67 protein-coding genes (2 of these 67 only partly in view) are annotated in these 53880 nt (G+C 70.0%); 49 read left to right on the top strand and 18 right to left on the bottom strand.

Going from position 1 to position 53880, the window contains the following annotated elements:
- From N542_RS0115890 to ilvA, 9 genes are all read left to right on the top strand, one after another.
- A protein-coding gene (locus N542_RS0115890; protein ID WP_051551887.1) for an NCS2 family permease crosses the window boundary here: on the top strand, positions 1–1330 show its 3' portion. It extends 125 nt beyond the left edge of the window; only the last 1330 of its 1455 coding nucleotides appear in the window; its start codon lies beyond the left edge, outside the window; it ends in the stop codon at positions 1328–1330.
- A gap of 126 nt (positions 1331–1456) precedes the next feature.
- The gene (locus tag N542_RS0115895) at positions 1457–1906 is read left to right on the top strand and encodes a MarR family winged helix-turn-helix transcriptional regulator (protein ID WP_036508179.1); all 450 of its coding nucleotides are present in this window, start codon (positions 1457–1459) and stop codon (positions 1904–1906) included.
- Positions 1907–1918: 12 nt separating this feature from the next.
- On the top strand, positions 1919–3184 hold the full coding sequence (locus N542_RS25170) for an MFS transporter (protein ID WP_051551889.1): 1266 nt from the start codon (positions 1919–1921) through the stop codon (positions 3182–3184).
- Positions 3185–3211: 27 nt separating this feature from the next.
- Entirely contained in the window at positions 3212–4615 is a 1404-nt protein-coding gene (locus N542_RS25175) for an IPT/TIG domain-containing protein (RefSeq protein WP_051551890.1), read from the top strand.
- A 286-nt stretch (positions 4616–4901) separates the two neighbouring features.
- The gene (gene rpsL / locus N542_RS0115910; protein ID WP_028644777.1) at positions 4902–5276 is read left to right on the top strand and encodes a 30S ribosomal protein S12; all 375 of its coding nucleotides are present in this window, start codon (positions 4902–4904) and stop codon (positions 5274–5276) included.
- A gap of 1 nt (position 5277) precedes the next feature.
- A complete protein-coding gene (gene rpsG / locus N542_RS0115915) occupies positions 5278–5748 on the top strand; it encodes a 30S ribosomal protein S7 (protein WP_028644778.1) in 471 nt (156 codons plus the stop codon).
- A 91-nt stretch (positions 5749–5839) separates the two neighbouring features.
- Positions 5840–7951 carry an elongation factor G gene (gene fusA / locus N542_RS0115920; protein WP_028644779.1) on the top strand — a complete coding sequence of 704 codons (2112 nt, stop codon included), beginning with the start codon at positions 5840–5842 and terminating at the stop codon, positions 7949–7951.
- A 69-nt stretch (positions 7952–8020) separates the two neighbouring features.
- Positions 8021–9214, top strand: a complete 1194-nt coding sequence (gene tuf, locus N542_RS0115925) for an elongation factor Tu (protein ID WP_028644780.1) — start codon at positions 8021–8023, stop codon at positions 9212–9214.
- A gap of 132 nt (positions 9215–9346) precedes the next feature.
- The gene (gene ilvA / locus N542_RS0115930; RefSeq protein ID WP_197025988.1) at positions 9347–10603 is read left to right on the top strand and encodes a threonine ammonia-lyase IlvA; all 1257 of its coding nucleotides are present in this window, start codon (positions 9347–9349) and stop codon (positions 10601–10603) included.
- Here ilvA and N542_RS0115935 read toward each other — a convergent pair.
- Positions 10587–11936: an aspartate aminotransferase family protein gene (locus N542_RS0115935; protein WP_028644782.1), complete on the bottom strand. Its 1350-nt coding sequence runs from the start codon at positions 11934–11936 to the stop codon at positions 10587–10589. The two genes, ilvA and N542_RS0115935, sit on opposite strands and share 17 nt — an antisense overlap.
- 17 nt (positions 11937–11953) lie before the next feature.
- Here N542_RS0115935 and trmB point away from each other — a divergent pair, with 17 nt between their 5' ends.
- Complete coding sequence (trmB, locus tag N542_RS0115940) at positions 11954–12679, top strand: tRNA (guanosine(46)-N7)-methyltransferase TrmB (RefSeq protein ID WP_231482698.1); 726 nt, start codon at positions 11954–11956, stop codon at positions 12677–12679.
- Here the strand turns inward: trmB and N542_RS0115945 are convergent.
- Positions 12651–13682 carry a LacI family DNA-binding transcriptional regulator gene (locus N542_RS0115945; protein ID WP_028644784.1) on the bottom strand — a complete coding sequence of 344 codons (1032 nt, stop codon included), beginning with the start codon at positions 13680–13682 and terminating at the stop codon, positions 12651–12653. The genes trmB and N542_RS0115945 overlap by 29 nt on opposite strands.
- 47 nt (positions 13683–13729) lie before the next feature.
- Between N542_RS0115945 and N542_RS0115950 the strand changes: the two genes are divergently transcribed.
- A complete protein-coding gene (locus tag N542_RS0115950) occupies positions 13730–15103 on the top strand; it encodes a GH1 family beta-glucosidase (RefSeq protein ID WP_028644785.1) in 1374 nt (457 codons plus the stop codon).
- 20 nt (positions 15104–15123) lie between these two features.
- Here N542_RS0115950 and N542_RS0115955 read toward each other — a convergent pair whose 3' ends face one another.
- The 4 genes from N542_RS0115955 to N542_RS0115970 all read right to left on the bottom strand — a co-directional run bounded on the left by N542_RS0115955 (position 15124) and on the right by N542_RS0115970 (position 19747).
- Positions 15124–16050 carry a carbohydrate ABC transporter permease gene (locus tag N542_RS0115955; protein WP_028644786.1) on the bottom strand — a complete coding sequence of 309 codons (927 nt, stop codon included), beginning with the start codon at positions 16048–16050 and terminating at the stop codon, positions 15124–15126.
- Positions 16047–17009: a carbohydrate ABC transporter permease gene (locus N542_RS0115960; protein WP_028644787.1), complete on the bottom strand. Its 963-nt coding sequence runs from the start codon at positions 17007–17009 to the stop codon at positions 16047–16049. Before N542_RS0115960 ends, N542_RS0115955 begins: the two co-directional genes overlap by 4 nt.
- Positions 17010–17182: 173 nt before the next feature.
- A complete protein-coding gene (locus N542_RS0115965) occupies positions 17183–18535 on the bottom strand; it encodes an ABC transporter substrate-binding protein (protein WP_231482701.1) in 1353 nt (450 codons plus the stop codon).
- Between the two features lie 402 nt (positions 18536–18937).
- A complete protein-coding gene (locus tag N542_RS0115970; protein WP_036508393.1) occupies positions 18938–19747 on the bottom strand; it encodes an RDD family protein in 810 nt (269 codons plus the stop codon).
- Between the two features lie 23 nt (positions 19748–19770).
- On the opposite strand from N542_RS0115970, the gene N542_RS0115975 reads away from it, so the two are divergent.
- Positions 19771–20766: a stage II sporulation protein M gene (locus N542_RS0115975; RefSeq protein ID WP_028644790.1), complete on the top strand. Its 996-nt coding sequence runs from the start codon at positions 19771–19773 to the stop codon at positions 20764–20766.
- 37 nt (positions 20767–20803) lie between these two features.
- Here the strand turns inward: N542_RS0115975 and N542_RS0115980 are convergent, their stop codons facing one another.
- Genes N542_RS0115980 through N542_RS0116010 form a run of 7 tightly spaced genes read right to left on the bottom strand, consistent with a single transcriptional unit; the run spans position 20804 to position 27604 of the window.
- Positions 20804–22090 (bottom strand): DUF58 domain-containing protein, encoded by a 1287-nt coding sequence (locus N542_RS0115980; RefSeq protein ID WP_028644791.1) that lies wholly within the window; start codon positions 22088–22090, stop codon positions 20804–20806.
- 6 nt (positions 22091–22096) lie between these two features.
- Positions 22097–23074 carry an AAA family ATPase gene (locus N542_RS0115985; RefSeq protein ID WP_028644792.1) on the bottom strand — a complete coding sequence of 326 codons (978 nt, stop codon included), beginning with the start codon at positions 23072–23074 and terminating at the stop codon, positions 22097–22099.
- A complete protein-coding gene (locus N542_RS25180) occupies positions 23071–24216 on the bottom strand; it encodes a DUF4350 domain-containing protein (RefSeq protein ID WP_036508184.1) in 1146 nt (381 codons plus the stop codon). Before N542_RS25180 ends, N542_RS0115985 begins: the two co-directional genes overlap by 4 nt.
- Positions 24213–24836, bottom strand: a complete 624-nt coding sequence (locus tag N542_RS26740; protein ID WP_051551892.1) for a DUF4129 domain-containing protein — start codon at positions 24834–24836, stop codon at positions 24213–24215. Before N542_RS26740 ends, N542_RS25180 begins: the two co-directional genes overlap by 4 nt.
- On the bottom strand, positions 24833–25933 hold the full coding sequence (locus tag N542_RS0116000) for a hypothetical protein (RefSeq protein WP_155993139.1): 1101 nt from the start codon (positions 25931–25933) through the stop codon (positions 24833–24835). Before N542_RS0116000 ends, N542_RS26740 begins: the two co-directional genes overlap by 4 nt.
- Before the next feature lie 28 nt (positions 25934–25961).
- Positions 25962–26465, bottom strand: coding sequence for a carboxymuconolactone decarboxylase family protein (locus N542_RS0116005; RefSeq protein ID WP_028644794.1), 504 nt, complete (start codon positions 26463–26465; stop codon positions 25962–25964).
- On the bottom strand, positions 26462–27604 hold the full coding sequence (locus tag N542_RS0116010) for an NAD(P)H-dependent amine dehydrogenase family protein (RefSeq protein WP_081795241.1): 1143 nt from the start codon (positions 27602–27604) through the stop codon (positions 26462–26464). Before N542_RS0116010 ends, N542_RS0116005 begins: the two co-directional genes overlap by 4 nt.
- Before the next feature lie 458 nt (positions 27605–28062).
- Between N542_RS0116010 and rpsJ the strand changes: the two genes are divergently transcribed.
- From rpsJ to rplQ, 33 genes are all read left to right on the top strand, one after another.
- Positions 28063–28371, top strand: coding sequence for a 30S ribosomal protein S10 (gene rpsJ, locus N542_RS0116015; RefSeq protein WP_008360994.1), 309 nt, complete (start codon positions 28063–28065; stop codon positions 28369–28371).
- A gap of 10 nt (positions 28372–28381) precedes the next feature.
- Complete coding sequence (gene rplC, locus N542_RS0116020; RefSeq protein WP_028644796.1) at positions 28382–29041, top strand: 50S ribosomal protein L3; 660 nt, start codon at positions 28382–28384, stop codon at positions 29039–29041.
- 1 nt (position 29042) lies between these two features.
- Positions 29043–29735: a 50S ribosomal protein L4 gene (gene rplD, locus N542_RS25190; protein WP_081795242.1), complete on the top strand. Its 693-nt coding sequence runs from the start codon at positions 29043–29045 to the stop codon at positions 29733–29735.
- Positions 29732–30037 carry a 50S ribosomal protein L23 gene (rplW, locus tag N542_RS0116030; RefSeq protein WP_028644797.1) on the top strand — a complete coding sequence of 102 codons (306 nt, stop codon included), beginning with the start codon at positions 29732–29734 and terminating at the stop codon, positions 30035–30037. Before rplD ends, rplW begins: the two co-directional genes overlap by 4 nt.
- Before the next feature lie 28 nt (positions 30038–30065).
- Positions 30066–30905: a 50S ribosomal protein L2 gene (rplB, locus tag N542_RS0116035; protein ID WP_028644798.1), complete on the top strand. Its 840-nt coding sequence runs from the start codon at positions 30066–30068 to the stop codon at positions 30903–30905.
- A 5-nt stretch (positions 30906–30910) separates the two neighbouring features.
- Entirely contained in the window at positions 30911–31192 is a 282-nt protein-coding gene (gene rpsS / locus N542_RS0116040) for a 30S ribosomal protein S19 (protein WP_028644799.1), read from the top strand.
- Positions 31189–31629, top strand: coding sequence for a 50S ribosomal protein L22 (gene rplV, locus N542_RS25195; protein ID WP_028644800.1), 441 nt, complete (start codon positions 31189–31191; stop codon positions 31627–31629). Before rpsS ends, rplV begins: the two co-directional genes overlap by 4 nt.
- Positions 31629–32492 carry a 30S ribosomal protein S3 gene (gene rpsC / locus N542_RS0116050; protein ID WP_028644801.1) on the top strand — a complete coding sequence of 288 codons (864 nt, stop codon included), beginning with the start codon at positions 31629–31631 and terminating at the stop codon, positions 32490–32492. Before rplV ends, rpsC begins: the two co-directional genes overlap by 1 nt.
- Before the next feature lie 3 nt (positions 32493–32495).
- A complete protein-coding gene (rplP, locus tag N542_RS0116055; RefSeq protein WP_028644802.1) occupies positions 32496–32915 on the top strand; it encodes a 50S ribosomal protein L16 in 420 nt (139 codons plus the stop codon).
- The gene (gene rpmC, locus N542_RS0116060; RefSeq protein ID WP_028644803.1) at positions 32915–33169 is read left to right on the top strand and encodes a 50S ribosomal protein L29; all 255 of its coding nucleotides are present in this window, start codon (positions 32915–32917) and stop codon (positions 33167–33169) included. Before rplP ends, rpmC begins: the two co-directional genes overlap by 1 nt.
- Positions 33166–33444: a 30S ribosomal protein S17 gene (gene rpsQ, locus N542_RS0116065; protein WP_028644804.1), complete on the top strand. Its 279-nt coding sequence runs from the start codon at positions 33166–33168 to the stop codon at positions 33442–33444. Before rpmC ends, rpsQ begins: the two co-directional genes overlap by 4 nt.
- A gap of 105 nt (positions 33445–33549) precedes the next feature.
- Positions 33550–33918 (top strand): 50S ribosomal protein L14, encoded by a 369-nt coding sequence (gene rplN / locus N542_RS0116070; protein WP_028644805.1) that lies wholly within the window; start codon positions 33550–33552, stop codon positions 33916–33918.
- Between the two features lie 3 nt (positions 33919–33921).
- On the top strand, positions 33922–34287 hold the full coding sequence (rplX, locus tag N542_RS0116075) for a 50S ribosomal protein L24 (RefSeq protein WP_028644806.1): 366 nt from the start codon (positions 33922–33924) through the stop codon (positions 34285–34287).
- Positions 34287–34877 carry a 50S ribosomal protein L5 gene (gene rplE, locus N542_RS0116080; RefSeq protein WP_051551893.1) on the top strand — a complete coding sequence of 197 codons (591 nt, stop codon included), beginning with the start codon at positions 34287–34289 and terminating at the stop codon, positions 34875–34877. The genes rplX and rplE overlap by 1 nt, the downstream gene beginning before the upstream one ends.
- 1 nt (position 34878) lies before the next feature.
- Positions 34879–35064, top strand: coding sequence for a type Z 30S ribosomal protein S14 (locus tag N542_RS0116085; protein ID WP_011757321.1), 186 nt, complete (start codon positions 34879–34881; stop codon positions 35062–35064).
- A gap of 87 nt (positions 35065–35151) precedes the next feature.
- Entirely contained in the window at positions 35152–35559 is a 408-nt protein-coding gene (gene rpsH, locus N542_RS0116090) for a 30S ribosomal protein S8 (protein ID WP_011757320.1), read from the top strand.
- A 28-nt stretch (positions 35560–35587) separates the two neighbouring features.
- Positions 35588–36127 carry a 50S ribosomal protein L6 gene (rplF, locus tag N542_RS0116095; RefSeq protein WP_028644808.1) on the top strand — a complete coding sequence of 180 codons (540 nt, stop codon included), beginning with the start codon at positions 35588–35590 and terminating at the stop codon, positions 36125–36127.
- A gap of 2 nt (positions 36128–36129) precedes the next feature.
- Positions 36130–36513: a 50S ribosomal protein L18 gene (rplR, locus tag N542_RS0116100; RefSeq protein ID WP_028644809.1), complete on the top strand. Its 384-nt coding sequence runs from the start codon at positions 36130–36132 to the stop codon at positions 36511–36513.
- A gap of 39 nt (positions 36514–36552) precedes the next feature.
- Positions 36553–37173 carry a 30S ribosomal protein S5 gene (rpsE, locus tag N542_RS0116105; RefSeq protein ID WP_028644810.1) on the top strand — a complete coding sequence of 207 codons (621 nt, stop codon included), beginning with the start codon at positions 36553–36555 and terminating at the stop codon, positions 37171–37173.
- On the top strand, positions 37173–37355 hold the full coding sequence (gene rpmD, locus N542_RS0116110) for a 50S ribosomal protein L30 (RefSeq protein WP_028644811.1): 183 nt from the start codon (positions 37173–37175) through the stop codon (positions 37353–37355). The genes rpsE and rpmD overlap by 1 nt, the downstream gene beginning before the upstream one ends.
- A gap of 1 nt (position 37356) precedes the next feature.
- On the top strand, positions 37357–37797 hold the full coding sequence (gene rplO, locus N542_RS0116115) for a 50S ribosomal protein L15 (RefSeq protein WP_028644812.1): 441 nt from the start codon (positions 37357–37359) through the stop codon (positions 37795–37797).
- Positions 37798–37963: 166 nt separating this feature from the next.
- Positions 37964–39268 carry a preprotein translocase subunit SecY gene (gene secY / locus N542_RS0116120; RefSeq protein ID WP_028644813.1) on the top strand — a complete coding sequence of 435 codons (1305 nt, stop codon included), beginning with the start codon at positions 37964–37966 and terminating at the stop codon, positions 39266–39268.
- Positions 39268–39843 (top strand): adenylate kinase, encoded by a 576-nt coding sequence (locus N542_RS0116125; protein ID WP_028644814.1) that lies wholly within the window; start codon positions 39268–39270, stop codon positions 39841–39843. The genes secY and N542_RS0116125 overlap by 1 nt, the downstream gene beginning before the upstream one ends.
- Positions 39844–39859: 16 nt before the next feature.
- On the top strand, positions 39860–40678 hold the full coding sequence (map, locus tag N542_RS0116130; protein ID WP_028644815.1) for a type I methionyl aminopeptidase: 819 nt from the start codon (positions 39860–39862) through the stop codon (positions 40676–40678).
- Positions 40679–40826: 148 nt separating this feature from the next.
- A complete protein-coding gene (locus tag N542_RS25200) occupies positions 40827–41846 on the top strand; it encodes a TerC family protein (RefSeq protein WP_051551895.1) in 1020 nt (339 codons plus the stop codon).
- Between the two features lie 28 nt (positions 41847–41874).
- Entirely contained in the window at positions 41875–42921 is a 1047-nt protein-coding gene (locus N542_RS0116140) for an LLM class flavin-dependent oxidoreductase (protein ID WP_028644816.1), read from the top strand.
- 282 nt (positions 42922–43203) lie between these two features.
- Positions 43204–43425, top strand: coding sequence for a translation initiation factor IF-1 (gene infA / locus N542_RS0116145; protein WP_026145687.1), 222 nt, complete (start codon positions 43204–43206; stop codon positions 43423–43425).
- A 27-nt stretch (positions 43426–43452) separates the two neighbouring features.
- A complete protein-coding gene (rpmJ, locus tag N542_RS0116150; protein ID WP_028644817.1) occupies positions 43453–43566 on the top strand; it encodes a 50S ribosomal protein L36 in 114 nt (37 codons plus the stop codon).
- Positions 43567–43717: 151 nt separating this feature from the next.
- Entirely contained in the window at positions 43718–44092 is a 375-nt protein-coding gene (gene rpsM / locus N542_RS0116155) for a 30S ribosomal protein S13 (protein WP_028644818.1), read from the top strand.
- Positions 44093–44172: 80 nt separating this feature from the next.
- Complete coding sequence (rpsK, locus tag N542_RS0116160) at positions 44173–44580, top strand: 30S ribosomal protein S11 (protein ID WP_028644819.1); 408 nt, start codon at positions 44173–44175, stop codon at positions 44578–44580.
- A gap of 30 nt (positions 44581–44610) precedes the next feature.
- The gene (rpsD, locus tag N542_RS0116165) at positions 44611–45219 is read left to right on the top strand and encodes a 30S ribosomal protein S4 (protein WP_028644820.1); all 609 of its coding nucleotides are present in this window, start codon (positions 44611–44613) and stop codon (positions 45217–45219) included.
- A 109-nt stretch (positions 45220–45328) separates the two neighbouring features.
- Positions 45329–46345, top strand: a complete 1017-nt coding sequence (locus tag N542_RS0116170) for a DNA-directed RNA polymerase subunit alpha (RefSeq protein WP_028644821.1) — start codon at positions 45329–45331, stop codon at positions 46343–46345.
- A 112-nt stretch (positions 46346–46457) separates the two neighbouring features.
- Entirely contained in the window at positions 46458–47018 is a 561-nt protein-coding gene (gene rplQ / locus N542_RS0116175) for a 50S ribosomal protein L17 (protein WP_028644822.1), read from the top strand.
- A gap of 25 nt (positions 47019–47043) precedes the next feature.
- Here the strand turns inward: rplQ and N542_RS0116180 are convergent, their stop codons facing one another.
- Together N542_RS0116180 and N542_RS0116185 are read right to left on the bottom strand one after the other, a co-directional pair.
- Complete coding sequence (locus N542_RS0116180) at positions 47044–47787, bottom strand: DUF2786 domain-containing protein (protein WP_028644823.1); 744 nt, start codon at positions 47785–47787, stop codon at positions 47044–47046.
- Positions 47788–47857: 70 nt separating this feature from the next.
- A complete protein-coding gene (locus N542_RS0116185) occupies positions 47858–48199 on the bottom strand; it encodes a GntR family transcriptional regulator (RefSeq protein WP_028644824.1) in 342 nt (113 codons plus the stop codon).
- Between the two features lie 22 nt (positions 48200–48221).
- Between N542_RS0116185 and N542_RS0116190 the strand changes: the two genes are divergently transcribed.
- Complete coding sequence (locus N542_RS0116190) at positions 48222–49103, top strand: carbohydrate kinase family protein (RefSeq protein ID WP_028644825.1); 882 nt, start codon at positions 48222–48224, stop codon at positions 49101–49103.
- Here N542_RS0116190 and N542_RS0116195 read toward each other — a convergent pair.
- Positions 49100–50773 (bottom strand): FAD-dependent oxidoreductase, encoded by a 1674-nt coding sequence (locus tag N542_RS0116195; RefSeq protein WP_028644826.1) that lies wholly within the window; start codon positions 50771–50773, stop codon positions 49100–49102. The two genes, N542_RS0116190 and N542_RS0116195, sit on opposite strands and share 4 nt — an antisense overlap.
- A 37-nt stretch (positions 50774–50810) precedes the next feature.
- On the opposite strand from N542_RS0116195, the gene truA reads away from it, so the two are divergent.
- Genes truA through N542_RS0116210 form a run of 3 tightly spaced genes read left to right on the top strand, consistent with a single transcriptional unit; the run spans position 50811 to position 52949 of the window.
- Entirely contained in the window at positions 50811–51614 is an 804-nt protein-coding gene (truA, locus tag N542_RS0116200) for a tRNA pseudouridine(38-40) synthase TruA (protein WP_028644827.1), read from the top strand.
- Complete coding sequence (locus tag N542_RS0116205; RefSeq protein ID WP_028644828.1) at positions 51607–52233, top strand: class I SAM-dependent methyltransferase; 627 nt, start codon at positions 51607–51609, stop codon at positions 52231–52233. Before truA ends, N542_RS0116205 begins: the two co-directional genes overlap by 8 nt.
- Positions 52230–52949, top strand: a complete 720-nt coding sequence (locus N542_RS0116210; RefSeq protein ID WP_028644829.1) for a hypothetical protein — start codon at positions 52230–52232, stop codon at positions 52947–52949. Before N542_RS0116205 ends, N542_RS0116210 begins: the two co-directional genes overlap by 4 nt.
- On the opposite strand, the gene N542_RS25205 is transcribed toward N542_RS0116210, so the two are convergent.
- Complete coding sequence (locus tag N542_RS25205) at positions 52946–53617, bottom strand: maleylpyruvate isomerase family mycothiol-dependent enzyme (RefSeq protein ID WP_051551898.1); 672 nt, start codon at positions 53615–53617, stop codon at positions 52946–52948. The two genes, N542_RS0116210 and N542_RS25205, sit on opposite strands and share 4 nt — an antisense overlap.
- A gap of 40 nt (positions 53618–53657) precedes the next feature.
- Positions 53658–53880, bottom strand: the 3' portion of a protein-coding gene (locus N542_RS0116220) for an ABC transporter substrate-binding protein (RefSeq protein ID WP_028644830.1). It continues 1124 nt past the right edge of the window; the window shows 223 of its 1347 coding nt (coding positions 1125–1347); its start codon lies beyond the right edge, outside the window; it ends in the stop codon at positions 53658–53660.

The raw sequence follows: 53880 nt of genomic DNA on the forward strand, positions 1-53880 counted from the left end.
CATCATCGTGCTCAACCCGATCATCCTGTCGGGAGCCGTCGACGTCGACGGCAAGCACCTCGGCGGCGCCGACGGCTTCGTCGCGATCGCGGCCGGCACGGCGCTGGTGGCCGGCGTCCTCACGATCCTGATGGGCGTCGTCGCCAACTACCCGCTGGCCCTGGCCGCCGGGCTCGGCCTGAACGCGTTCGTCGCCTACTCGGTGGCCAACCAGATGACCTGGGCCGACGCGATGGGCCTGGTGGTGATCGAGGGCATCGTCATCCTGGTCCTGGTCCTGACCGGCTTCCGGGAGGCGGTCTTCCACGCCGTACCCGCCCAGCTGAAGGTGGCCATCTCCGTCGGCATCGGTCTCTTCATCGCCCTGATCGGCTTCGTCGACGCAGGCTTCGTACGCCGGATCCCGGACGCGGGCGGCACGACGGTCCCGGTCCAGCTCGGTCAGACCGGGCAGCTGGCCGGCTGGCCGGTGCTGGTCTTCGTGTTCGGCCTGCTGCTCCTGATCGCGCTGTGGGTGCGCCACGTCAAGGGCGCGATCCTGATCTCGATCGTGGTCACGACCGTCGTCGCGATCATCGTCGAGTCGATCGGCGACCTCGGCTCCAGCGTCGACAACCCGAAGGGCTGGGCGCTCAACGTGCCCGCGATCCCCGACAAGCTCTTCGACACCCCGCACTTCGACACGCTCGGCGAGTTCAACCTGCTCGGGTCGTGGGACCAGATCGGCGTCGTCACGACGCTGCTGCTCATCTTCACGCTGATGCTGGCGGACTTCTTCGACACCATGGGCACGATGACCGCCATCGGCGCCGAGGCCGGGCTGCTGCAGGAGGACGGTACGCCGCCCAACACCCGCCGCATCCTGGTCGTCGACTCGCTCGCCGCGGCCGCGGGTGGTGCCGCGGGAGTCTCCTCCAACACGTCGTACATCGAGTCCGCCTCCGGCGTCGGCGAGGGCGCCCGCACCGGACTGGCGTCCGTCGTGACCGGTCTGCTCTTCCTGCTGGCGATCTTCATCGCGCCCGTCGTCGCGATCATCCCGTCCGAGGCCGCTGTCCCGGCGCTGGTCCTGGTCGGCTTCCTGATGATGCAGCAGGTCAAGGGCATCGACTGGGACGACGTCGAGATCGCCATCCCGGCGTTCCTGACGATCGTGCTGATGCCGTTCACGTACTCCATCTCGGTCGGCATCGGCGCCGGCTTCCTGGTCTACGTGCTGATCAAGGTGGTCCGCGGCAAGGTCGCGGACGTCCACCCGCTGCTGTGGGTCGTCGCCGCACTGTTCATCGTCTACTTCGCGATCAACCCGATCACGCACTGGCTCAGCTAGCCGCCGAGCCGGTCGCCACCTCACCCCGAGTCGGCGCCAGTTTCGACCTGCGGGTCGATAGCTGGCGCCGACTGGGCATTTCGACCCGAGGAATAGTTAGCAGAGGTAATGACTTATGCTAACGATATGCCCACCGTTGAGAAGGTCGCCCGCACCGATGCCGGGCTCGCCGCCGAGCTGCGCCTCGGCGTGATGCGCCTGCGCCGTCGCCTGGCCGTCGAGCGGCACCCCGACAACGAGCTGAGCCTCAACCAGATGGGCGTGCTCGGCGTCCTGGCCCGCCGCGGTGCGTTGACCGTCGGCGAGCTCGCGGCCGCGGAGAAGGTGCAGCCGCCGTCGATGACCCGCACGGTCAACTGCCTCTTGGAGAGCGGCGACGTCGCCAAGCGCCCGCACGCGACTGACGGCCGCCAGGTCGTCGTCGAGCTCTCCGAGCAGGGCCGCCAGCGCGTGCTGGCCGACCGCGCCCGGCGCGACGCCTGGCTCGCCCAGCGGCTGCGCGAGCTGACTCCCCAGGAGCGCGCCGTGCTCCGCCAGGCCGCCCCGATCCTCGACCGACTAGCCCAGAAGGACTGACCCCGACACCGTATGAGCCCCACGTTCCGCGCCCTCCGCAACCCCAACTACCGCCTGTACCTGGCCGGCAGTGTGGTGTCGAACACCGGCACCTGGATGCAGCGGGTCGCGCAGGACTGGCTGGTCCTGCACCTGCCGGGCAACAGCGGCACCGAGCTCGGCATCACCACCGGCCTGCAGTTCCTCCCGATCCTGCTGCTCTCGCCGTACGCCGGCGTGATCGCCGACCGCTTCCCGAAGCGCCGGCTGCTCCAGGTCACCCAGGCCACGATGGCGCTGGCCTCGCTGGTCCTCGGCGTCATCGCCGTCCTCGGCGTCGCGCAGACCTGGCACGTCTACCTGATCGCCTTCCTCTTCGGCATCGGCGCGGCCTTCGACGGGCCCGCCCGTCAGGCGTTCGTCTCCGAGATGGTCGGCCAGGACGACCTGACCAACGCGGTCGGCCTGAACTCGGCGGCGTTCAACGCCGCTCGCATCCTCGGGCCGGGCGTCGCCGGCCTGATGATCGCGGCGCTCGGTGGGGGTGCCACCGCGACCGGCTGGGTGATCCTGATCAACGCCGCGTCGTACGCCGCGGTGATCTGGCAGCTCCAGCGGATGAACCTGTCCCTGCTCCACACTCCCGAGCTCCGCGGCCGCACTCCCGGCGCCCTGGTCGAGGGGGTCCGCTACGTCCGCAGCCAGCCCAAGCTGGTCCTGATCCTGATCATGGTGTTCTTCGCGGGCACCTTCGGCATGAACTTCCAGATCACCTCCGCGCTGATGGCGACCGAGGTGTTCCACCAGGGCGCCACCGAGTACGGCGTCCTGGGCTCCGTCATGGCGGTCGGCTCCCTGACGGGTGCCCTGATGGCCGCCCGCCGGGTCCGGGTGCGCCTGCGGCTGCTGGTCATCGCGGCCGTCTGCTTCGGCCTGGCCGAGATCGTCGCGGGCCTGCTCCCGACGTACGTCGCGTTCGTGCTCTTCTGCCCGGTCATCGGGTTCTGCACGCTGACGCTGCTGAACTCGGCCAACGCCACCATCCAGCTCGAGACGCCGGCGGCGATCCGCGGCCGGGTGATGGCGCTCTACATGACCATCGTGATGGGCGGTACGCCGATCGGGTCGCCGATCATCGGCTGGATCGGGCAGCACCTCGGCGCTCGCTACACCCTGGTGATCGGGGGCGTGCTGACCCTGGTCGGCGTCGCCGTCGCGCTCGCCGTCTACGACCGCATGCGTCCGGGGCAACAGCCCGAACGGGCGGTTACCGAGGACGCCGCGCTCGCCCTACGGTGATCGACGTCCCCGTCGAGAGGCCCGCTCATGCGTGCTCGGTCCCTGCTCACCCTCGCCCTGGTCTCCGCGCTCGTCCTCGGCGGAGCCGCCGGCGCCGCGGACGCGAGGCCGAAGCCCAGGAAGCCCGCGATCACGGCGGTGACCCCGTCGGTGGTGGGAGCCGCCGGCGGCATGGTCGTCGAGCTGCGCGGCCGCGGCTTCGCCAAGGTGCGCTCGGTCCGGCTCGGTGGCAAGCCGGTCACGGGGCTCCGGGTGCGCGCCGGGCGCATCACGTTCACGGCTCCCGCCGCGGTGGCCGGCACCCGGTGGGTGGTGGTCAGGACCGCCGCCGGCAGGGCCCGGCGCGCCGTCCTCGTGCGCCAGGCGTGGACGTCGGTCTCGGCCGGCCGCTCCTACACCTGCGGGATCCGGCGGCCGCACACGGCGTGGTGCTGGGGCGACAACCTCAACGGCGTGGTCGGGGGAGGGCCGGTGGGCGCCTTCATCCGCTCTCCGCGTCAGCTGCCCGGCGAGTGGCGACAGATCGCCGCCGGCAGCCTGTCCACCTGCGGGATCAGGCTCGACAAGTCGCTCTGGTGCTGGGGCTACAACGCCGAGGGGCAGGTCGGCGACGGCACCACGACCACCCGGAAGGTCCCGGTGCGGGTGGCGCCCGGGACGACCTGGCGCCACGTGAGCGTCGGGCTGAGCCACACCTGCGGCATCAGGACCGATCGCACCGCCTGGTGCTGGGGGGACGACGACTTCGGTGAGCTCGGTGACGGCGCGGTCACCGGTGACGGCGCCAACCCGCACCTGCCGGCCCAGGTGGGCGGGGGCGCCGGCACCTGGTCGTCGGTCGAGGCGGGCAGCTACTTCACCTGTGGGATCGACATCGGGGGCACCTGGTGCTGGGGGGAGAACAGCGCCGACGGCCAGCTCGGGACCGGCGAGACGTACGCCGAGCGGGACAAGTCGCCCACCCCGTTGCTGCTGGGCGTGACGGCCACGCAGCTCGACGTCGGTGCCGACCACGCGTGCGCCGTCGTCGCCGCCGCCACGCGGTGCTGGGGGACCGGCAGCTTCGGCCGCCTCGGCACGGGCGCCACGGCGGGCGCCGCGGTCCCGACGCCGGTGGCAGGCGCCGGCCGGCCCACGCTGGCGGTCACGACGGGGGACTCCCACTCGTGCTCGCTCGACTCGCGCTCCGTGGTCCTGTGCTGGGGCCGCAACCAGGCCGGGGAGGTCGGCGACGGTACGTCGTCGCAGCGCCGCAGGCCGACGGTCGTGGCGGGGAGGCTCACCTTCAAGCAGGTGTCCTCCGGGTACGCTCACACGTGTGCGGTGACGCTCGCGGGTGCCCTGGTCTGCTGGGGGCGCAGCGGCGAGGGGCAGTTTGGCTACCCGGCAGCGCTGCTCCGCGACCCCCGTCGGCCGACCGTGGTGGGCTGACGGCGTTTTGACCGGTGTTGAGCGCACGGGTAATCTTTTTCCTCGTGTCTGGGACAACCAGGCTGATGCGCGTGCCCGGACCACGTCGGGGGCAGAGATCCCCGACTCCGGCACGGTAAATCCCCTCAGTGTGAGCCTCTCCGGATCCCGCTGAAGACAACGACTCGGGCGACACGCCCGACCTCGGGGGTTAGCGCAGCGAGTTGCCCAGCGCCACCGAACGAAGCTCCAACACCGTGCGTGCAGAGTGCGCGTACTGAGAGTCGACAAGAAGGGGAACCACCCGGTGCCCACCATTAATCAGTTGGTCCGCAAGGGCCGCCAGGACAAGGTGTCGAAGAGCAAGACGCCTGCCCTGAAGGGGTCTCCGCAGCGCCGTGGCGTCTGCACCCGCGTCTACACCACCACCCCGAAGAAGCCGAACTCCGCTCTCCGCAAGGTCGCCCGCGTGCGCCTGTCGAGTGGCGTCGAGGTCACCGCTTACATCCCGGGCGTCGGTCACAACCTTCAGGAGCACTCCATCGTGCTCGTTCGCGGCGGCCGGGTGAAGGACCTTCCCGGTGTCCGCTACAAGATCATCCGCGGCACCCTCGACACCCAGGGCGTCAAGAACCGTAAGCAGGCTCGCAGCCGCTACGGCGCCAAGAAGGAGAAGAGCTGATATGCCGCGCAAGGGTCCCGCTCCGAAGCGGCCTATCGACATCGACCCCGTCTACGGGTCGCAGCTGGTCTCCCAGCTCGTGTCGAAGGTGCTCCAGGACGGCAAGAAGCAGGTTGCTCAGCGCATCGTCTACACCGCGCTCGAGGGCTGCCGCGAGAAGACCGGCACCGACCCGGTCCTCACGCTGAAGCGCGCGCTCGACAACGTGAAGCCGACCATCGAGGTCAAGTCCCGCCGCGTCGGTGGCGCGACGTACCAGGTCCCGATCGAGGTCAAGGGCACGCGCGGCACCACGCTCGCGCTGCGCTGGCTGGTCGGCTACGCGGCGGACCGTCGCGAGAAGACCATGCACGAGCGCCTCATGAACGAGATCCTCGACGCGTCCAACGGCCTCGGTGCCGCTGTGAAGAAGCGTGAGGACACCCACAAGATGGCCGAGTCCAACAAGGCCTTCGCGCACTACCGCTGGTGACCACGGGCGCAGGCGACGCTGTGCTCACCCGCATGGCTCGCCTGCGCTCCACCCCGGATTTCCGAACTTCTCTCAAGGGACGCTGACAAACGTGGCAGTCGACATCACCACCGACCTCAACAAGGTCCGCAACATCGGGATCATGGCGCACATCGACGCCGGCAAGACCACCACCACCGAGCGCATCCTCTTCTACACCGGCATCACCTACAAGATCGGTGAGGTCCACGAGGGCGCGGCCACGATGGACTGGATGGAGCAGGAGCAGGAGCGCGGCATCACGATCACGTCCGCCGCGACGACCTGCTGGTGGAAGGACCACCAGATCAACATCATCGACACCCCCGGGCACGTCGACTTCACCGCCGAGGTCGAGCGCTCGCTGCGCGTCCTCGACGGCGCCGTCGCGGTGTTCGACGGCGTTGCCGGTGTCGAGCCGCAGACGATGACCGTGTGGCGCCAGGCCAACAAGTACTCCGTGCCCCGGATGTGCTTCGTCAACAAGCTGGACCGCACCGGTGCCGACTTCTTCCGTTGCGTCGACATGATGGTGGAGCGCCTCAACTCGACTCCGCTGGTGCTGCAGCTGCCGATCGGTGCCGAGGGCGACTTCATCGGCGTCATCGACCTGGTCGGCATGCGCGCCCTCGTGTGGCGCGGCGAGACCACGATCGGCGAGGATTACGCCGTCGAGGAGATCCCGGCCGAGCTGGCCGAGCAGGCCGCGGAGTACCGCGAGAAGCTGCTCGAGACGCTGTCGGACGCCGACGACCAGATCATGGAGAAGTTCCTCGACGAGGGTGACTTCACCGTCGAGGAGCTCGAGGCCGCGATCCGTCGCGCGACCCTCGCCGACAAGCTCAACCCGGTCCTGTGCGGCACGGCGTTCAAGAACAAGGGCGTCCAGCCCCTGCTCGACGCGGTCGTCAAGTACCTCCCGTCGCCGCTCGACATCGACGCGATCATCGGTCACTCGGTCAAGGACGAGAACGAGGAGATCAAGCGCCTCCCGTCCGACGACGAGCCGTTCTCCGGCCTGGCCTACAAGATCGCGACCGACCCGCACCTCGGCAAGCTGATCTACGTCCGGGTCTACTCGGGCAAGCTCGAGGCCGGCTCGACCGTGGTCAACTCGGTCAACGGCCGCAAGGAGCGGATCGGCAAGGTCTACCAGATGCACGCCAACAAGCGTGAGGAGATCGCGTCGGTCGGCGCCGGCCAGATCGTGGCGGTGATGGGTCTCAAGGACACCAAGACCGGCCACACCCTGTCCGACCCGCAGCACCAGGTGATCCTCGAGTCGATGACGTTCCCGGCCCCGGTGATCGAGGTCGCGATCGAGCCCAAGACGAAGAGCGACCAGGAGAAGCTGGGCACCGCGATCCAGCGCCTCTCCGACGAGGACCCCACCTTCACGGTCAAGGCCGACGAGGAGACGGGCCAGACCATCATCGCCGGCATGGGCGAGCTGCACCTGGAGATCCTGGTCGACCGGATGAAGCGCGAGTTCCGCGTGGAGGCCACCGTCGGCAAGCCGCAGGTCGCCTACCGCGAGACCGTCCGCAAGGAGGTCACCAAGCACAGCTACACGCACAAGAAGCAGACCGGTGGCTCGGGTCAGTTCGCGAAGGTCGTCGTCTCGCTCGGTCCCAACATCGACCCCGAGACCGGGACCGGTGCCGGCTACGAGTTCGTGAACGCCGTGTCCGGTGGTCGCGTCCCGCGCGAGTACATCCCGTCGGTCGACCAGGGTGGTCAGGACGCCATGGAGTTCGGCGTCCTCGCCGGCTACCCGATGGTGGACGTGAAGTTCACGCTGGAGGACGGCGCCTACCACGACGTCGACTCGTCCGAGCTCGCGTTCAAGATCGCCGGCAACCAGGCCTTCAAGGAGGCCGCACGCATGGCCAAGCCCGTGCTGCTGGAGCCGATGTTCGCGGTGGAGGTGACGACCCCCGAGTCGTTCCTCGGCACCGTCATCGGTGACATCAACAGCCGGCGCGGCCAGATCCAGGCACAGGAGGAGCGTCACGGTGACATGGTCATCAACGCCCTCGTGCCGCTCTCAGAGATGTTCGGGTACGTTGGCGACCTGAGGTCCAAGACCTCCGGTCAGGCTTCGTACTCGATGGAGTTCGACTCGTACGCCGAGGTTCCCACGAACATCGCCGACGAGATCATCAAGAAGGTTCGCGGCGAGTAACTCTCGTCCGGACCCTCGGCAGCAACACCTTGTACGAGTCAAGTAACAACCCACACAGGAGGAGCCCCAGTGGCTAAGGCGAAGTTCGAGCGGACCAAGCCGCACGTCAACATCGGCACCATCGGTCACATCGACCACGGTAAGACGACGCTGACGGCGGCGATTACCAAGGTGCTGCATGACAAGTACCCGGATCTCAACGCCGCTTCGGCGTTCGACGAGATCGACAAGGCTCCCGAGGAGCGTCAGCGCGGCATCACGATCTCGATCGCGCACGTCGAGTACCAGACCGAGGCGCGTCACTACGCCCACGTCGACTGCCCGGGTCACGCTGACTACATCAAGAACATGATCACCGGCGCGGCCCAGATGGACGGCGCGATCCTCGTGGTCGCCGCCACCGACGGCCCGATGCCGCAGACGCGTGAGCACGTGCTGCTCGCCCGCCAGGTCGGCGTGCCGGCCCTGGTCGTGGCGCTCAACAAGTGCGACATGGTCGACGACGAGGAGCTCATCGAGCTCGTCGAGATGGAGGTGCGCGAGCTCCTCTCCGAGTACGAGTTCGACGGCGACGACATCCCGGTCGTCCGCGTGGCCGCCTTCCCGGCGCTGCAGGGCGACGCCAAGTGGGGCGAGTCGATCCTCGAGCTGATGGCGGCGGTCGACGAGGCCATCCCGACCCCGGCCCGTGAGACCGACAAGCCGTTCCTCATGCCCGTCGAGGACGTCTTCACGATCACCGGTCGTGGCACCGTCATCACCGGTCGCATCGAGCGCGGCATCGTCAAGGTCGGTGAGGAGGTCGAGATCATCGGCATCCGCGAGGTCGCCCAGAAGTCGACCGTCACCGGCGTCGAGATGTTCCGCAAGCTGCTCGACGAGGGCCAGGCCGGCGAGAACGTCGGTCTCCTGCTTCGTGGCACCAAGCGCGAGGACATCGAGCGCGGCATGGTCGTCATCAAGCCGGGCACCACGACCCCGCACACCAACTTCGAGGCCTCGGTCTACATCCTCTCGAAGGAGGAGGGCGGCCGTCACACGCCGTTCTTCAACAACTACCGCCCGCAGTTCTACTTCCGTACGACGGACGTGACCGGCGTCGTGACCCTCCCCGAGGGCACCGAGATGGTCATGCCCGGCGACAACACGGAGATGGTCGTTGAGCTGATCCAGCCCATCGCCATGGACGAGGGCCTGCGTTTCGCGATCCGGGAGGGTGGCCGCACCGTCGGCGCCGGCCGGGTCACCAAGATCACCAAGTGATCCAGCACTGACACGAAGGGCCCCGACAGCCGCACGGCTGTCGGGGCCCTTCTGTCTGTCCTGGCGGCAGGCGCGGTGCTCCCACGGCGGACCGCGCGTCGCGCCACGACCCGGGGCCCGTAGGGTCCCTACGTGCTCGAACGACGACTGGACGCCGCCGCCGTCGAGGCCGCGGCCGAGGTGCTGCGCCCCGTCGTACGCCGCACCGAGCTCGAGCACAGCGACCGGCTCTCCGAGATCGTGGGCGCCACGGTGCTGCTCAAGCGGGAGAACCGGCAGCTGACCCGCTCCTACAAGGTCCGCGGCGCCTACCACCTGATCAGCGGGCTCACCGACGCCGAGCGGGCACGTGGCGTGGTCTGCGCCAGCGCCGGCAACCACGGCCAGGGGCTGGCCTGGAGCTGCGCGCGGCTCGGCGTCCACGGACGCGTCTACGTGCCCGGCAACACGCCCCGGCAGAAGCGTCAGCGCATCCTGGCGCTGGGCCAGGGGCAGGTCGAGCTCATCGTCGAGGGCAGCTCGTACGACGTCGCCGGGGCCGCCGCCCTCGCGGACGCCGAACGCACCGGCGCCGTGTACGTCCCGCCGTTCGACGACCCACGGACCATCGCCGGCCAGGGCACGGTCGCGGTCGAGCTGGCCGAGCAGGCCGGGGAGGCGCTGCACACGGTCATCGCCCCGCTCGGCGGCGGCGGGCTGGTGGCCGGGCTGGCCGTGTGGCTGCGCGAGCGGCACCCGCACGTGCGCATCGTCGGTGTCGAGCCGGAGGGCGCCGCCAGCATGACGGCGGCGCTCGCGGCCGGTGGACCGGTGCTGCTGCCCGAGGTCGACACGTTCGTCGACGGTGCGGCGGTCGGCCGGGTCGGTGCCGTCACCTACCCGCTCGTGCGCGACCTCGTCGACGAGGTCGTCACGATCGGCGCCGGCGCGGTGTGCACGGAGATGCTCGACCTCTACCAGGTCGAGGGCATCATCGCCGAGCCGGCCGGGGCCCTGGCCAGCGCCGCCGTGCGCGCGCTCGCGGGCACCTTCCCGGCCGACGCCGCGGTCGCCTGCATCGTCTCCGGGGGCAACAACGACGTCAGCCGGTACGGCGAGATCGTCGAGCGATCCCTCGTGCACCAGGGCCTGCGGCACTACTTCCTGGTCTCGTTCCCGCAGGAGCCGGGCGCGCTGCGGCACTTCCTCGACGAGGTGCTGGGCGAGGGCGAGGACATCGTGGTCTTCGACTATGTCAAGAAGAACAACCGCGAGACCGGTCCGGCGCTGGTCGGGATCGAGCTGGACGCCGCCGCCGGCCTGCCCGGCCTGCTCGACCGGATGGAGGGCAGCCCGGTCACCATCGAGCGGGTGCCGCCGGGCTCCCCGCTCTTCACGTTCCTGATGTGAGCGCGGCGACCGCCTCGCCGAAGACCTCGGTGTGGCGGTCCACGTCGGCGGCCGTGTGGTGCGGGCTGAAGAGCGCCATGTTGTGGAAGGGCGTCAGCAGCACGCCCCGGTTGAGGCACCACAGGTGCAGCAGCCCCTCGAGCTCCTCGTCGACCGCGGCGGCGGCCGCGGCGCCGTCACGCGGCGGCGGGCAGAACCAGTACTCCGCCCGGCACCCGAGCTGCTGCACGTGCCACGGCAGCCCGTGCTCGGCGATGACCCCGGACACCCCGGTCGCGAAGCGTTCGGCGAGCGGCACCGCGACCGCGAAGTCCTCCGCGCGCAGGCAGGTCGACAGGGTGGCCCGGATCGCGGCAAGCGCGAGGGCGTTGCCCGTCAGCGTGCCGCCCACGCCCGCGACGTCGATCTCGTGGCCCAGCATCGGCCCGGAGAGGCGCTCGGCCACCTCCGCGCTGAGCCCGTACGCCGCGCACGGGATGCCGCCGCCGATCGGCTTGCCCACCACGACGATGTCGGGGTCCAGGCCCCACGCGACGGTGGCGCCGCCCGGCCCGGCGCAGAGGGTGTGGGTCTCGTCGTTGACCAGCAGCACGCCGTGCCGACGGGTGATCTCCCGGACGCCCTCGAGGTAGCCGGGCTCGGGCAGCACGATCCCGATGTTGGTGAGCGCCGGCTCCATGAGCAGGCAGGCGACGTCACCCACCGCGAGCCGGCGATCCAGGGCGTCGAGGTCGTTGAACGGCACGACGGCGGTGGTCTCGGCGACGTCGACCTGCGGGCCCAGAGCGCCGGGCCGGGCGACCACGCGGTCGCCGTCGAGGACGGCCAGGGTCTCGTCGACGGTGCCGTGGTAGCACCAGTCCATCACCGCGATCCGCGGCCGCCCGGTGAGGTAGCGCGCGAAGCGCAGCACGAACCGGTTGGCGTCGGTCGCCGACAGGGCGAGCTGCCAGGTCGGCAGCCCGAAGCGCCGGGCGAGCTCCTCGCCGACCCAGACCGCATCGGCGGACGGCAGCATCGTGGTGATGCCGCGCGCCGCCCGGGCGGTGAGGGCCTCGGTGATCTGGGGAAGCGCGTGCCCCGTCATCGCGCCGGTGTCACCCAGGCAGAGGTCGACGTACTCGAGCCCGTCGACGTCCACCAGCCGGGCGCCGGCCGCCGAGTCGAAGAAGAGCGGGAAGCGGCCGGGCCACCGTGTCATCCACGGCATCGGCACGCCGGCGAGCAGCGGGCCCCTCGCCTGCTCGGCGAGCTCGGCGGAGCGGGGGTGCGCCACGGCGAAGCGTTCCTCCTCCTGGGCGCGCAGGGACGCGATTCGGGTGCGGTCGATCATGTTGGGAAGATATGCCCATGAACGACGACCGCGTCCGACCGGCGCGCCCGCACCACAAGCTGACCGACGACGGTCGGCGGGTGCGGGAGGTCCTGAGCTACTCGCGCCGGGGCAGCCGGTTCACCCCGCGCCAGCAGGCGGCGTGGACGGCGTACGCCGAGCAGTGGTGGCTGCCGGACGACGCCGTCGACGATCCGGGCTTCTCGTTGGCGGGCCTGTTCGGTCGCGTTGCGCCCCTGATCGTGGAGATCGGCTCCGGGATCGGCGAGTCCACCGTCGCCCTCGCCGCGGCACGGCCGGACCACGACGTGGTGGCGTTCGAGGTCTGGCGCCCGGGCGTCGCCGACACGCTCGGCCGGATCGCGGAGGCGGGGCTGACCAACGTGCGCCTGCTGAGCGTGGACGCCGTCTGGTCGATCGAGCACCTCGTCGAGCCCGACAGCCTGGCCGGACTCTGGATCTTCTTCCCGGACCCGTGGCACAAGGCGAAGCACCACAAGCGCCGGCTGGTCACGCCGAGGTTCGCCGGGCTGGCGGCCAGCCGGTTGGCGCCGGGGGCCGAGTGGCGCCTGGCGACCGACTGGGCCGACTACGCCGAGCAGATGGTGGAGGTGCTCGACGCCGAGCCGCTGCTCGCGGGCGGCGTCGTGGACCGGTGGGACGAGCGCCCGCTGACGAAGTTCGAGCGCAAGGGTCTCGCGGTCGACCGCCGGATCACCGACCTCGCCTACGTGCGCGTCTAGGCACGATCGCCGCCGTCGAGCCGCGGACGACCAGCTCGGTCGGCAGGATGACCTGCTCCGGTCGCCAGTCCCCGCCGGTGAGGGCGGCCAGCACCTGGGTCGCGGCCACCCGCCCCTGCTCGTGCACCGGCTGGGCGACCGTCGTCAGGTCGAAGTAGCTGGCCATCTCGTGGTCGTCGATGCCGATCACCGAGACGTCCTCGGGCACCCGGAGACCGAGCTCGCGGGCCGCTCGCAGGGCTCCGATCGCCATCTCGTCGGACGCCGCGAAGATCGCGGTGGGTCGGTCGGCCCGGGAGAGCAGCGCGTGGCCGGCGCGCAGGCCCCCGGAGACGGTGAACTCCCCGTCGGCCTCCAGATCCGGCTCGTGCTGGACGCCCGCCCGCTCGAGGGTGCAGCGGTAGCCGGTGAGCCGGGCCGACGGTGCGGTGAAGTCGAGCACGCCCTCGGTGGCGCCGCCGATGTAGCCGATGCGGGTGTGCCCGAGGCCCAGCAGGTGGCCGGTCGCGGTCGCCGCCGCCTCGTGGTCGTCGATGCGCACGGTCGCCCAGCCGGGCATGTCCGCCCCGATGATGGTGACCGGTCGGCCCAGGACCGACAGCCGCTGGAGCTCGTCGACGCTGGGCTTGAGGCTGAGCACCAGCACGGCGTCGACGCGCTTGGTGAGCAGGCTCGTCTCGAACACCCGGTGCCGCGCCGAGGCGTCGCCCGCCAGGTTGTAGAGGAGCAGGTCGTAGCCGCGCTCGCGCAGCACCTCCTCGGCGCCCTGCACGATGGCGGCGAAGAACCACTGCGTCACCCGGGGGACGATGACGGCGACCGTGCGGGTCTGCCCGCTGGCCAGCCCGGCAGCGCTCGGTGAGGGCACGTAGCCCAGCCGGTGCGCTGACTCGAGCACGCGCTCGCGCGTCTCCGCGGAGACGCCCTGGAGTCCCCGCAGCGCGCGGGAGATCGTCGCGGTGGACATCTCCACGTCGCGGGCCACGTCCTTGATGCTGGTCATTGCGGGAGCGCTCCCACTTTCCGGGCCGAAGGACTACGGTAGTGACCATGACCACGCATCTTCCCGACGGATCCACGCTCGCCTTCGGCGCCGCCACTGCGGCGTACCAGATCGAGGGCGCCCACACCGAGGACGGCCGCGGCCCCTCGATCTGGGACACCTTCGCGCTGAAGCCGGGTGCCACCCGCGACGGCCGCGACGGCTCGGTGGCGTGCGACTCCTACCACCGCTACGAGGAGGACCTCGACCTCGTCGCCGGCCTCAACGCGGGCTGGTACCGCTTCTCGATCGCCTGGCCGCGGATCATCCCGGCGGGCACCGGCGCCGTCGAGACCCGGGGCCTCGACTACTACGACCGGCTGGTGGACGCGGCGCTCGCGCGCGGTGTGCAGCCCACCGCCACGCTCTACCACTGGGACCTGCCGCAGGCCCTCGAGGACCGCGGCGGCTGGCTCGAGCGCAGCACCGCCGAGGCCTTCGCCGACTACGCGATGGTCGTCCATGACCGCCTCGGTGACCGCGTCGACGTCTGGGCAACCCACAACGAGCCGTGGTGTGCGGCCTACCTGGGCTACGCCGCGGGCATCCACGCCCCCGGCCGCAAGGAGGGCGGCGCCGGTCACCGCGCCGCTCACCACCTCAACCTCGCCCACGGGCTCGCCGCCGCACGCCTGCACGAGGCCGGCGTGACGGACCTCGGCATCGTCCACAACCTGGCGCCCTTCTGGCCCGAGACGCCCGAGGCGGCCGGTGCTGCCGACGAGCTCGACGCCGTCCGCAACCGGATCTGGCTGGACCCCCTGGTCGACGGGGCGTACGACGACGAGCTGCTGCGCGTCGCCCCCGAGCTCGCCGACCCGCAGCTCGTCCGCGACGGCGACCTCGCGCTGGTGCACGGCTCCGCCGACTGGCTGGGCGTCAACTACTACACGCCCTTCCGTCCGACGCTCGCCGACCCCACGCTCGCCACGCACCCGGAGGTCGAGGCCTACCCGGGCGTCACCCCGGTGTCGTTCGTCGTGCGGGAGCCGCGCACCGACATCGGGTGGGAGGTCGACGACCTCGGCCTCGAGCAGCTCCTGGTGGACACCCACAAGCGGACCGGCCTGCCGATCATCGTCACCGAGAACGGTGCGGCCTACCCCGACGACACCCTCGTGGAGGGTGCCGCCGGGCACGTCGTGGACGACCAGGACCGGATCGGCTACCTGCGGGGCCACATCGCCGCCACCGAGCGCGCCCGCGCGGCCGGTGCCGACGTGCGCGGCTACATCGTGTGGACCCTGCTCGACAACTTCGAGTGGGCCGAGGGCTACACGAAGACCTTCGGTGTGGTCCACATCGACCCGCAGGACCTCACCCGCACCCCCAAGGCGTCCTACCACTGGCTGGCCGAGCACATCGGCTCCGCTTCGTCCTGATCGCCCGGGGGAGGAGCGGCTCAGCCCTTGACGCTTCCGGCCAGCAGACCACGCACGAAGTAGCGCTGCAGCGACAGGAAGACGATCAGGGGCACGACGAGGGAGACGAAGGCACCGGCGGAGAGCAGGAACCAGTCCTGCCCGCGGGTGCCCGACAGCTCGGCGAGGCGTGCGGTCAGCGGTGACACGTCCGGGCTGCCGCCGCCGAAGACCAGCGCGACGAGCAGGTCGTTCCAGACCCACAGGAACTGGAAGATGCCGAACGCCGCGATCGCGGGCGCCATCAGCGGCAGCATGATCCGGCTGAAGATCTGCACGTGGCCGGCACCGTCGACGCGCGCCGACTCGATGAGCTCACCGGGGATCTGGGACATGAAGTTGTGCAGCAGGTAGATCGCCAGGGGCAGCGCGAAGATCGAGTGCGACAGCCAGATCGTGTAGAAGCCGCCGCCGGGAGCCTCGGCACCCGTCAGGCCGAGCTTCACGTACAGGCTGAGCAGCGGGATCATGGTGACCTGGATCGGCACGATCTGCAGCGCGAAGACCGCTACGAAGAGGAAGTCGCGCCCGGGGAACTTCATCCAGGCGAAGGCGTACGCCGCCATCGTCGCGATGCAGACCGGGATGATGACGGCCGGCAGCGTGATGACGATCGAGTTGACGAAGTACGTCGACAGCGCGGTCGGTCCGTTGAGCACCTGGTCGTAGTTGTCCAGGGTGAACTTCGGGCTGGTGAAGATGGTCCACCAGCCGCTGGAGGTGATGTCCTCCTCGGGCCGGAAGGACGTGATCAGAAGCCCTGCCGTCGGGACCGTCCAGAGGATGGCGATGACGACGGCGACGATCGACGCCCAGGGAGACGTGAGCGCCTTGTGGGCGGTGCTCGAGGCGGTCTCCTTGGCGACGACGGACTCGACGGACATGGCGTTCGGGTCGGCGGTGGTCATCGTGCCTCCAGCTTGCGCATCTGACGGACGTTGTAGATCACGATCGGCATGACCAGGACGAAGATCAGCACCGCGAGCGCGGCGCCGAGGCCCTGGTTGAACGAGCGGAAGCTCTCGACGTAGAACTGGTACGCCAGCACGCTGGTGTCGAAGTTGCCACCAGTCGTCGTACGCACGATGTCGAAGGCCTTGAGCGTCGTGATGCTGATCGTGGTGAGGACGACGATCAGCGACGGGCGGATGCTCGGGATGGTGATCTGTCGGAAGAGCTGCAGCCCGCTGGCGCCGTCGAGGCGAGCGGCCTCGACGATGTCGTCGGGGATCGCCTTGATCGACGCCGAGAGGATCGTCATCGCGAAGCCGGCCTGCACCCAGATCATGATCACGATCAGGAACATCGTGTTCCACGGCTCGTTGAGCAGGAACCGGTAGGTGTCGAAGCCGAGCGCCTTGAGGAAGGCGTTCGCGATGCCGATCTGGGCGTCCGACGTCTGGCGGTAGTCGTAGACGAACTTCCAGATGATCGAGGCGCCGACCAGCGAGATCGCCATCGGCAGGAAGATCAGGGCCTTCGCGAACTTCTCGAACTTCGCGCGGTCGATGAGCACGGCGTAGATCAGGCCGATCGCCGTCGAGGCCAGCGGCACCACGACGACCCAGACCGCGGTGTTGACCAGGACCCTGATCAGCGCGCTGTCGGTGAAGATCGTCTGGTAGTTGTCGAGGCCGACGAACTCGTTGCCCGCTGCGTTGCGGAAGGACTGGTAGATCGTGTCGAGCGCTGGGTAGAGCAGGCCGACGCAGATCAGGAGGACCGCGGGCAGCACGAAGGCTGCGGACTGGATCAGCTCACCTCTGCGGGATCTGAGTCGCTGTGTGAGCAGCAGGATCACCGCGACGACTCCGAAGAAGAGCCCGATCGCGATGAGCATCTGGACGAACTTTTCACCTGTGGACATGACCGGCACTCCCGGAGGCTCGGGCGGCGGAGCGGCGGCTCTCGCGGCCGGGTGGACAAGGAGGATGGTGCCGGGCCGCGCGGCTCACGTCCATGGTGGACGAGGAGCGACGCGCGACCCGGCGGGGTGTGGCTGCCCCCCGGCCGGTCAGCGACCGGCCGGTGGGCGGTCGATCACGGCCAGGACTTCTCGATGTTGTCGAGCGTCTTCTCCGTGCTCTGGTTCTCGCCGATCCAGGCGGTCATTTCCTTCCAGAACGAGCCGGCACCGACAGCACCGGGCATCAGGTCCGAACCGTCGAAGCGGAAGACCGCGTCGGGGTTCTGAAGGATCTCGACCGACGTCTTGTCGATCGGGCTGGCCACGTTGGCGATGTCCAGGTTCTTGTTCGCCGAGACGAAGCCACCGTTCTTGGTGGCCTTGCCCTTCTCGTTGACCCACTCGCCACCGGAGATGTAGGTCATCAGGGCCTGGGTCTCGATCTTGTCCGAGAAGGCCGTCACGAACTCGCCACCGCCGAGGACCGGGTTGCCGAAGTCGGCGCTGATCGGGGGCAGGTAGAACGCGTACGCGTCACCGTTCTCGGAGACGTCGGTGCCCTTGGGCCAGTTGGCAGCGTAGAAGCTGGCCTGGCGGTGCAGGGCGCACTTGCCCTTGAGGATCGGCAGACCCGCGTCGGTGAACTCGGTGCTGGCGATCGACTTCGAGTCGCCGAAGCCACCGTTGACGTAGTCGTCGTTCTTCAGGATCCCACCGACGGTGTCGAGCGCCTTGACGACGGCCGGGTCGTTGAACGGGATCTCGTGGTTGACCCACTTGTCGTAGACGTCCGGGCCGGCGTCGCGCAGGAGCACGTCCTCGAGCCAGTCGGTCGCCGGCCAACCGGTCGCCTCACCGGAGCCGATGCCGGCACACCACGGCTTGATGCCGGAGGCCGCGATCGTGTCGGAGAGGGTGAGCATGTCGGCCCACGTCTTGGGGATCTCCCAGCCCTTCTCCTTGAACATCTTCGGGGAGTACCAGACGAAGGACTTCACGTTGGCGGTCAGCGGCGGGGCGTAGAACTTGCCGTCGACGGTGCCGTACTTCTTCCAGTCCGGGCCGTAGAACTCGTCCACGTTGTCGGACACCGTCTTGGGTGCCTCCTTGACCTTGCCCGTGTCCTCGACGAGGGTCTTGAGCAGACCCGGCTGCGGGACGAACGCGATGTCCGGCGGGTTGCCGCTCTTGACGCGGACGACCAGCTGGGCCTCGAACTCCTTCGAGCCCTCGTAGGCGACCTCCGCACCGGTGCACTCGGTGAACAGCTTGAACGAGTCCTTGTAGGGCTGGTCCTCCGGGGCGACGATCGAGGTGTAGATGCTGACCTTCTTGCCGGTGAGGTCACCGAACTGGGTCAGCTGGGCACACTCGGCCTTGTCCTTGCCCGGCGACGTGCCGCTGGCCTTGCCACCGCCTTCTGAGTCGTCGCCTCCACAGCCGGCGAGGATGAGTCCTCCGCTGACGAGAACGGCAGCGACTGCCATTCCGCGACGCGTGTTGCGTGATCGCATGCGTGCATTCCTCTCTGGGTTATCAGCAGGTCCGTCTAGTCCGCGCGCCTTCAAACCCGCTCCGTCGAGGACGATGCAAACGTTTACGCGCGTGCCCGTCAAGCACCGCCGGTCACGATTCTGTAACGCAGGTCACATTTCAATGGGAACGCTCCCATTCCCGAATGATACCCACGTCACACCGGGTCGCGCCGCAGGATCTCCAGGTTTGTTTCCGGCAGATATCGCCGGTCTGCACCACTGGAGCCGCCGCGGACCATCCGGCGGTGGTCCGAGAACACCGCAGAACTTGCGGCTTCTGCTGTCCTCCGACGGTACCGCGTCGCCGGCCCGGGCTCGTCGTCGACGTGCTGGGCGGTCCTTCCCGGCGGGAGCTCATCGCCGGGCGGCAAGGCGCCGTCGGAGCTCCGCGTCCCGCGCGAGCCGCGCGCTGTCCCGGTCGCGGCGGGCCGCGACCACCGCAGCGAGGAACGCCTCGGGCGGGGTGCCGGGCGGCGGGGGAGGCGCGACGTGCTCGCTCACCTGGGCGGCGAGCCGGGCCCCGATCGACGCGCGCGACGCGGGGTCGATCTGGTGGATCCGCCCGAGGAACTGGCGTACGGCGAGCGCGAGCCCGGTCGGCAGCGAGGCCAGGTCCGCCTGCGCCGCCCAGGTCGCCAGCGGGGGCGGCATCGGCGTCGGCGGCGGGAGGGTGAGACGCACCCGGTCGCGGACGACGTACGTGCCCGCCGCGTAGTCGCCCAGCCGCTTGCCGCGCGGGCTGATCAGCGCGCAGAAGAACGCGGGCCCGCCGAAGAACAGGTAGATCTCGACCACGCCGACCAGCGCCCGCACGAAGGCGTGGTGGAACGAGATCGGTCCGGCGTCGTCACGGACGGTGCGCAGCCCCAGCGCGAGCTTGCCCAGCGACTTGCCGCGCGTCAGCGTCTCGATCGCCGTCGGGAAGACGACCCACGACACGATGAGCGCGGCGAGCACCGCCACCGACAGCAGGGCGTCATCGGTCTGCAGAGCGGCGATCACCAGACCCAGGACCAGGGCGAGCAGGAGCGCGAAGACGACGATCACGTCGATCAGCCCGGAGGCGATCCGGGCGCCGAGGCTGGCGGCCGGCAGGTCCAGCGCGACGGCCTCGCCGGTGACCAGGTCATCGGTGGTGAGCGTCGCGAACTCCGGGGTCGACATCGCGATCATCCTAGGATCACGCCATGGATCTCGACGCGTACGTCGCGGCGCACGTCGCCGAGTGGCGGCGCCTCGAGGAGCTGGCGCGCCGCCGCCGGCTGTCGGGCCCCGAGTCCGACGAGCTGGTCGAGCGCTACCAGCAGGTCGCCACCCACCTGTCGGTCGTCCGTACGTCGGCCCCCGACGGCAGCCTGGTGGCCTACCTGTCGATCGTGCTCTCGCGCGCCCGCAACCGGGCGAGCGGCAGCCGCACCAGCACGTGGCGCGGCGTCCAGCGCTTCTTCGTCGACCGGTTCCCCGCAGCGCTCTACCGCCTGCGCTGGTGGTGGATGGGGACGCTGGCGGGCAACGTCGTCGTCACCGGCGTGATGATGCTCTGGCTGCTCGGCCACCCCGACGTCGAGCAGAGCCTGCTCTCGCCCCAGCAGGTTGACCAGCTCGTCGACAACGACTTCGAGGGCTACTACAGCGAGTACGCCGCCAGCCACTTCGCCGCGCAGGTCTGGGTCAACAACGCCTGGGTCGCCGGCCTGTGCATCGCCCTCGGCGTGCTCGGCGTGCCCGTGATCTACCTGCTCTTCCAGAACATCGCGAACCTCGCGATCATCGGCTCGATCATGATCCGCCACGACCACGGTGCGCACTTCTGGGGCCTGATCCTCCCGCACGGGCTGCTCGAGCTCACCGCGGTCTTCGTCGCGGGCGGCACCGGGCTCAAGCTCTTCTGGTCGTGGGTGGAGCCTCGGGAGCTGACCCGCACCCAGTCCCTCGCCCGCGAGGGCCGCACGGCCGGCGCCGTGGCGCTCGGCCTGGTCGCCGTGCTCCTGGTCAGCGGCATCATCGAGGCGTTCGTGACGCCGTCGCCACTGCCCACCTGGGCCCGGGTCGGCATCGGCATCGTGGCCGAGGCGGCCTTCTTCGGCTACGTCTTCGTGCTCGGCCGCGACGCATACCGCCGCGGCCAGACCGGTGACCTGGACGCCGCGCTCCTGGAGGACCGCGTGGCGACCCAGGCGTGACGGTCCTCGGGGCCGAGGCCGAGGTCGCCCCGCCTCCTCAGAGGAGACCGCGCGCCTTCAGCCCGAGGTAGTGGTCGGCGAGCGCCGGTGGCAGGTCGTCGGCGTCCACGACGTCGACACCGAGCGCGCGGAGCAGCCCGGCGGTGTGTCGTCGCCGACCGATCACCTGCTCCGCCGCGGCCGCGTCGTAGACCTCGTCCAGGCTCTGCCGGGCGTCGGTGAGCTGCTCGAGCTCCGGGTCCCGCACCGACGCGAGCACGACGCGGTGGTGCCGGGTCAGCGCGGCCAGCACGGGCAACAGCCCCTCCTCGACCGCCGAGGGCTCCAGCGGGGTCAGCAGCACGACGAGTGCGCGCTGTCGTCCGAACCCGTTGACCGCACCCGCCAGCGCTCCCCAGTCGGCCTCCGCGATCACCGGGTCGAGGTCGGCCATCACCTGCTGGAGACGGGCCGCGATGTCACGGTTGCCCGAGAAGCGCTGCCGGCTGCGGACCCGGCGGTCCCCGGCGACGAAGTCGACCCGGTCACCGGCCCGCGTCGCGAGCGAGGCCAGCAGCAGGGTGGCATCCATCGCGGAGTCGAGACGGGGGACGTCGCCGACCCGGCCAGCCGACGTGCGCGAGGTGTCCAGCACCAGCACGACGCGCCGGTCCCGCTCGGGCTGCCAGGTGCGGACGACGACGTTGCGGCTGCGCGCGCTGGCCCGCCAGTCGATCGAGCGCACGTCGTCGCCCTGGACGTACTCCCGCAGCGAGTCGAACTCCGTGCCCTGACCGCGGACCCGGATGGCAGCCCGGCCGTCGAGGTCGCGCAGCCGGGCCAGCCTGCTCGGCAGGTGCTTGCGCGAGTCGAAGGGCGGTAGTGCGCGCACGGTGCCCTCGACCTGCCGGGTGCGCTGGCGCGACGCCAGCCGGAGCGGCCCGCTGAGGCGCACGGTCACGCCGACGGCGCGCAGGTCGCCGCGTCGCCGGGGCAGCAGCGCAGTGCCGAGCACGACCCGGTCGCCCGGGGCGAGCGAGATCCGGTGCCGGTTGCCCGTGGCGCCGGCGGTCGGCTGCCACGCGTCCCGTACGACGCCGCGCAGCCGCCGACGCGAGCCCGTGGTCGCCAGGAGCGACGTCGTCGTCGGCTCGCCCAGCCGGACCGTCGCTCCCGCCGACCGCTCGAGGACGAGGGCGGACGGCGTCGGCGCCAGCAGCAGGTCGACGCCGACGAGCAGCAGGACGGCGAGCACCCAGAGCCACATCGTGCCCATCTCCGGGCGCAGCGCGACCGCCACCACTCCCAGCAGGAGCAGCAGCGGGACGCGTCCGGAGATCGACATCGCGACCTACCGGGGGACCGGCACCGAGCCGAGCGCGGAGGCCAGCACCTGCGCGACCTCCACGCCCTCGAGCTCGGCCTCGGGCCGCAGGCCCAGCCGGTGCACCAGCGTCGCGTGGGCCAGCGCCTTGACGTCGTCCGGGGTCACGAAGTCGCGACCGCTCAGCCACGCCCAGGCCCGGGCCGATCGCAGCAGGGCGGTCGCGCCCCGGGGGCTGACGCCCAGGCTCAGCGACGGCGACTCCCGGGTCGCCCGGGCGATGTCGACGATGTAGCCGGCCACCTCCGGGCTGACCTGCACCTGTCCGACGGCCGCTCGGCCGGCGGCGACGTCCGCCGCCCCGGCCACCGGCCGGACACCGGCACCCGCGACGTCGCGCGGGTCGAACCCGGCCGCGTGCCGACGCAGGATCTCGAGCTCCGCGTTGCGGTCCGGGATCGGCAGCACGACCTTGAGCAGGAACCGGTCGAGCTGGGCCTCGGGGAGCGGATAGGTGCCCTCGTACTCGACGGGGTTCTGCGTGGCCGCCACGAGGAAGGGCTGCGGCAGCGGTCGCGAGACGCCGTCCACCGAGACCTGTCCCTCCTCCATCGCCTCCAGCAGCGCCGACTGGGTCTTGGGTGGCGTCCGGTTGATCTCGTCGGCCAGCAGCAGGCTGGTGAAGATCGGGCCCTCGCGGAAGCTGAGCTCGCCCTGGCGGCTGTCGATGACCATCGAGCCGGTGATGTCGCCGGGCATCAGGTCGGGCGTGAACTGAACCCGTCGGGTGTCCACCGACAGGGCTCCGGCCAGGGTGCGCACGAGCAGCGTCTTGGCGACGCCGGGGACGCCCTCCATCAGCACGTGGCCGCCGCACAGCAGGGCGACGAGCAGGCCGGAGACCGCGGCGTCCTGCCCGACGACGGCCTTCGCGACCTCGCTGCGGACGGCGGCGAGGCGCTCGCGCGCCTCCTGCCCGCTGATGGGTTCGGTGGTCTCGGTCATGGGCGGCGTACCTCTCTGTCGAGCTCGGCCAGCTGGTCGGCCAGGGTGATCAGGTCGTGGTCGGTGGCGGGGGCCGCGGCGTGGGGACCCAGCAGGGCGTCGATCTCGGCGACGGGTCGCCCGGTGTGACGTGCCACGTCGCGGACCAGGGTGTCCGCGTCGGGGGAGGAGCCCGAGCGCAGTCGCTCGGCGGCGCGCACCCGAGCCGCCGAGCGCAGCACGGCGGCGGCGTGGCCACGGTCGCCGGCCTTGCGGTAGAGGCGGCCGCGGCTCCGGGTCGTCTCGATCGCCTTCACGGTCACCGGCAGCGGCTCGATCGCCAGCGCGCCGAGCCGGCGGGCCCGCCACACCAGCAGCGCGATCGTCGCGAGCGCGACCAGCCAGAGCGACGGGCGCAGCCAGTCGGGCAGCAGCGTCGTCAGGCTGACCCCGTCGTCGCCCCGCAGGTCGGCGAGCGACGGGACGTACCAGACCAGCCGGTCCGACCCGCCCAGCAGACGCAGCGCGACGGCCGCGTTGTCGGCCCGCAGCACCTGGTCGTTGCTCAGCGCAGCGCCGGCGCCGAAGAGCTGGAGGCCGGGCCGGGGCGCCACGAGCAGCGAGCCGTCCTGGGTCCGGAAGCACCCGTCGTCCACCGGGAAGATGAGGGCTTGGTCGACGGCGACCGAGAGCCCGGCGTACGACGCGTCGTCGCATCGGGCCCCGACCGGGTCGGCGACCTGTGCAGCGGACGGGAGCGTGTCGACGCCGAGTGCGTCCACCGGGCCGGGCGCCGGGTCGATGACCACGAGGCGCCCGTCCGCGGCGTGCTCGACCATCCGGTCCGTGGTGCTCCGGCCGAGCTGCCCGGTGGAGGTCACGACCACGGTCGTGTCGGCGTCGACCGCGGTGTCCTCCAGCGCGTCGGCGCTGCGCACCACGATCACGTCCACCCCCTGCTCCTCCAGCACCCGCACGACCGCCCGGGCGCCGTACGGTCCGGCGCCGCTGGGCTCGAGATCGCCGTCGAGGCCCGCGCCGTCCCGCCCGGTCAGGAGGACCGAGGTCACCACGGCGGCCACCAGCCCGACCACGACCAGCAGGGCGGAGCGGCTCGGGAGCCGTCTCCCCGTCCGCTCCGGGGCGGCCGCCGGGGCGCTCACCGACGACCCGCCAGGGCGTCGTCGAGCGCCAGCACGTCGGCGGCCTGGTCGTGGGTGGCGGGACGGTCGCCGTACCTGACCGCGTCGAAGAGCGCTGCGCTGCCGGCCACCCGTCCGCGTTGTCCCGGGTACGTCGTCGCGAGGGCGCCCGCCACCTCGTGCGCGGTGGCGCCGGGCCGGTCGTCGAGCCAGCCGCGCTCGACCTGGCGGACGGTGAGAGCACGGAAGCCGTCGACCAGGGCCTCGGCGTTGCGCCCGTCCGCGAGGGCGCGCTCGGCCCTCGCGCGCAGCTCGGCGGCCGTGAGGCTGCTGTCGTCCACGACGGCGCCGGGACGGCCGGCGGCGCGCGGCGTACGGCGTGCTCGCGACAGCAGCCACGCCAGGGCGAGCCCGAGCAGCAGGAAGGCGACGATCGCCGCGAAGGTGGAGAGCGGCGGGGCGCCTCGGGCCCCGTCGAGCAGGCCGTTGAGCGTCCGGTCGAGCCAGTCGAGCGTCACGTCGAACGGGTTGCGGTCGTGGTAGTCCGGGTGCGCCAGCTCGCGACGCAGCAGCGACCGTGCCTCGTCCCCGGAGGGGTCGAGCGGTGGCTCCATGGCCAGCGCCCGCAGCAGGGTGCTCACGACGCGGTGATCCCCGCCCGCGTCATCAGCTCGACGTCGTACGCCTCCTTGCGCATCCGCTGGTCGAGGTACTGCACCGAGGTCACCGCCGCGGTGAAGGGCGCGACGAACGCGGTCGAGAGCACCGTGCCGATCGCGTTGACCACGACCAGCACGAGCACCGCGGTGCCCGGGTCGGAGATCGCGAGGCTCGACACCGGAGCGAGGATGGCGAACGGGACCGTGATGATCTGGGCGGCGACCGCGGTGACGATCACCGTGAGGAGGGCGATGCCGAAGGTGCGCCAGAACTGCCGCCGCGTCAGCCGGTAGCCGCGTCCGATGGCCGCGAGGATGCCGATCCGCTCGATGGCCAGGGCCGCGACGGGGAGGTAGGTCACCCGGATCCACAGCCACCAGGTGAGGGCGACGACGCCTGGGAGGGTGACCACGAACCAGATCAGCGGAGCGACCCAGGACCCGGCCCACCAGATCACCAGCACCGACGCGGCGGCGTAGGCCCCGAGCTCCACGATCCAGATCAGGCCGACGAGCAGCGTGAGACCGACGAGCCGCCACCGCGAGCCCCGGGTCGCGGCCCAGGCCTCGCCCAGGCTGAGCCGACGACCGATCGCCGCGGCGGCCGTGACCTGGGCGATCATCCCGGTGACGAAGATCAGTCCGACGTACTGCAGCACCGAGCCGATGATCGTCGTGCCGTAGACGGCGGCGATCCCGAGCAGGTCGGCGTCGTCGCCGGACGCGTCGTCGGAGAGGTCCAGCACCAGGGTGAGCACGGCGGTGACGACCACCGGGATCGCCATCGCGACGCTGGCCACGATGACCGCCGAGCCGACGGTGGCCTTGGGGTTGAACCGGATGATGCGGAAGGCCGCGTCGTAGATGTCACCGAGCCCGAGCGGTCGCAGCGGCATCGCGCCCGGCCGGTGCGCGGCCCCCAGCATCCCGGGCGCCCACTGCGGAGCCGGAGCGACGGGCGGGTGGCCGGACGGTGGGCCCCACTGCTGCGACGGCGGAGGGGGCGGTGCGGTCCAGCCGGGTGGGGGCGGCTCCACGGCGCCGCCACCGGGCGGCGGGTACGACTCGCTGCCCGACATGGGCACATCCTGTCAGCCCCGGGGATGCTTAGTGCCCGGTCTGCTGCGGTACGGCGTGGCTCGGCAGCTCGCACACGGAGTCGAGCCCGAGCACGTGGTTGAGCCGGCCGAAGGCGAGCCAGGACCCGAGGCACATCGAGATCTCGACGATCTCCCGGTCGGAGTAGTGCGCCTTCATCCGGGTCCAGAAGCCGTCGTCCAGCCCGTGGTGGTCGAGGGCGTAGCGCTCGGCGTACTCCGCCGCGAGTCGGGTGCGGTCGTTTAGGTCCGGGGTCGTGCGCCACTCGGTGACGGCGTCGGCGAACGTGGCCTCGACCGTGGTGCCGTCGCGCTCGGTGCGCCAGTCCTGGCAGAAGAGGCACCCGTTGATCTGCGCGACCCGCAGCCGGGCGGCCTCGAACTCCCGCAGCCCGAGGGTGGTGTGCTCGTAGACGGCGGCGGCGAACGTCGAGGCAGCGACCCCGATGCCGGGCACCATCTCGCCCCAGACGTAGTAGAGGGGGTCCTTGTCCTCGGGCAGGTCGATGATCACGGTGTGCTCCTTCCGATGCGACCGCTCGCGGGAGCGAGAGGTACGTCGAGCCCGTCGTACAGCCCGGGTGCTGCGGTGCGCAGCCAGGGGATGGCGTTGACCAGCCGATTCGCGGCCGTCGCGTTGCCGCCGGCCGCGCGGTTGCCGCCCTCGTCGGTCGCCTCGAGGCTCACCTCGATGCGCGGGCGCCCCTCGATCACGACCTTGTGGGCACCGGCGCCGCCCTCGGGCGGCACGGGCCAGTCGGGGGCGCAGGCCGGCCCGATCCTGGTGACGTGCTCGATCACGATCCGGGGCACGCCGCCGACGATGCCCTGCACCTCGAAGCGGAGCGCACCCTGGGTGCCGGCCTCGAACAGGCCCATCGCGTTGGTGGTGTCGACCTCGAGGGGACGCCGCTCGAGCGTCTCCCGGATCTCGTCGAGCTCGACGCCGAGGGCCCGGGCGATCATCCGCACCTGCCCGCCCCACACCATCGTCGGCACGCCGGGGGACGTCATCGGCGGCTCGTAGTCCATCGGCTGACCCATGCCCACCAGCAGCCGCACGGAGTCCGGCTGGTCGTAGGTCGAGTAGTCGAAGATCTCCTGGCAGCGGACCTCGTCGACGGTGCCCGCCATCGCGCTGACCAGCACCGGCAGCACGTCGTTGCCCCAGCCGGGGTCCACGCCGCTCGCGAAGAGCGCGCTGTCACCTTCCTGTGCCGCAGCGAGCAGCGGGTCCGTCAGCGCCGCGGGTGCGCTGCGGTGGTCGTACAAGGAGTAGAGCGCCGGGGTCACCACGACCGCGCCGTGCCCCAGGCACCGCACCACGTCGGCGGCGGCCTCGTCGGGTCGGACGTCGCCCGACGCCATGTAGGCCACCGCGCCGGCTCCGGCGAGCGTCGCGAGGGCGGCCTCGACGTCGTCGGTCGCGCGTACGCCGAGGAGCCGGTCGAGCCCGGCGAGCTCGCCGGCGTCCCGACCGACCTTGGCGGGAGAGGAGACGACGACCGCGGCGAGCTCGAGCCCCGGGTGGGCGTCGACCGAGCGGATCGAGGCGCGCCCCATGTTGCCGGTGCCCCAGACGACGACCGGGACGGCCGCTGCGCCGGCGCCGTCGCCCGCGGCCGAGAAGTAGAACGCGTTCTCGTTCGGCATGGGGGGACGATAGCGGGAACGTCGGGTGTCCAGAAGACCCTCGCGACGGCCCGGCCTACGCTCCGTCCCGAGGTGCCGACGCCGCGCGCGTGCCTCGTTGCGGGGTGCGGGCCGGCGAATTTGGCGTGGTGGGAGATCTCTGTCAAGATAGTTCGGTTGCCTCGGCGGGTCGCCGGGGTGCACCACAATCTTGACTTCTGAATCGCGTCTCCTGGACAAGCTCAGTGGTCTGGCCTGTGGCCGCACCGAACCGGAGACCCGATCTGCCTGACGAACCGTCGGGCGCCACCAACACCAACAGCGAGATCCCGGTCTCGTGTTGCGCCTCAACCGCGCGACACGCCCGACCGCGGGGGTCGGAGCCGGAGGGGTGGGAAGCAGCAGGGAAAGGGCCGACTCAAGCCGGAGGACGCTCGCAACACGTACGCGGTACAGATCGAGAAGGACGAGAGAGACCTATGGCGGGACAGAAGATCCGCATCAGGCTCAAGGCCTATGACCACGAGGTGATCGACACCTCGGCGCGCAAGATCGTGGACACGGTCACCCGCACGGGTGCCAAGGTCGCCGGCCCGGTGCCGCTGCCGACCGAGAAGAACGTGTACTGCGTCATCCGCTCGCCGCACAAGTACAAGGACTCCCGCGAGCACTTTGAGATGCGCACCCACAAGCGCCTCATCGACATCATCGACCCCACTCCGAAGACGGTTGACTCGCTGATGCGTCTCGACCTTCCCGCCGGTGTGGACATCGAGATCAAGCTCTGAGGTCGAGGACATGACTTTCGAACGCAACATGAAGGGGCTGCTGGGCACCAAGCTCGGCATGACCCAGGTCTGGGACGAGAACAACAAGGTCGTCCCCGTGACGGTCATCGACGCCGGCGCCAACGTCGTCACCCTCGTGCGCACGCCCACCGTCGACGGCTACAACGCCGTCCAGGTGGGCTACGGCGAGATCGAGGGCCGCAAGGTGAACAAGCCGCTGGCCGGCCAGTTCACCAAGGCCGGCACCACGCCGCGTCGCCACCTCGTGGAGATCCGCACCGCCCTCGCGACCGACTACACCGTCGGCCAGGAGCTGCCCGTCGACACCTTCGCCGCTGGCGAGGAGATCGACGTGACCGGCACCAGCAAGGGCAAGGGCTTCGCCGGTGTCATGAAGCTGCACGGCTTCCACGGCGTCTCCGCGTCCCACGGCGCGCACCGCAACCACCGCAAGCCCGGCTCGATCGGCGCCTGCGCAACTCCCGGTCGCGTCTTCAAGGGCACCCGGATGGCTGGTCGCATGGGTTCTGACACCGTCACGACCCAGAACATCACCGTTCACGCTGTCGACGTCGAGAAGGGCCTGATCCTGGTCAAGGGCGCCGTTCCCGGCCCCAAGGGCGGTCTCGTGGTCCTCCGTTCGGCCGCCAAGAAGTCGCAGGAGGTCTGAGATGGCTACCACTGACAAGCCCGCCGCGAAGAAGACCGCCGCGAAGAAGACCGCCGCCAAGCCGGCAACGGCCACGCTGGCCAAGGTCGACCTTCCGGCCGAGATCTTCGACGTCGAGGTCAACATCCCGCTGATCCACCAGGTCGTCGTGGCCCAGCAGGCCGCTGCTCGTCAGGGCACCGCGTCCACCAAGCGTCGCGGCGAGGTCCGTGGCGGTGGCCGCAAGCCCTACAAGCAGAAGGGCACCGGTCGCGCCCGTCAGGGCTCGACCCGCGCGCCGCAGTTCGCCGGCGGTGGCGTCGTCCACGGCCCCAAGCCGCGTGACTACGACCAGCGGACCCCCAAGAAGATGAAGGCCGCCGCCCTGCGTGGCGCCCTGTCCGACCGGGCCCGCAACGAGCGTCTGCACGTCGTCGAGTCGCTGATCAGCGCCGAGGCGCCGTCGACCAAGGCCGCGATCGCTGCCCTGGCGTCGGTCTCGGAGCGCGGCAACTTCCTCGTCGTGCTCGAGCGCACCGACTCCGTCACCTGGCTGTCGCTGCGCAACGCCCCGCAGGTGCACATCGTGGCGGTCGACCAGCTCAACACGTACGACGTGCTGGCCTCGGACGACGTCGTCTTCACCAAGGGCGCCTACGACGCCTTCGTGAACGACACCGCCCAGTCCACGTCCACCGAGGAGGCTGCCAAGTGAGCACCCTGCACAAGGACCACCGCGACGTCCTGCTCGCGCCGGTCGTGTCCGAGAAGAGCTACTCGCTCCTCGACGCGAACAAGTACACCTTCCTGGTGCACCCCGACGCGAACAAGACCGAGATCAAGATCGCGGTCGAGAAGATCTTCAACGTCAAGGTCACCTCGGTCAACACGCTCAACCGCACCGGCAAGACCCGGCGCACCCGCAACGGCCTGGGCAAGCGCAAGGACACGAAGCGCGCGATCGTCAGCCTCGCCGAGGGTGACCGGATCGACATCTTCGGAGGCCCGGTCTCCTGACCGGCGCGGACTAGAGGACTGAACACACATGGCTATCCGTAAGTACAAGCCGACCACCCCGGGCCGTCGCGGCTCGTCGGTCGCCGACTTCGTCGAGATCACCCGGACCACTCCGGAGAAGTCGCTGACGCGTCCGCTGCCCAAGAAGGGCGGCCGCAACAACCAGGGCCGGATCACCACCCGGCACCAGGGTGGCGGTCACAAGCGGGCCTACCGCATCATCGACTTCCGTCGCTACGACAAGGACGGCGTGCCGGCCAAGGTCGCGCACATCGAGTACGACCCGAACCGCACCGCGCGCATCGCGCTGCTGCACTACGCCGACGGCGAGAAGCGCTACATCGTGGCGCCGAAGGACCTGACGCAGGGCACCGTGGTCGAGTCGGGTCCCAACGCTGACATCAAGCCGGGCAACAACCTGCCGCTGCGCAACATCCCCGTCGGTACGACGATCCACTGCGTGGAGCTTCGTCCCGGTGGCGGCGCGAAGATGGCTCGGTCCGCCGGCAACAGCGCCCAGCTGGTCGCCCGTGAGGGCTCCCGCGCCACGCTGCGTCTGCCCTCGGGCGAGATGCGGTTCGTGGACGTCCGCTGCCGCGCCACCGTGGGTGAGGTCGGCAACGCCGAGCAGTCCAACATCAACTGGGGCAAGGCCGGCCGGATGCGCTGGAAGGGCAAGCGCCCGACCGTCCGCGGTGTCGTCATGAACCCGGTCGACCACCCGCACGGTGGTGGCGAGGGCAAGACCTCCGGTGGTCGCCACCCGGTCTCCCCGTGGGGCAAGCCCGAGGGTCGTACGCGCAAGCGCAAGAAGGCCAGCGACTCCCAGATCATCCGTCGCCGCAAGACCGGCAAGGGTAGGAAGTAACAGACATGCCTCGTAGCCTGAAGAAGGGCCCCTTCATCGACGACCACCTTCAGAAGAAGGTGGATGCCGAGAACGCCAAGGGCTCCCACAACGTCATCAAGACGTGGTCGCGTCGATCGATGATCATCCCGGACATGATCGGTCACACGATCGCCGTCCACGACGGCCGCAAGCACGTGCCGGTCTTCGTGACCGACGCGATGGTCGGCCACAAGCTCGGGGAGTTCGCTCCCACCCGCACCTACCGCGGGCACGTCAAGGATGACCGGAAGGGGCGTCGTCGATGAGCACCACCGAGCGCCAGCGCACCAGCGCCCGCCGCGAGACGCTCCTCGGCGACCAGCCGGGAGCCTTCGCGAGCGCCCGCTTCGTGCGGATCACGCCGATGAAGGCCCGCCGTGTCATCGACATGGTCCGCGGCATGTCCGTCGAGGAGGCCCGCCCGCTGCTCAAGTTCGCGCCGCAGGCCGCCGCCGAGACGGTCCTGAAGGTGCTCAACAGCGCCGTCGCGAACGCCGAGACCACTGAGGGTCTCGCCACGAACGACCTGGTCATCTCCGTCGCGCAGGTCGACGAGGGCCCCACGATGAAGCGGTGGCGTCCGCGTGCGCAGGGTCGTGCGACCCGGATCAACAAGCGCACCAGCCACATCACGCTGGTCGTTCAGCCCGCCGCAGTCGTGGCCGAGCTGAAGGCGACCCCCAAGAAGAGGAAGAGTGCCTGATGGGCCAGAAGATCAACCCGAACGGCTTCCGCTTGGGCATCTCGACGGACCACAAGAGCCGTTGGTACGCCGACAAGCTCTACAAGTCGTACGTCGGCGAGGACGTCGCCATCCGCAAGCTGCTCTCGAAGGGCATGGAGCGGGCCGGCATCTCCAAGGTCGAGATCGAGCGCACCCGTGACCGCGTCCGTGTGGACATCCACACCGCGCGTCCCGGCATCGTCATCGGTCGCCGTGGCGCCGAGGCCGACCGCATCCGCGGCGAGCTCGAGAAGCTCACCGGCAAGCAGGTCCAGCTGAACATCCTCGAGGTCAAGAACCCCGAGATCGACGCGCAGCTGGTCGCCCAGGGTGTCGCCGAGCAGCTGACCGGTCGCGTGCAGTTCCGTCGTGCCATGCGCAAGGCCATGCAGACCTCGATGCGCTCCGGTGCCAAGGGCATCCGGATCCAGTGCTCCGGTCGTCTGAACGGCGCCGAGATGTCGCGCACCGAGTTCTACCGCGAGGGTCGCGTTCCGCTGCACACGCTGCGGGCCGACATCGACTACGGCTTCTACGAGGCCAAGACGACCTTCGGCCGCATCGGCGTGAAGGTCTGGATCTACAAGGGCGAGGTCGCCGGCACCCGTGCCGAGCGCCAGGCCCAGGCCGCTGCTCGCGCCGGTGTCCCCGGCCGTGGCGGTGCCCGCGACGGCGCCCGTGGCGGCGCTCGTGGGAACGACCGCCCGACCCGCGGCACCCGGGCCGACCGCCCGACGCGCGCGGACCGTGGCGGCGAGGGTGCCCCTGCTGTGACCGAGGCGCCGGCCGGTGGCGACACCGCCCAGGCGACCACCTCGGCCGAGACCCCGAAGGAGGCCTGAGCCATGTTGATGCCCCGTCGTGTCAAGCACCGCAAGCAGCACCACCCCAAGCGGACGGGTGCGGCCAAGGGTGGCACGAAGCTCGCCTTCGGCGACTTCGGCATCCAGGCGATCGAGGGTCACTACGTGACGAACCGGCAGATCGAGTCGGCTCGTATCGCGATGACCCGCCACATCAAGCGTGGCGGCAAGGTCTGGATCAACATCTACCCGGACCGCCCGCTGACCAAGAAGCCTGCTGAGACCCGCATGGGTTCCGGCAAGGGTTCCCCGGAATGGTGGATCGCCAACGTGAAGCCCGGCCGTGTCATGTTCGAACTCTCCGGTGTCGACGAGACCGTTGCTCGCGAGGCCATGCGCCGCGCGATGCACAAGCTTCCGATGAAGTGCCGGTTCATTTCCCGTGAGGCAGGTGAATTCTGATGGCAGTCAAGTCTCACGAGCTCGACGACCTGAACGCGCTGGACCTCGAGTCCAAGCTGCGCGAGGCCAAGGAGGAGCTCTTCAACCTCCGTTTCCAGGCGGCCACCGGCCAGCTGGAGAGCCACGGCCGTCTGCGGACGGTCAAGAAGGACATCGCCCGGATCTACACCGTGGTGCGTGAGCGTGAGCTCGGCATCCGGCCGACCCCGGGCCAGGACACCACCGAGGCCAGCTCTGAAGGGGGCGTCGCATGAGCGAGCAGACTGCTGCTGAGCAGGATCGGAACGCCCGCAAGGTCCGTGAGGGCCTGGTCGTCTCCGACAAGATGGACAAGACCGTCGTCGTGTCGGTCGAGGACCGCGTCAAGCACGCCATGTACGGCAAGGTCCTTCGCCGGACCAGCAAGTACAAGGCGCACGACGAGAACAACGAGTGCGGCATCGGCGACCGCGTGCTCCTCATGGAGACCCGCCCGCTGTCGGCCACCAAGCGCTGGCGCGTCGTCGAGATCCTCGAGAAGGCCAAGTAACACTTCGCGCCCGTCTCAGGACGGACCGGACAAACCCCAATGAAGTTCGGCCAGGCTCGCCGCTCGTGAAGCGGTGAGAACCAGCTCGACAACCAGGAGAAACTGATGATCCAGCAGGAGTCGCGACTCAAGGTCGCCGACAACACCGGTGCGAAGGAAATCCTTTGCATCCGTGTTCTCGGTGGCTCGGGTCGGCGCTACGCCGGTATCGGCGACGTCATCGTCGCCACCGTGAAGGACGCGATCCCCGGTGGCAACGTGAAGAAGGGTGACGTCGTCAAGGCCGTCATCGTGCGCACCGTCAAGGAGCGCCGTCGTGCCGACGGTTCATACATCCGCTTCGACGAGAACGCCGCGGTCATCCTCAAGACCGACGGCGAGCCGCGAGGCACCCGAATCTTCGGTCCCGTGGGCCGCGAGCTGCGCGAGAAGAAGTTCATGAAGATCATCTCGCTCGCGCCGGAGGTGCTCTGACTCATGGGCAAGAACAGCGTGAACATCAAGAAGGGCGACACCGTCAAGGTGATCGCTGGCAAGGACAAGGGTGCCGAGGGCAAGGTCATCCAGGTGCTCCGTGAGGAGCAGCGGGTGATCGTCGAGGGTGTCAACCGCATCAAGCGGCACACCAAGGTCGTCAACCAGGGCGGCCGCGCCGGCACCACCGGCGGCATCATCACCGCCGAGGCCCCGATCCACATCTCGAACGTGATGCTCGTCGAGGACGGCGGGGTGACCCGGATCGGCTTCCGCCGTGACGAGGTCACCAAGCGTCGCCCGGACGGCTCGACCTACCAGGCCGAGCGCAGCGTTCGCATCTCGCGCAAGACCGGTAAGGAAATCTGATGACCGAGACCCTGAACGAGTCCGGCTCGGGCAACCCCGAGGCGGTCTACCCGCGTCTGAAGACCCGCTACCGCGAGGAGATCCTCCCCGCGATCCAGGCGGAGTTCGAGATCGCCAACGTCATGCAGGTGCCCGGCCTGACCAAGATCGTGGTCAACATGGGTGTCGGCGAGGCTGCTCGCGACTCGAAGCTGATCGAGGGTGCGGTCAAGGACCTCACCGCGATCACCGGTCAGAAGCCGCTCGTGACCAAGGCCCGCAAGTCGATCGCCCAGTTCAAGCTCCGTGAGGGCATGCCGATCGGCGCGCACACCACGCTGCGTGGCGACCGGATGTGGGAGTTCCTGGACCGCCTGCTGTCGCTGGCGCTGCCCCGGATCCGTGACTTCCGCGGCCTGAACCCGAACCAGTTCGACGGTCGTGGCAACTACACCTTCGGTCTGACCGAGCAGGTCATGTTCCACGAGATCGACCAGGACCGGATCGACCGGTCGCGCGGTATGGACATCACCATCGTCACGACCGCCACCAACGACGAGCAGGGTCGCGCGCTGTTGAAGCAGCTCGGCTTCCCGTTCAAGGAGAACTGACATGGCGAAGACCGCTCTCAAGGTCAAGGCCGCTCGCAAGCCGAAGTTCGCGGTGCGCGGCTACACCCGCTGCCAGCGCTGCGGCCGGCCGAAGGCCGTCTACCGCAAGTTCGGCCTGTGCCGGATCTGCCTGCGGGAGATGGCTCACCGCGGCGAGCTCCCCGGCGTGACCAAGTCCTCCTGGTAACCACCTCTACACGTTGAAGGTCGTCCGGCCCCGCCCCTGAAACGGCGGGTCGCCCGGTACGAAACCACGGCGAGAAAGAAAAACATCATGACGATGACTGACCCGATCGCAGACATGCTCACTCGTCTGCGCAACGCCAACCAGGCGTACCACGACGCGGTGTCCATGCCGTACAGCAAGCTCAAGCAGGGTGTCGCCGACATCCTCAAGCAGGAGGGCTACATCACGTCGTACGACGTGACGGAGCCCGCCGAGGGCGAGGTCGGCAAGACGCTGACCATCACCTTGAAGTACGGCCGCAACCGCGAGCGTTCGATCGCTGGCGTGCGCCGCATCAGCAAGCCGGGCCTGCGGGTCTACGCCAAGCACACGGGTCTCCCGAAGGTGCTCGGCGGCCTGGGGGTCGCGATCATCTCGACCAGCCAGGGCCTGCTGACCGACCGCCAGGCAAACCAGAAGGGCGTGGGTGGGGAAGTCCTCGCCTACGTCTGGTAACGACGAGACCGAGAAGGAGAAGAACAGCATGTCGCGTATTGGCAAGCTCCCCGTCGCGGTCCCGTCCGGTGTCGACATCGCGATCGATGGTCCGCGGGTGACGGTCAAGGGTCCCAAGGGCACCCTGTCCCACACCGTCGCGTCACCGATCACTGTCGAGCAGAGCGATGGCGTCCTCGACGTCAAGCGCCCCGACGACGAGCGTCAGAGCAAGGCTCTGCACGGCCTCACCCGCACCCTGGTCAACAACATGGTCGTGGGTGTGACCGAGGGCTACGAGAAGAAGCTCGAGATCGTGGGCGTGGGTTACCGCGTCCTGTCCAAGGGGCCGACGCAGCTGGAGTTCCAGCTCGGCTACTCGCACCCCATCACGTTCAACGCCCCCGAAGGCATCACCTTCACCGTGGAGACGCCGACCAAGCTCGGCGTCCAGGGCATCGACAAGCAGCTCGTCGGCGAGGTTGCCGCGAACATCCGCAAGCTGCGCAAGCCTGAGCCGTACAAGGGCAAGGGCGTTCGCTACTCGGGTGAGCACATCCGACGCAAGGTCGGAAAGGCTGGTAAGTGATCATGGCGATCTCACTTTCGAACAACAAGCACACCGCAGCGCGGACCAAGTCGCGACTGCGTCGCCAGGTCCGGGGACGCAAGAAGATCTCCGGCACCGCCGAGCGTCCGCGCCTGGTGGTCACCCGTTCGACGAAGCACATCACGGTCCAGGTCGTCGACGACCTGGTCGGCAAGACGCTGGCGTACGCCTCCACCATGGAGGCGGACCTGCGCGGCTTCTCGGGCGACAAGACGGCGAAGGCCAAGAAGGTCGGCGAGCTCGTCGCCGAGCGTGCCAAGTCTGCTGGTGTCGAGGACGTCGTCTTCGACCGCGCCGGCAACAAGTACCACGGCCGCATCGCGGCCCTGGCGGACGGCGCTCGCGCCGGCGGCCTGACCTTCTGATCGCGATAGATACGAAGTAGAGAGAAGAGGAAGAGTCTCATGAGCGGAGCCCAGCGCGGACAGCGTGGTGGCGGGCGCCAGGGGGGTCGTGACGACCGTCGCGGCGGCCAGGGTGCCGAGAAGACCGCCTACATCGAGCGCGTCGTCGCGATCAACCGAGTTGCCAAGGTCGTGAAGGGTGGTCGTCGCTTCAGCTTCACCGCCCTCGTGATCGTCGGTGACGGTGATGGTCTCGTCGGCGTCGGCTACGGCAAGGCCAAGGAAGTCCCGGCAGCGATCGCCAAGGGTGTCGAGGAGGCGAAGAAGAACTTCTTCCGCGTCCCCCGCATCCAGGGCACGATCCCGCACCCGGTCCAGGGCGAGAAGGCCGCGGGCGTCGTCATGCTGCGTCCGGCTGCCCCCGGTACCGGTGTGATCGCCGGTGGCCCGGTGCGTGCCGTGCTCGAGTGCGCCGGCATCCACGACATCCTGAGCAAGTCGCTCGGGTCGTCCAACCAGATCAACATCGTCCACGCGACGGTCGAGGCCCTGAAGATGCTGGAGCAGCCCGAGGCTGTTGCCGCTCGTCGTGGCCTGCCGGTCGAGCAGGTGGCCCCGGCTGCGCTGCTCAAGGCGCGGATCGAGGTCCCGGCTGGGGTGTCCGAGGAGGTGTCCTCCTGATGGCTCAGCTCAAGGTCCAGCAGAAGCGGGGCACCGTCGGCATCAAGGCCAACCAGCGCGAGACCCTGCGCACGCTCGGTCTCAAGCGCATCGGCGATGTTGTCGTCAAGGAAGACCGCCCGGAGATCCGCGGCATGGTCAACACCGTTCGTCACCTGGTGACGGTCGAGGAGGTCGAGTGACATGACGCTCAAGCTGCACCACTTGCGCCCCGCGCCGGGCGCCAAGACCCCCAAGACCCGCGTCGGTCGTGGTGAGGGTTCCAAGGGCAAGACCGCGGGCCGCGGTACCAAGGGCACGAAGGCTCGCTACCAGGTCCCGTCCGCCTTCGAGGGTGGCCAGATGCCGATCCACATGCGTCTGCCGAAGCTCAAGGGCTTCAAGAACCCCTTCAAGGTGGAGTTCCAGGTCGTCAACCTCGACCGCATCGAGGCGCTGTTCCCCGACGGCGGCACCATCGGTGTCGACGAGCTCGTGGCGAAGGGTGCCGTCCGCGACGGTCACCCCGTCAAGGTGCTCGGTCAGGGCGAGCTGACCCAGAAGGTCCAGGTGAGCGCCAACGCGTTCTCCAGCTCGGCCAAGGAGAAGATCGAGGCTGCCGGCGGCACGACGACCGTCGTGTGACATCGGTTGTGACCTGCACCAGCATTCTGGGCGCGGGGGTCCTGTCGTCAGGCAGGACCCTCGCGCCCGATGCGCATCCTGGCCCCTCGGGACCGCCTGTTAGGCTTCACCGGGTCCTTGCGAGTGAGTCGCAGGGGCCGCTTCACGCTTGGAGAAAGAGGATCTCGTGCTGAGCGCGTTCGCGAACGCTTTCCGGACTCCGGACCTGCGGCGCAAGCTGCTGTTCGTCCTGCTGATCATTGTGATCTTCCGGCTCGGATCCCAGATCCCGACCCCGGGCGTCGACGTCGGCAACGTCCGCGCCTGCGTGGACATCGCCAAGGAAGGCGACAGCGCCGGGCTGTACAACCTGGTGAACCTGTTCTCCGGCGGTGCGCTGCTCCAGCTGACGATCTTCGCGCTGGGGATCATGCCGTACATCACGGCGAGCATCATCCTCCAGCTGCTGGTCGTGGTGATCCCGCGGCTCGAGGCCCTCAAGAAGGAGGGGCAGTCGGGTCAGACCAAGATCACGCAGTACACGCGCTACCTCACCCTCGGCCTCGCCGTCCTCCAGGCGACCGGCATCGTGGCCCTGGCCCGCTCCGGCAACCTGTTGCAGGGCTGCAACCAGAACCTCCTGCACGACAACGGCACGGCCACCTTCCTGACGATGGTCGTCACCATGACCGCCGGCACCGCCGTGATCATGTGGCTGGGCGAGCTGATCACCGAGCACGGCATCGGCAACGGCATGTCCCTGATGATCTTCACCCAGGTCGTCGCGGGCTTCCCGGCCTCGCTGTGGGCGGTCGAGCAGTCGAAGGGCCCGTGGGTCCTCGGCGTCGTGCTGGTCATCGGCATGGTCATCATCGCCGCGGTCATCTACGTCGAGCAGGCACAGCGCCGGATCCCGGTGCAGTACGCCCGCCGGATGGTCGGCCGCAAGATGTTCGGCGGCAGCTCGACGTACATCCCGCTCAAGGTCAACCAGGCCGGCGTCATCCCGGTCATCTTCGCGTCGTCGCTGCTCTACCTGCCGGCGATGATCGTCCAGTTCAACCAGAACAAGAGCAACTCCGTGCTGGACTGGGTCAACGCCCACCTGGTGCGCGGCGACCACCCGATCTACATGATCCTGTTCTTCGCCCTGATCGTCTTCTTCACGTACTTCTACGTCTCGATCACCTTCAACCCCCAAGAGGTGGCGGACAACATGAAGAAGTACGGCGGCTTCATCCCCGGAATCCGGGCGGGCAAGCCGACCGAGGAGTACCTCTCCTACGTCCTGTCCCGCATCACGCTGCCGGGAGCGCTCTACCTCGGCCTCGTCGCGCTGATCCCGCTGATCGCGTTCGCCCTGATCGGTGCCAGCCAGAGCTTCCCGTTCGGCGGCACCAGCATCCTCATCATGGTGGGCGTCGCTCTCGACACGGTGAAGCAGATCGAGAGCCAGCTCCAGCAGCGCAACTACGAAGGATTCCTCCGCTAATGCGCTTGATCATCATGGGACCGCCCGGGGCAGGGAAGGGCACACAGGCGAAGTTCATCGCCGAGCACTTCAAGATCCCGGCCATCTCGACCGGCGACATCTTCCGCGCCAACGTCTCCGAGGGGACGGAGCTCGGCCTCGAGGCCAAGCGCTTCATGGACGCGGGGGAGTACGTCCCGGACGAGGTCACGAACCTCATGGTGCGCAACCGGATCGACGCTCCGGACGCGGTGTCCGGCTTCCTCCTCGACGGCTACCCCCGCACGGTCGCCCAGGTCGAGGAGCTCGACGGGATGATCAAGTTCACCGGTCACCAGCTGGACGCCGTCGTCTGCCTCACGGTCGACCAGGACGAGATCGTCCAGCGGTTGCTGCAGCGGGCGCAGGTCGAGGGTCGCGCGGACGACACCGAGGACGTGATCCGGCGCCGGCAGGAGGTCTACCTCGAGCAGACCGAGCCGCTGATCGAGGTCTACCGCGCCCGCGGGATCGTCTACGAGATCGACGGTCTCGGCGAGGTCGCCGACGTCACGCAGCGCATCTTCTCGGCGCTCGACGTCATCCCCGAGAGCTGATCGAGCGGGTCGCTGGATGGGTCTCCTCGACCGCGGCATCGAGATCAAGTCGCCGGAGCAGATCGTCGCCATGCGGGCCGCCGGTCTCGTCGTCGGCCAGACGCTGGAGCTGCTGCGAGGCCACGTGCGCGCCGGGATCGCGACCGCCGAGCTCGACGCGATCGCCGAGGACAACATCCGCTCCTCGGGGGCGACCCCGTCCTTCCTGGGCTACCACGGCTTCCCGGGCTCGATCTGCGCGTCGGTCAACGACGAGGTCGTGCACGGCATCCCCGGCGGCCGGGTCCTCGCCGATGGTGACGTGGTCTCGATCGACTGCGGCGCGATCGTCGCCGGCTGGCACGGCGACGCCGCCATCACGGTGCCGGTCGGATCGGTGTCCGCCGAGCGCGCCGAGCTGATGCGCGTGACCGAGGAGTCGATGTGGCGCGGCATCGCCGCCGCCCACCTCGGTGGCCGGGTCACCGACATCTCCCACGCGGTCGAGCGCCATGTCCGCGCCGGGGGCAGCTACGGCATCGTCGAGGACTACACCGGCCACGGCATCGGCTCGCAGATGCACCAGCCGCCCAACGTGCCCAACTACGGCCGGCCGGGCAAGGGCCCGCGTCTGGTGCCGGGCCTCGCGCTCGCGGTGGAGCCGATGATCACGCTGGGATCCAAGGAGACCGACCTCCTCGCCGACGAGTGGACGGTCGTCACCTCGGACGGCAGCTGGGCCGCCCACTTCGAGCACACCTTCACCATCACGCCCGAGGGCACCTGGGTGCTGACCGCGCTGGACGGCGGCGAGCAGCAGCTGACCGAGCTGGGAGTTCGGTTCGGAGGACGCTGACCTCGTGTGACAGGATGGGTCTTGCAGGGGGGAGTATTCCTTCGCTGCGGGTTCGTCAACACGAGTGCAAGCTCCGGACCCGCAGGTCGTCCTGGACGGCGGGAGAGACCTCTGACGACTCGTCGTCCCCCAACTGCAGGAGCTGACCGTGGAGATCTCCACCCTCGAATGGTCCGTCACCATCGCCGTGACCGTCGCCGTGCTCGCCTTCGACATCATCGTGATCGCGCGGGACCCGCACGAGCCGACGATGCGTGAGTGTGCGATCGCGCTCGCCGTCTACGTCGGCGCCGCCGTCGCGTTCGGTGCCTGGATCTGGCTCGGCCACGGTCACGAGTACGGCGTGCAGTTCTACGCCGGCTGGCTGACCGAGTACTCGCTCTCGATCGACAACCTCTTCGTGTTCATCATCTTGATGGCCGCGCTCAAGGTGCCCCGCGAGTACCAGCAGGAAGCACTGATGGTCGGCATCGTGCTGGCCCTGATCTTCCGCGCGATCTTCATCGCCCTCGGCTACCAGCTCATCGAGAACTTCAGCTGGGTCTTCTACCTGTTCGGCGCCTTCCTCGTCTACACGGCGGTGTCGCTGGTGAAGAGCTACCGCAGCCACGAGGACGAGCACCCCGAGGACAACCGGGTCGTGAAGTTCGCGCAGTCCCACCTCAACGTGGGCGAGGAGTTCCGCGGCCTCAAGCTCTGGTACCGCGTCAACGGCGCCCGCGTGGTCTCGCCGATGCTGATCGTGATCATCGCCCTCGGCACCACCGACCTGCTGTTCGCGCTCGACTCGATCCCGGCGATCTTCGGCATCACCCAGGAGCCCTACCTGGTCTTCACCGCGAACGTCTTCGCGCTGATGGGACTGCGCCAGCTCTACTTCCTGCTCGGCGGGCTGCTCAAGCGGCTGGTGTACCTCTCGCTCGGCCTCGCGTTCATCCTCGCGTTCATCGGGGTCAAGCTGGTCCTGCACGCCCTGCACGAGAACGAGCTGCCCTTCATCAACGGCGGCGAGCCCCTGGACGTCCCGGACATCTCGGCGCTGGTCAGCCTCGGCGTCATCGTCGTCACCCTCGCCGTGACGGCCGGCCTGAGCCTGCTCGCCGCGTCGCGGATGACGGAGGAGGAGATCGAGGACAAGACCTCCAGCCTGCGGGCGCCGGAGGAATAGCCGCGGGTGCGGGGGTGGTTGACCCAGGGTGAGTGATCGTCGTACGACCCTGTCCGTGCTCGACCTGGTGCCGGTCCGAAGCGACCAGGACACCGGGGAGGCACTCGCCTCCACCCTCGCGCTGGCGCGCACCGCTGACGACCTCGGCTACCAGCGCTACTGGCTCGCGGAGCACCACAACATGCCGGCGGTCGCGGCGACCAACCCCCCGCTGCTGATCGGGCTGGTGGCCGGTGCCACCTCCCGGATCCGCGTCGGATCGGGCGGTGTCATGCTCCCCAACCACGCCCCGCTGGTGATCGCCGAGCAGTTCGCGCTGCTCGAGGCGGCCTTCCCCGGCCGGATCGACCTCGGCATCGGCCGGGCGCCGGGCAGCGACCCGGTGACCAGCTACGCCCTGCGGCACGGCGCCGGTGGCGTCAGCGACGAGGCGGTGACGCACTTCCCGGAGTACGTCGACAACGTGCTCGCGATGATGGAGCCCGACGGGGTGGCGCTCTCGGTCCAGGGGCGCAGCTACCCGCTCAAGGCGACGCCGGTCGCGCGCTCCGTCCCCACGATCTGGCTGCTGGGGTCCTCGGACTACTCCGCCCGGCTCGCGGCGGAGAAGGGGATGCCGTACGTCTTCGCGCACCACTTCTCCGGGAGCGGGACCGCCGAGGCGCTCGCGCTCTACCGCGACAGCTTTCGCCCCTCGCCGGAGCTCGCCGAGCCGCGCACGTTCCTGACCGTCAACGTCTCGGTGGCGGACACCGACGACGAGGCGCGCCGGCTCGCGCTGCCGCAGCTGCAGGCGATGCTCGCGCTGCGCACCGGCGGTCAGCTGCAGCCGCAGCGGCTGGTCGAGGAGGCCGAGAAGGTCGAGCTGCCGCCGGCTCACCTGGACCTGGTCGACGCCATGGCGCAGCGGTGGGTGATCGGCTCCGCGGCGACCGCGCGGGCGCGGATCGAGGAGCTCGCCACGACGTACGGCGTCGACGAGGTCATGGTGCACCCGGTCGCGGGGGCCTTCACCGGCACCGATCCCGACCGCAGCCCCGCCCGCGAGGAGACGCTCCGACTGCTGGTCGGGTGACCTCGCGTCCCGCGTTGGCGTCGAATTAGTGTTTCGCGTCCGTTTCCGCGTAAACTGGCGTGTCGGCCCAACGTGGGTCTGCTCTGTGGTGCCTCGCGGCTGCCCGGACGCCGGATGAATCGCTCGCAGGAGCGGTCCGCTGGCATGCCGGGGATGAGGTCCAGGGAGCGGCTGCACGAGGTCCACCACCGCTCGCGGTGGAGGTTCCCGGGCCACCCGGTTCCGGCCCAGTCCGGCTCCGGTGCACCACGGTAGACAACCGATCGACAGATTGTGGAGGACATGCCGAAGAAAGAAGGCGTGATCGAGCTCGAGGGCACCATTACGGAAGCCCTGCCGAATGCCATGTTCCGCGTCGAGCTGAGCAATGGGCACAAGGTCCTCGCCCACATCAGCGGCAAGATGCGTCAGCACTACATCCGGATCCTCCCCGAGGACCGCGTGGTGGTGGAGCTCTCGCCGTACGACCTCACCCGGGGTCGGATCGTCTACCGCTACAAGTAGCAACCAGCCACGAAAGGACCTCCCTCCGTGAAGGTCAAGCCGAGCGTCAAGGCGATCTGCGACAAGTGCAAGGTGATTCGTCGCCACGGCCGCGTCATGGTGATCTGCGAGAACCCGCGTCACAAGCAGCGCCAGGGCTGATCCAGCCCGCCACCACCGCAACAACCTCAACGTGATCGCTTAGGACCGCAGGGTCCGAATCACCTCCGGAGCAGAAGGCCGGAGCCCGTCCGACGAGGGCCGGGACGCGACACGACAGACACCTCTGTGAAACTGAGAAGGAAACCGCCACATGGCACGCCTCGTTGGTGTTGACCTCCCGCGCGACAAGCGCATCGAGATTGCACTTACCTACATCTACGGCATCGGCCGTACCCGTGCCCAGCAGCTGCTCGAGACCACCGGGGTCAGCCCCGACCTCCGGGTGCACGAGCTGGGCGACGAAGAGCTGGTCAAGCTCCGCGACGCGATCGAGTCCAACTTCAAGATCGAGGGTGACCTCCGTCGCGAGGTCCAGGCAGACATCCGCCGCAAGATCGAGATCGGCAGCTACCAGGGTCGCCGTCACCGCCAGGGCCTCCCGGTCCGCGGCCAGCGCACCAAGACCAACGCTCGTACCCGCAAGGGCCCGAAGCGCACGGTTGCCGGCAAGAAGAAGGCCAAGTGATCGATCCCGGCCCGCTCGCATGAGCTGTCGGATCTCACTGCCTTCCCACTCACAGACCAGCTACTTCAGGAGATAACTGCATGCCTCCCAAGAGCCGCACCGCGGCCGGCGCCAAGAAGGTGCGCCGCAAGGAGAAGAAGAACGTCGCCGTGGGCGAAGCCCACATCAAGAGCACGTTCAACAACACGATCGTCACGATCACCGACCCCACCGGGGCGGTCATCTCGTGGGCCTCGGCCGGCACCGTCGGCTTCAAGGGCTCCCGCAAGTCCACCCCGTTCGCCGCACAGATGGCCGCTGAGGCTGCCGGACGCCGGGCGATGGAGCACGGCATGAAGAAGATCGACGTCTTCGTCAAGGGTCCGGGTTCGGGCCGCGAGACGGCGATCCGGTCGCTGGGTGCGATCGGCCTCGAGGTCGGCACCATCCAGGACGTCACGCCCACGCCCCACAACGGCTGCCGCCCGCCCAAGCGCCGCCGCGTCTGATCAGCGACCGAGAACAGGAGACTTGTAGAAATGGCCCGTTACACCGGTCCCATGACCCGGAAGTCGCGCCGCCTCGGCGTTGACCTCGTCGGTGGCGACTCGTCCTTCGAGCGTCGCCCCTACCCCCCCGGCCAGCACGGCCGGGCACGCATCAAGGAGAGCGAGTACCGCTCGCAGCTCCAGGAGAAGCAGAAGGCTCGCTTCACCTACGGCGTGATGGAGAAGCAGTTCCACAACTACTACGTCGAGGCCTCGCGTCGCGCGGGCAAGACCGGCGACAACCTGCTGCAGCTGCTCGAGTGCCGCCTCGACAACGTGGTCTACCGCGCCGGGTTCGCCCGCACGCGTCGCCACGCCCGTCAGCTGGTCAACCACGGCCACTTCACGGTGAACGGCAAGAAGGTCAACATCCCGTCCTTCCAGGTCACTGCTCACGACGTCATCGACGTGCGCGAGAAGTCGCTGGAGATGACGCCGTTCATCGTGGCTCGTGAGACCCACGGCGAGCGCATCGTCCCCGCCTGGCTCGAGGCCATCCCGTCGCGGATGCGCGTCCTCGTGCACCAGGTCCCGGTCCGGGCGCAGATCGACCTGCCGGTCCAGGAGCAGCTCATCGTCGAGTACTACTCGAAGAAGTGACACCCGGGCTCCTGTCCCGTCTCGGGGCGGGACAGGAGCCAACCATCCTTCCGTCACCAGCACATTCGGGCCTGTCAAATAGCGGGTAGGTCCGGAAAGGAAAGAACCAGTGCTCATCGCACAGCGCCCCACCCTGTCGGAAGAGTCCGTCGACGAGTTCCGCTCGCGGTTCGTGATCGAGCCGCTGGAGCCCGGCTTCGGCTACACGCTCGGCAACTCGCTGCGCCGTACGCTCCTGAGCTCCATCCCGGGTGCGTCGGTCACCAGCATCAAGGTCGACACCGTCCTCCACGAGTTCTCGACGATCGAGGGCGTCAAGGAAGACGTCACCGAGATCATCCTCAACCTGAAGGGTCTGGTCGTCTCCTCGGAGCACGACGAGCCCGTCACCATGTACCTGCGCAAGTCGGGTGCTGGCGACGTCACCGCCGCTGACATCGCGCCGCCGGCCGGTGTCGAGGTGCACAACCCGGACCTCAAGATCGCCACGCTGTCCGACAAGGGCAAGCTGGAGATGGAGCTGGTCGTGGAGCGTGGCCGTGGCTACGTCTCCGCCGTCCAGAACAAGGGTGGCGACAACGAGATCGGCCGGATGCCGGTTGACTCGATCTACAGCCCCGTGCTGAAGGTGACCTACAAGGTCGAGGCGACCCGTGTCGAGCAGCGCACCGACTTCGACAAGCTCGTCATCGACGTCGAGACCAAGCCGTCGATCCGTCCCCGCGACGCGATCGCCTCGGCCGGCAAGACGCTGGTCGAGCTCTTCGGCCTGGCCCGCGAGCTCAACGTCGAGGCCGAGGGCATCGACATCGGCCCGTCGCCCGTCGACGAGCAGCTGGCTGCCGACCTCGCCCTCCCGGTCGAGGACCTGCAGCTGACGGTCCGGTCGTACAACTGCCTCAAGCGCGAGGGCATCCACACCGTGGGTGAGCTCATCAGCCGCTCGGAGCAGGACCTCCTCGACATCCGCAACTTCGGTGCGAAGTCGATCGACGAGGTCAAGGCCAAGCTGGTCGAGATGGGTCTGTCCCTCAAGGACAGCGCGCCCGGCTTCGACCCGCAGGCCGCCCTCGCGGCGTACGGCGACGACGAGGACGACGCGTTCGTCGAGGACGAGCAGTACTGATCCGCTCCTGAGGCAGGCGCTCGTGCGCCTGCCTCAGACCAGCCAAACCGACCAGCGACCGCTGGTCGTCTACCCCGGTACCTGACACGGCCGGAGAGAAAAGAGAGAAACGATGCCCAAGCCCACCAAGGGTCCCCGCCTCGGCGGTAGCGCCGCTCACCAGCGCCTGATCCTGTCGAACCTCTCGACCCAGCTCTTCGAGCACGGCCGGATCACGACGACCGAGGCCCGGGCCCGCGCCCTGCGTCCGGTCGCCGAGAAGCTGATCACGAAGGCCAAGAAGGGCGACCTGCACAACCGTCGCGAGGTCCTCAAGACCATCCGCGACAAGTCGGTCGTCCACGTGCTCTTCACCGAGATCGCGGTCACCTTCGCCGAGCGTCCGGGTGGCTACACCCGGATCACCAAGATCGGTCCGCGCAAGGGCGACAACGCCCCCATGGCGGTCATCGAGCTCGTGACCGAGGCCTACAAGCCGTCGGCGCCGAAGGCGAAGAAGGCCGCTCCGGCCGCTGCCGACCCGGCTCCGGTCGAGGAGACCGCCGTCGAGGACGCGCCGACCGAGCTGGCCGAGGAGGCGTCGCCCGAGGGCAGCGTCGTCGCGGAGGAGCAGGCCGCAGCGGACGAGCAGGACACAGCGGAGACCGAGGCCGAGGGCGACGACACCAAGTAGCCCCCAGCACTCAGCCGAAGGCCCGTCACCCGAGAAGGTGGCGGGCCTTCGTCGTGCCGACCGGGCGCCCGCCGAGGTCGGCCCGCTGGCCGGCGGCCCAGCCGTCGGCGGCGCCGGAGCCGGACAGCGAGCGTGCCCGGGCCGTGCCCAGCCGGGGGTAGGCCGCGTGCATCGTCGACTCCACCTGCGCGGAGCGATCGGCGAGCACGAGACCGGAGGACCGCCCGGCGGCGGCGAACCGCTGCGCCGCCTCGGTCTCCGCGCGCGCCTCGGTGTCAGCCAGCCGGTGGCCGACCGCCATCCGGAAGCCAGCCAGCCACGAGCGCCGGAAGGCCGCAGCGTGCTCGGTCGGCGGGACCGGTGTCCGCGCCAGTCCGGTGGCGCTCTGGAGCAGCAGGCTGGTGTAGAGCAGCTCGGTGCGCTCGAGGTCCGAGGCGTGCCCGAACAGGTGCGCCGAGCGCTCCTTGCCGCGTGCGGTGGTCCGGGTCCGGACCACCGCGCGACACCGCAGGTGGGCGGCGACCGTGGAGAGCAGGTCGGCCTTGTCGGCGGCGTACGGCGCGTCGAGGTCGAGCACCCGGTCGCCCACCGGGTCCGAGCCCGGATCGGTGGCCGCCAGCAGGGCCCGGTCGATGCCGTAGTCGGCGATGAGCTGGGCCGCCTTGGCGGTGTAGGTCTCGGCCTCGTGCGCGGTCGCCGCCGGGTCCTCGGCGAGCGCCAGGAGCTTGCGCACCTTGGCGAGGATCGGGTGGTCGTCGGTCGTGGTCATGTGCCCTCCGTGGCGTCGTCCTGGTCGTGGGGGACACCCTGGCAGCGACCGGGGACAGCCGACCCGACTGCTACCAGGACTCCTCGACCAGGCGACCGGCCTCGGGGAGGGACAGGCCGAGGCGACGTGCGGTGGCGACGTACGCCGCCGCGGCCGCCCGGGCGTCGGCGCTCGCGCCCGAGATGGTGCTGCCGCGGCGTCCCTCGGTCGTCACCACGCCGTCGTTCTCCAACGTCCGGTAGGCCTTGGCGACGGTGTTGACCGCGACTCCGAGCTCGGCCGCGAGCGCGCGGACGGTCGGCAGCCGGGTGCCGGTGGGCAGGTCCCCGGACGCGGCGCGGGCGGCGATCTGCAGGCGCAGCTGCTCGGAGGGTGGGGTCGCCGAGGCCGGGTCGAGCGGGTGGATCTGCATGGACGCATGGTAGAGACGTCCCATGAGTCCCGAGGTGCTTGTGGTGGGGGAGTCCCTCATCGACATCGTCCATGCCGCCGACGGATCGACGCGGGAGTACGCCGGCGGCAGCGCCGCCAACGTGGCGGTGGCGCTGGCTCGCCTGGGCCGACCGGTGCGGTTCGTGACGGCGTGGGGCGACGACGCCCGTGGGCAGGTGCTCGCCGACCACCTCGAGGCCGCCGGCGTACGGCTGGCGAGCGAGCCGCACGCACTGGCCCGGACCGCGACCGCGGCGGCGACCATCGGGGCCGACGGCGCGGCGTCGTACGTCTTCGACCTGGACTGGCGGATCCACGAGGTCGCTCCCGGTGCCCCGGCGTTCGTGCACCTGTGCTCGCTGGGGGCGGTCCTCGAGCCGGGGGCCGACCAGGTCCTCGAGCTGGTGAGCGGGCTGCGGGCGGGTGCGACCGTCAGCTATGACATCAACGCGCGGCCGGCCATCACGGGCACCGGCCCCGAGCTGGTCGCCCGGGTCGAGCGGATGGTCGGCATCGCGGACCTGGTCAAGGCCTCCGACGAGGACCTGGCCAGCCTCTACCCCGGCCACGACCTCGAGGAGGCGGCCGCCCACCTGCTCACCCTCGGCCCCACCGCAGTCGTCGTGACCCGGGGTGGCGACGGCGCGACGTGGGTCGGCACCGGTGGCACCGTCGAGGTCGCGTCGCTGCCGGTCGAGGTGGCCGACACGATCGGCGCCGGCGACACCTTCGGTGCGGCCGTGATCGACGCCCTGTGGGACCGCGGCCCGCTGGCCGCACTGTCGCGCGAGGAGATCGCGGACGTGCTCGCCTTCGCCGCCCGCGCGGCGGCGGTGACCGTGTCACGACCGGGCGCGGACCCGCCGTACCGCGCCGAGCTCTAGACCGTCGTCGCGTCGGGAGCCGGCGCCAGCCAGGCGTGGACCAGGGGGACGACGGACGCGCCCTCGCCGCTCGCGGACGCCACCCGCTTCATCGAGCCGGCGCGGATGTCGCCGGCGGCGAAGATGCCGGGCACCGTGGTCGCGAGGCTCTCGGGCGGCAGGCCGTCGATCCAGCGCTCCTTGGGCACGTCGCGGCCGGTGAGCACGAAGCCGCGGTCGTCGCGGGCGACCTCGGGCGGCAGCCACTCGCAGCGCGGCTCGGCGCCCAGCAGCAGGAAGAGGCCGTACGCCGGGACGCGCTCGCGCTCACCGGTGCGGACGTCCTCGAGCCCGAGCCACTCCAGGCGACCGTCCCCGCCGCCGTCGACGACGGTCGTGCAGGTGCGCACGGAGATGCGGGAGTTGTACTCGATCTCGCCGATCAGGTACTGCGACATGGTCTCGGCCAGGTCCGGTCGGCGCACCAGGATCGTGACCGAGCGGGCGAACCGGGCCAGGTGCACGGCCGCCTGCCCGGCGGAGTTGCCGCCGCCGACGACGTACACGTCCTGCCCCTCCATCTCGCGGGCGGCCGTCATCGCGGCGCCGTAGTAGACGCCGATGCCGACGAGCTCCTCGAGCGGCTCGACCCGCAGCTTGCGGTAGGCGACGCCGCTCGCGATCACCACCGAGCGTGCGCGCACCTCGCCCGTGTCGGTGCAGACGACGTGCGGCTCGCCGTCGCGCCCGGGACGCACGGCGTCGACGACCTGGCCGGTGAAGAACCGGGTGCCGAAGCGCAGCGCCTGGTTGCGGGCCCGGAGGGCGAGGCGCATCCCGGAGATGCCGCGGGGGAAGCCGAGGTAGTTGCGGATCATCGAGCTGGTGCCGGCCTGGCCCCCGACCGCCTCGGCCTCCAGGATGACGGTGCTCAGACCCTCGGAGGCGGAGTAGACCGCGGCCGCGAGGCCCGCGGGACCGCCACCGACGACGGCCACGTCGACGACGTGGTCGAGGTCGAGCGCGGTCGGCGCGCCGTACAGCGCGATCGCGACGTCGCGGACGCTCGTCGCGTGGACGACCGGACGGTTGAGCGGGTAGACGAGCGGGTACGCGGGCTCGCCCTCCCACCTCTCGAGCACGTGGCGACCGCCGTCGGAGTCGGGCGGGTAGACGGTGCTCGCCATCCCCATCCGGTCGAGGAAGTCGCGGATGCCGAGGGTCAGCGCGTCGCGCGTGGGCGAGATGATCTTGACCGACACGACCTCCGGGTCGGGGACCGTCGAGCCCCAGTCGGAGAGCAGGTCGGTGATCGCGTTGTGGAACTCTTCGTCGCGTACGCCGCGCGGCATCAGCAGGTAGGCGTCGTACTTGCCCTTGGCCATCCCGGCGCGCAGCGCCGGCCCATCGGTGAGGAAGCGGTCCCAGTGCGCGGCGACGAGCCGGCGCGCGGTCGGCACCTTCTCGCGCAGCTTGTGGAAGCACTGCAGGACCTCGGCGTCGGGCAGCACGGACTCGCTCGCGAAGAGCGCGACCGTGCCGCCCTCGGCGACGATGTCGTGGGTCGTCTGCAGCGCCTCCTGGCAGGAGCGGGCGACCCGGACGTCGTACTCCGCCTGGTAGCGGGCGAAGCCGGCGAGCATCTGGTCGGTGTGTTCCTCGGAGATGAGGACGATCGAGGGACTGGGCACGGGACAAGCGTAGGTAGCAGCGCAATAGAGTTGCTCGGTGCGCTTCCGGATCGACCTCGCCTACGACGGCACCGACTTCCGTGGCTGGGCCACCCAGCCGGGTCTGCGGACCGTCCAGGCTGAGCTGCAGTCGGCGCTCTCGACGATCCTGCGGGTCGGGCCGGTCTCGGTCGTCTGCGCCGGGCGCACCGATGCCGGGGTGCACGCTCGGGGACAGGTGGTGCACGTCGACCTCGAGACAGCGCCGGAGCCGGCGCTGCTGCTCCGGCGGCTCAACGGGCTGCTCCCGACGGACGTGCGAGTCCGCCGACTGGCGGCCGCGCCCGACGGCTTCGACGCGCGCTTCAGCGCCCTGCGACGCCACTACGCCTACCGGATCGCCGACACCGCGGAGGCGCTCGACCCGTTGGCCCGGGCCGAGGTGCTCGCGTGGCCGCGCCGGCTCGACCTCGACGCCATGAACCAGGCCTCGACCCTCCTCCTCGGCCGGCACGACTTCGCGTCGTTCTGCAAGCAGCGGGAGGGCGCGACGACGATCCGCACGCTCGAGCAGCTGTCCTGGGCGCGGGACGAGGCGGGTCTCGTGGTGGGCACGGTCGTGGCCGACGCCTTCTGCCACAGCATGGTGCGCTCCCTCGTGGGCTGCCTGATCTCCGTCGGTGAGGGTCGTCGACCGGTGAGCTGGGCCGGTGAGATCCTGCGGGCGACCAGACGCGACCCGGGGGTGACCGTCCTGCACGCGCACGGCCTCACCCTGGAGCGGGTCGACTACCCCGGCGACGACGAGATGGCTGCCCGCGCCGACCAGACGAGAGCCAGGAGGGTGGCCGCGGATGCCTGAGGACGCCGAGCACTACTTCAGCGCCGACCCGTCGGTGCCGTTCGCGCGCGAGACCTTCACCTGCGAGGTGTGGGGACGGGAGCTGTCGCTGGTCAGCGGGGCCGGCGTCTTCAGCCGCGGCCACCTCGACCACGCGACGGCGGTCCTCTTCCGCGAGACCGAGCCGCCGGTCCAGGGCAGGTTCCTCGACCTGGGCTGCGGGTACGGCGTGATCGGGCTCGCGATCGCTGCCGCCGTGCCGCTCGCGTCGATCACCGCCGTCGAGGTCAACGAGCGCGCGATCGCCCTCGCGAACGAGAACGCCCGGGCCATGGGCGTCGCCGGGCGCTTCGTCGCGTGCCGGCCCGACCAGGTCCCGACCACCGAGGTGTACGACGAGATCTGGTCGAACCCTCCGATCCGGATCGGCAAGGAGGCCCTCCACGAGCTGTTGCTCACCTGGCTGCCGCGGCTCGCGCCGGGCGGACGGGCGGTGATGGTGGTCGGCAAGAACCTCGGCGCCGACTCACTCCAGCGCTGGCTGGGGGAGCAGGGCTACCCGACCCGGCGGCTGGCGAGCGCGAAGGGCTTCCGGGTCCTCGAGACACGCAGGGCCGTCGACGCTACGGTCGCGCCATGAGCACCCAGGCGGTCGCGGCGCCGGCGAGGCGGCCGCGCGCGCTCCTGCCCGACCTCGTGGTCCGTGGGATCGCGGGGGCCCTGGTGGTGACCAGTCTGGTCCTGCTCGGCACGCTCCTGGTGGCCGGCGAGCGCCCCACGTCGTACGCCGAGCTGCGCGCGGCGGTCGCGGCCGGCCGCGTGGACCGGGTCGACCTCGAGGGCGGACTCCACGGCGACGTCGAGGGGTTCGCCGGTGTCACGGTGCACTGGCGCGACGGCCTGGTGGGGCGGGTGACCACGGTGACCGAGGCGACCTCCCGCCGCGACGCCCGCGACGTCGGGGTGACGGAGCCCGTCGTCGTGGGGCGGGTGGACGAGCAGCTGAGGGCCCTCGACCCCGGCCTGCGGACGACCCGGTCCGGTCGCCAGTCGGACGGCGAGCTCGGCCCGTGGCGGGTGCCTGCGTGGATGGTCAGCGCGTCGATCGTGCTATTCGCCGGCGCCCTCGGGCTCCTGATCGTTGGTCGTGAGCCGTGGCGCGCCACCCGGTGGGCGTGGTTCTGGCTGATCGGCGGGGTGCCGATCGTCGGAGCCCTGGCCTTCCTGCTGCTGGGCGGATCGACCGGCCTGATGTCTCCGGCCCGCCCGGAGCGTCGGCTGACCGGCGGCTGGTCCTTCCTGCTGACCGCGCTCCTGCACGGAGTGGGGGCCGCCGTGCTCGCCGCGCTCCTCTAGGGAGCGATCGGCAGGCCCAGCAGCGCGGCCGCCGCCGGGTCGGACGACTCCGTGCGGTGCCACAGCATCAGGAGCAGGTCGACGGCCTGTGCCCGCACCTCGACGACCGGCTCGGCGTCGCCGATGAGGACGACCTCGGCGCCCGGGAGGTCGGTGGCGAGCAGCCGCAGGGTGCCCGGCAGCGGCGCGGCGCGGCCCAGGCGCACCTGCCGGGGGTAGAACTCGGTCGCCACCTCGCGGACACCGTCCCAGGCCAGCGTCGGCTCGACGGTCCAGTGCTCCACCCGACCGGTCGCGCCGAGCAGGTCGCGGGTGTGCATGAGCGTCTCGTGGGTCTGGCGCCGCAGCCACCACCCGACGCTCTGCTCGGTGCCGAACGTCCACGCCGGTGCGCCGGGGTCCGTCGTACGCAGCGTCGCCAGCAGGTCGTCCGCGTGGCGGCGGTACCACGCGAGGAGGTCGCCGGTCGCAGCCTCTGGCCGGCCGTCGGGGTTGCCCGCGAGCACGGCGTGCCGCGACCACTGGTGCACCCCGCCGAGGTGGTCGACCAGGTCGGCCACCGTCCAGCCCGGGCAGGACGGGACGGTGGCCGACGGGTCGGCGCCGCTGAGAGCGTCCGCGAAGCCGGTGGTCGCAGCGGCGAGCAGGTCGCTCCAGTCGTCGGTCATGGCGGGAGTCTCCCAGCCGGGGCGGACCGGCGCCGGCCGGTCAGTCCACGGCGTCGACGTCCGGGATGCCGCTCTCCGGCGGGGCGTCCTCGGACTGACCGGAGTCGTCCTCGGCGATCTCGGCGTCGCCGATGTCGGTCGTCAGCACCTTGGTGAGGGGCTTGCCCTTGCCGTTCTCGAGGGTGACCAGCTCCATGCCGGAGATGCCGAGGTGGCTGTCCTCGCTGTAGCGGTACGGCGCCAGGTTGGGGCCCTCCAGGGAG

Origin of the sequence: Nocardioides sp. URHA0020 (assembly GCF_000620705.1) — a bacterium.
In the GTDB taxonomy this organism is placed as follows: domain Bacteria; phylum Actinomycetota; class Actinomycetes; order Propionibacteriales; family Nocardioidaceae; genus Nocardioides.

Bases quoted from the DNA above. Each gene is read 5' to 3' on its own strand.
- N542_RS0116190 (WP_028644825.1), top strand. From the start codon at position 48,222: ATGAGTCCCGAGGTGCTTGTGGTGGGGGAGTCCCTCATCGACATCGTC.
- rplO (WP_028644812.1), top strand. From the start codon at position 37,357: ATGACGCTCAAGCTGCACCACTTGCGCCCCGCGCCGGGCGCCAAGACC.
- N542_RS0115935 (WP_028644782.1), bottom strand. From the start codon at position 11,936: ATGATCGACCGCACCCGAATCGCGTCCCTGCGCGCCCAGGAGGAGGAA.
- N542_RS0116125 (WP_028644814.1), top strand. From the start codon at position 39,268: ATGCGCTTGATCATCATGGGACCGCCCGGGGCAGGGAAGGGCACACAG.
- rplX (WP_028644806.1), top strand. From the start codon at position 33,922: ATGGGCAAGAACAGCGTGAACATCAAGAAGGGCGACACCGTCAAGGTG.
- N542_RS0116000 (WP_155993139.1), bottom strand. From the start codon at position 25,933: ATGTCGGGCAGCGAGTCGTACCCGCCGCCCGGTGGCGGCGCCGTGGAG.
- rpmC (WP_028644803.1), top strand. From the start codon at position 32,915: ATGGCAGTCAAGTCTCACGAGCTCGACGACCTGAACGCGCTGGACCTC.
- N542_RS0115955 (WP_028644786.1), bottom strand. From the start codon at position 16,050: ATGACCACCGCCGACCCGAACGCCATGTCCGTCGAGTCCGTCGTCGCC.
- N542_RS0115895 (WP_036508179.1), top strand. From the start codon at position 1,457: ATGCCCACCGTTGAGAAGGTCGCCCGCACCGATGCCGGGCTCGCCGCC.
- rpsQ (WP_028644804.1), top strand. From the start codon at position 33,166: ATGAGCGAGCAGACTGCTGCTGAGCAGGATCGGAACGCCCGCAAGGTC.
- infA (WP_026145687.1), top strand. From the start codon at position 43,204: ATGCCGAAGAAAGAAGGCGTGATCGAGCTCGAGGGCACCATTACGGAA.
- rpsK (WP_028644819.1), top strand. From the start codon at position 44,173: ATGCCTCCCAAGAGCCGCACCGCGGCCGGCGCCAAGAAGGTGCGCCGC.
- N542_RS0115975 (WP_028644790.1), top strand. From the start codon at position 19,771: ATGGATCTCGACGCGTACGTCGCGGCGCACGTCGCCGAGTGGCGGCGC.
- rpsM (WP_028644818.1), top strand. From the start codon at position 43,718: ATGGCACGCCTCGTTGGTGTTGACCTCCCGCGCGACAAGCGCATCGAG.
- rplB (WP_028644798.1), top strand. From the start codon at position 30,066: ATGGCTATCCGTAAGTACAAGCCGACCACCCCGGGCCGTCGCGGCTCG.
- rplF (WP_028644808.1), top strand. From the start codon at position 35,588: ATGTCGCGTATTGGCAAGCTCCCCGTCGCGGTCCCGTCCGGTGTCGAC.
- map (WP_028644815.1), top strand. From the start codon at position 39,860: ATGGGTCTCCTCGACCGCGGCATCGAGATCAAGTCGCCGGAGCAGATC.
- N542_RS25205 (WP_051551898.1), bottom strand. From the start codon at position 53,617: ATGACCGACGACTGGAGCGACCTGCTCGCCGCTGCGACCACCGGCTTC.
- rplD (WP_081795242.1), top strand. From the start codon at position 29,043: ATGGCTACCACTGACAAGCCCGCCGCGAAGAAGACCGCCGCGAAGAAG.
- rplE (WP_051551893.1), top strand. From the start codon at position 34,287: ATGACCGAGACCCTGAACGAGTCCGGCTCGGGCAACCCCGAGGCGGTC.
- rpsE (WP_028644810.1), top strand. From the start codon at position 36,553: ATGAGCGGAGCCCAGCGCGGACAGCGTGGTGGCGGGCGCCAGGGGGGT.
- N542_RS0116180 (WP_028644823.1), bottom strand. From the start codon at position 47,787: ATGACCACGACCGACGACCACCCGATCCTCGCCAAGGTGCGCAAGCTC.
- N542_RS0115970 (WP_036508393.1), bottom strand. From the start codon at position 19,747: ATGTCGACCCCGGAGTTCGCGACGCTCACCACCGATGACCTGGTCACC.
- N542_RS25170 (WP_051551889.1), top strand. From the start codon at position 1,919: ATGAGCCCCACGTTCCGCGCCCTCCGCAACCCCAACTACCGCCTGTAC.
- N542_RS0116010 (WP_081795241.1), bottom strand. From the start codon at position 27,604: ATGCCGAACGAGAACGCGTTCTACTTCTCGGCCGCGGGCGACGGCGCC.
- rplN (WP_028644805.1), top strand. From the start codon at position 33,550: ATGATCCAGCAGGAGTCGCGACTCAAGGTCGCCGACAACACCGGTGCG.
- rplV (WP_028644800.1), top strand. From the start codon at position 31,189: ATGAGCACCACCGAGCGCCAGCGCACCAGCGCCCGCCGCGAGACGCTC.
- N542_RS0115950 (WP_028644785.1), top strand. From the start codon at position 13,730: ATGACCACGCATCTTCCCGACGGATCCACGCTCGCCTTCGGCGCCGCC.
- rpsJ (WP_008360994.1), top strand. From the start codon at position 28,063: ATGGCGGGACAGAAGATCCGCATCAGGCTCAAGGCCTATGACCACGAG.
- rplR (WP_028644809.1), top strand. From the start codon at position 36,130: ATGGCGATCTCACTTTCGAACAACAAGCACACCGCAGCGCGGACCAAG.
- rpsS (WP_028644799.1), top strand. From the start codon at position 30,911: ATGCCTCGTAGCCTGAAGAAGGGCCCCTTCATCGACGACCACCTTCAG.
- rpsC (WP_028644801.1), top strand. From the start codon at position 31,629: ATGGGCCAGAAGATCAACCCGAACGGCTTCCGCTTGGGCATCTCGACG.
- rpsH (WP_011757320.1), top strand. From the start codon at position 35,152: ATGACGATGACTGACCCGATCGCAGACATGCTCACTCGTCTGCGCAAC.
- N542_RS0116205 (WP_028644828.1), top strand. From the start codon at position 51,607: ATGCCTGAGGACGCCGAGCACTACTTCAGCGCCGACCCGTCGGTGCCG.
- N542_RS25175 (WP_051551890.1), top strand. From the start codon at position 3,212: ATGCGTGCTCGGTCCCTGCTCACCCTCGCCCTGGTCTCCGCGCTCGTC.
- N542_RS0115960 (WP_028644787.1), bottom strand. From the start codon at position 17,009: ATGTCCACAGGTGAAAAGTTCGTCCAGATGCTCATCGCGATCGGGCTC.
- rpsG (WP_028644778.1), top strand. From the start codon at position 5,278: ATGCCGCGCAAGGGTCCCGCTCCGAAGCGGCCTATCGACATCGACCCC.
- N542_RS0115945 (WP_028644784.1), bottom strand. From the start codon at position 13,682: ATGACCAGCATCAAGGACGTGGCCCGCGACGTGGAGATGTCCACCGCG.
- rplC (WP_028644796.1), top strand. From the start codon at position 28,382: ATGACTTTCGAACGCAACATGAAGGGGCTGCTGGGCACCAAGCTCGGC.
- N542_RS0115980 (WP_028644791.1), bottom strand. From the start codon at position 22,090: ATGTCGATCTCCGGACGCGTCCCGCTGCTGCTCCTGCTGGGAGTGGTG.
- N542_RS0116085 (WP_011757321.1), top strand. From the start codon at position 34,879: ATGGCGAAGACCGCTCTCAAGGTCAAGGCCGCTCGCAAGCCGAAGTTC.
- rpmD (WP_028644811.1), top strand. From the start codon at position 37,173: ATGGCTCAGCTCAAGGTCCAGCAGAAGCGGGGCACCGTCGGCATCAAG.
- rpsD (WP_028644820.1), top strand. From the start codon at position 44,611: ATGGCCCGTTACACCGGTCCCATGACCCGGAAGTCGCGCCGCCTCGGC.
- trmB (WP_231482698.1), top strand. From the start codon at position 11,954: ATGAACGACGACCGCGTCCGACCGGCGCGCCCGCACCACAAGCTGACC.
- N542_RS0116210 (WP_028644829.1), top strand. From the start codon at position 52,230: ATGAGCACCCAGGCGGTCGCGGCGCCGGCGAGGCGGCCGCGCGCGCTC.
- N542_RS0115985 (WP_028644792.1), bottom strand. From the start codon at position 23,074: ATGACCGAGACCACCGAACCCATCAGCGGGCAGGAGGCGCGCGAGCGC.
- N542_RS0115965 (WP_231482701.1), bottom strand. From the start codon at position 18,535: ATGGCAGTCGCTGCCGTTCTCGTCAGCGGAGGACTCATCCTCGCCGGC.
- rplP (WP_028644802.1), top strand. From the start codon at position 32,496: ATGTTGATGCCCCGTCGTGTCAAGCACCGCAAGCAGCACCACCCCAAG.
- rplQ (WP_028644822.1), top strand. From the start codon at position 46,458: ATGCCCAAGCCCACCAAGGGTCCCCGCCTCGGCGGTAGCGCCGCTCAC.
- N542_RS0116185 (WP_028644824.1), bottom strand. From the start codon at position 48,199: ATGCAGATCCACCCGCTCGACCCGGCCTCGGCGACCCCACCCTCCGAG.